The sequence below is a fragment of the Acetobacter farinalis genome (genome assembly GCF_011516935.1).
Lineage (GTDB): Bacteria > Pseudomonadota > Alphaproteobacteria > Acetobacterales > Acetobacteraceae > Acetobacter > Acetobacter farinalis.
The window spans coordinates 1-57671 of the sequence record NZ_WOTF01000007.1; the positions used below are offsets into that span (position 1 = coordinate 1).

A 57671-nucleotide genomic window follows, 5' to 3' on the forward strand; every position below is an offset into this window, starting at 1 on the left:
TCTTCAACATCAAAGAAACCAGTCTGCTTCATGATCCATGCCCCCAATCAACTCAAGGGAAATGGAATCACAGAGCAGCTCTCAAAACCAGGGGGTTTTTCGAACCCTCCAGATGATGTAATCAGGAAAATTCAGGATTACAGGGAAAAAATAACCTCTTCGAACAGAAGCGAAGAAGAAATACAACGCCTGACAGATGAGGCGGATCAGTCCATCAAGGAGATGGATAAGACGCTGTGACTTGGCCGATAGTTGTGGAGAGAGGGTAAGGAAGCCTTGTCTCACTGTTGGGGGAATCGGAGACCGCATTCTTTAACGGGATTAACACGGTGGGTAACGCCTGCTTGTTCCGATTAAAAGGAATCCAGAGTTACAGATTTTGATTTTATGCCTGAGTCTGGATAGTGGTTGCAAAATATATAATAAAATAAATTAAATATTATCATAATAAATAAATGATCAAGTGGAATAGTAATGAAAAAAATTGCATGGTTTTTATTTTATAACGGATAAGAGTAATGGAAATATTCAAAAATGAAATATTTTAAGGTTATAAATTATATTTATCCCGTTAAGGGCATAGGAAGCAAAATCAAAAAACGAATTATGAAAAAATAACTCTATTTATTAAATAAATAATGAAATCTTTTTAAAATCAAAATGAATCAAAAACACGTATTTATTTTATTTGTTGTTAATTATCCATCAATTCATCCAGATTTTTATTGTTGCATTCAATAATATGTGTGGGGTTACGGTTGAGTTTTTCTTGATCCGTGTATTTTTTTAGAATAATAAAAAAAATGTAATGTTTAGATGTTGGATCAGAGATGGGCTTCACAGAAATTCTTTATAACGGGAATGACACTGTCGTTCATTTTCATGCTGGCGCTGAAGATTTTGTAATAATAACGTTTATGGGGCTGTATCATGAAGAAGATGCAGAGGACACCTATTTTCTTAAACCTATTGCTGAAAAATTGAATTATACATGTATTGGAATAACAACTAAGAAGCAAAATTGGTATGTTTCTTCGGAGATGGAAGAAGTTATTTCTATATGTAGAAGTATGACAGAAGGAAAGAAAGTAATAACTTTTGGTCCGTCTATGGGGGGGTATGCCGCCATTAAATATTCAAATAGACTCAACGCTGATTATGTCTTGGCTTTGGCACCGAAGTTTAGTATTTATCATGAAGACTGTAGTCTTCCAGAGCATTATACGCAATATATAAAAGAATATATGAAAGATATGGCCATAAAGCCAGAAGACACAAAAGGTGAAATTTATATTTGTTATGATCCTAGCGAGGAGGTGGATAATTTTCAGGCCTACGAAACGTCTCGGCGCTGCAAGTCATCCGTTCTTATCCCTGTTTTTTACGCAGGGCATATCGTGATTGATAGCTTGATTGGCGTACAGTCAATTAAGACTATAATGGAGTGTTTTGATTTCCAAGATAATAAAAAAACAACAGAAAAACTAACAAGAAGAATAAATAATATAAGGAGAAAAAATAACAATAATATCATTAATAAAATTTACAGAGAAGGAAGGAGTAAGCCTAGTTTAATTTATAATATTCTGATGTCTGATAAATTTTCAAATAAAAAAAGAAGTTCCGATGTGTATAATGATTTAGGACTTATGGGGGGAGTGTGTTTCGAATTGGCAAATAGAAATGAAATTATCAAAGCTCAGATATTAATTAATTCTATGAATTCATTCTTAATAAGAAATATTTTTTCATGTTCGGATTTTTTGTGGTGGAGTCATTTAGATAAAGGGGTTTTGATTACCACGCACGGATCTCAGATTTATTATGATCCCAAGACGCGTAGTCTTTGTGCAGCTTCTCTTTTAAGGACCCCTGAGGGAATGATGCCTGTAGGTATTGATTATGATGATGGAATGCCATGCCTTTGTGCGCAAAGTAATGGACGGATTTTTAGTCTCTATAAAGAGCCTGAATCTGCATTAATACATCTTTCGGTTGGTGAAAAAAAAGGTAATATATTTTTCTCGCCAGATAGAAATCCAAGCTTTTGTTTCTTGGAGGAGGGAGGGTATTTAAGGTGCTGGCCGGAAAATATAATAGATTTTGAAGCCCAAGAAGTTAATGACTGGGAAAAGATAGCATTTATTCCACCTTTACGTGACAATAGAATTCGTGGAAGTTAAAGTTGTAGAAGTTATGAGTGATTTTTGGTGCAGTGATGGATGTTTTACGTCCTTTTGTGTGCCAGCGTTGTGAAAAATACGCAGGGTCGTTTTATTACAAGACTCACCGATAGGGCTTTCTGCATTTTTGATCATTGTATTGAAAAATTTAAGAAAATTTCTTTAAAAAGTATAATATTTTTAAATCCATACAGGAAAGGCCTCGTGTTGGAGTTGGGTGTTGGTGCCTCATGGGGAGTGCAGATTTCTGCTGTTACCGCTTTGATTTAAACGCATCTGTAGAGTTTATTTCAAAGAGGAATGATAATCGCGGAAATTCTGGCAGTTTGCGGAAGTCTATCGATATCAATGAAGGTTTAATGAGGGGAAACCACTCATCCCCCGACTGTGGTGGACCTGTATGGGGCCTTCCACGGATGGGGGTGGTGTCCGCGACGGGATTCGAACCCATGGCCCCAGGATTCATCCCACTTCGGCTTTCACCGCCGCCTGGTTTCGTCCCCCTTCAGGGGCCGGGCGTTCGTGGTCTGGACTGTCCCTTTGCCGTAAGCCTTTTCAGGCTCGTAGGCACCGCCCGTCCAGTCTCTACACCTTCCGGCTCCAGCGTGGCGGAGCGCGGCTTGGCTCGGGATCGGCACGGCCAGAGATGGCCAGAGCGTTCCCCGAATTTGAGCGGATACACCATGGGGTTTCCCGTCATGGCGCCCAATTACCTTAGGAATCCTGTGCTCTATCCTGCTGAGCTACGCGGACACACCCTGTTGTCTATACTGAAAGCATCCCGCCGGAGCAAGGGCGCAGGGTTCAGCGCCGAGCTGCCAGTGCCGCACGGGCGGCCAGCCCCGCCACGTAGCGTTTGCACAGCAGGGTATCCGGCGCGCCGGTCTGTTTGCAGGAGAGTTCCAGCGCCTGTGTTTCCTGCACGGCTTGGGTAAGGGCTGGAAGCGTCCAGAGTTCTGCTGCCCGGTTAAAACCGTTGGCGCGTTTGAAAAAAACAGGAGGCCGCAAGACCTTGATGGCATCGCTCCGGCTGGCGCCATCCGCCATGGCCGCCCGCACCCGCCGCAGGCGGTGCAGGTGGGAGAGGAAGGCCCGGGCAATGGCAATCGGGCTGGTGCCTTCCGCCAGAGCGCGCTCAATGGCCAGATCGGCCTCCGCGCGGCGGCCTTCCATGGCGGCAAAGGCGGCGTCTTCCACAGAGACACTGCCCGCATCGCCAATGCAGGCATACAGATCTTCCAGGGAGAGTGTGCCTTTGTCCCCCGCATACAGGGCCAGCTTTTCCACTTCACTGCGGGCAGCGCCCCGGTCGGCCCCCAGTCGTCCTGTCAGCCAGTGCAGGGCATCCTGATCAATCCGCACGTTCCGGCTGGCCAGCATCTGGGTAATGGTGGCTTCAAGTGTGCGGCCTTCCTCCGGGTAGCACCCTACGCTGGCGCATTCGGGGTGCTTTTCCAGCAGGGCACGCAGTTTGGAGCGGGAGGGAAGGTCCGGGGCTTCCAGCACCACCAGGGTATCCGTGTTCTGCTCCAGAACATGCGTCACAGCTTTCAGCAGGGTATCGCCCACATCCCGCACACGCACCACGCGGCGGCCCCCCATAAGGGAAAAAGCCGTGGCTTCTTCTTCCAGCCTGTCGTGCGTCTCCTTGTCCAGCACGGCCACCCGGAACGGGTCATCCTTGCTGCCGGCAACCATCTGCGTGGCGGAGAGCGCGCGTTCACGGATCAGCCCCGTATCCTCGCCGTGCAGCAGGATGACCCGCCATGAGCCGGGGTCCCGGGTAACGCGCGGCAGGGTGCGGGCATCAATTTTCATGGGGCTGGTCCGTGCCCTCAGCCGTTACAGGCCACCGGTAGAGCTTGGGGCGCCACGGCCGGTTGCCATATCCGGAATGGCATCCGCACCTTCCTGCTCCATCGGGGTATCTTTTTCAGAATTCGGAATGGCGTTGGGAATGGGGTAGAACGCCTTGGGGCCCTGATCACGGCGCTCGGCCGGAGTGGCCTGCGTGCGGAGCCATGTTGAAACCTGCTGTGTCACCTGGTCGGCCAGTGCCTTGGCAATGCGGCCATTTGCGGTTTCTGTATTCAGGGTCTGGGCGAAATACTGTTCGTAGGTGGCTGTGTAGCCATCCAGCGCGGAGGCATCCCCCTGTGCGAGCAGTTTGGGAGACTGCTCCACGGTATAGAGCATCCAGTGGGCATGGCCGTTCATGCGGACACGGCCCGAGGTGTTATCCGCATGGATATCAATGGCTTCAGACCCGATGGAGGGCTGCACGACCAGCCGGTATCCTTGCGGGTCTTCCGGGCCATCACCCGCCATATCCTGCTGCAGGGCAAGGCGCACCTGCTGCCCCACACGCTCGGGGATATTGGCAACGTAGATGCGCTTGAGTTCCGCCTGAATCTGCGGGTCATGCGCGCGTTCGCCATAGAGTGGCTGAAAACCGCACCCGCTCAGCGCAAGAGGAGCCCCCAGCAGCAGGACTGCCAGAGAGCCGTTCAGGAAAATCTGCGGGGTGCGGGGTTTGAACATCAGCCTGCCGTTACAAAGTTGACGATACGGTTGGGCACATGAATGCGTTTGACAATTCTTTTGCCCTCCAGAAGCCGCGCCACGTTAGGCTCGGCTTCCGCGCGGGCAATCACGGTCGCGCTGTCTTCATCCGGTGCGGCGTCAATCTTGCCGCGCAGCTTGCCCATGATCTGCACGGCAAGTGTGACCTGCGTGGCGGCCAGCAGGCTCGGGTCCGCATCAGGCCAGGGCAGTTGTACCACCATAGGGCCTGCCGGTTCCATCTGGGCGAACATTTCCTCCGCCAGATGCGGCATCATCGGGGCGCACAACTGGCAGAGTGTGCGGGCGGCCTCGCGTCGGGCGAACGCCATGCCTGCGGCATCGGGTGTTTTTTCGGCGTCTGCCAGAGCGGAGGTCAGCTCATGGATACGGGCCACGGCCACGTTGATGGTGAAGGTTTCCAGCGCTTCCGTTACGGCGGCAACGGTGCGGTGGGTGGCGCGGCGCAGGGCATCTGCTTCCGGTGCGATCTCTGCCGGGCAGGTATCCTGCGCGGGCACATCCTGCGCCACGCTGCGCACAAGGCGGAACAGGCGCTGGGCAAAGCGGGCCGCGCCGGACACCCCGGCTTCCGTCCACTCCATGTCGCGCTCCGGCGGGCTGTCGGAGAGTACGAACCAGCGGGCGGTATCCGCGCCAAAGCGTTCGATAATGGCCACAGGGGCCACCGTGTTCCGCTTGGATTTGGACATTTTTTCCACACGGCCAACCGTCACGGCTTCTCCCGTGGCGCGCGCCACGACACCCTCCGGGCGGCTCTCCACTTCTTCGGGATACAGCCAGTTTCCGGCAGAGTCCTTGTAGCTTTCGTGGCTGACCATGCCCTGTGTGAACAGGCCGGCAAACGGCTCGCTCAGGTCCAGATGCCCGGTCTTGCGCATGGCGCGGGTAAAGAAGCGCGCATAGAGCAGATGCAGGATGGCGTGTTCAATCCCGCCAATATACTGGTCTACCGCCAGCCAGCCATCCGCGGCGCTGCGCACTGTCGGGGTGTCCGCATGCGGCGCGGTGAAGCGGGCAAAATACCATGAGCTGTCAACAAACGTATCGAACGTGTCCGTCTCACGCACAGCCGGTTTGCCGCAGCAGGGGCAGTCCACATGTTTCCATGTGGGGTGATGATCCAGCGGGTTTCCGGGTTTGTCGAACGTGACATCTTCCGGCAGCTTGACCGGAAGCTGGGCGTCCGGCACCGGAACGGCCCCGCAGCTTTCGCAATGGATGACCGGAATGGGGCAACCCCAGTAGCGCTGGCGGGACACACCCCAGTCCCGCAGGCGCCAGTTGACCACACCTTTGCCAACCCCCAGTTCTTCCAGCCGGGTGATAGCCTCCCTGCGGGCGTCTTCCGTGGAAAGACCATCCAGAAAGCCCGAGTTGATCAGGGTGCCATCGCCGGTGAAGGCGTTTTTGGTAATGACGAATTCGGCCTCGGTCTTGCCATGCGGCAGGACAACCGGCGTGACGGGCAGAGTGTATTTGTGCGCGAAGTCCAGATCGCGCTGGTCTCCGGAAGGGCAGCCAAACAGCGCACCCGTTCCGTAATCCATCAGCACGAAATTGGCGATCCAGATTGGAAAGCTCTTGTCCATGAAGGGATGATTGACGCGCAGACCTGTATCGAAGCCGCGCTTTTCAGCCGTTTCCACTGCTTCCACCGAGGTGCCGAGGCGGCGGCATTCCGCAATGAACTCAGCCGCTTCCGGATTGCTCTGTGCAACCCACGCTGCCAGCGGATGGTCAGGCGCAATGGCCAGAAAGGACATGCCGAAGAGCGTATCCGGGCGGGTGGTGAAAACTTCCACCGCGTTCAGGTTGCTCTCCAGCCCCTGCGGCGGCTGATGCAGGGAGAAGGTGATATGCGCCCCTTCTGAACGGCCAATCCAGCGTTCCTGCATGGTGCGCACGCGGTCCGGCCAGCGGTCCAGCGTTTTCAGGCCTTCCAGAAGATCCTCAGCGAAATCGGTGATCTTGAGGAACCACTGGGAGAGCTTCTTTTTTTCGATCAGCGCGCCGGAGCGCCAGCCGCGCCCGTCCACCACCTGTTCGTTCGCCAGCACGGTCTGGTCTACCGGGTCCCAGTTCACCCAGCTTTCCCGGCGCTCGACAAGGCCTGCCTGAAGGAAGTCCAGAAACAGTTTTTGCTGCTTGCCATAATATTCAGGCAGGCAGGTGGCGATTTCGCGGTCCCAGTTCAGGGAGAAGCCAAGGCGCTGGAGGGTGGCGCGCATGGCGGCAATGTTTTTGAGTGTCCAGTCCTGCGGGTGGACGCCGCGTTCACGCGCCGCGTTTTCCGCCGGCAGGCCAAACGCATCCCACCCCATGGGGTGCAGCACGGCATAGCCACGGGCGCGCTTGTACCGCGCCACCACGTCACCCAGCGCATAGTTCCGGACATGGCCCATATGGAGCTGGCCGGAGGGGTAGGGAAACATTTCCAGCACATAGTATTTGGGCTGATCGGCCGGGGGGACATCCGGCACGGTGAAGACACCGGCATCATCCCACGCTTTCTGCCACCGGGGCTCAACGGTCTGAAAATCGAAGGCAACCCCTGTGGAGGAGGGCGCCGAGGTGCTGGGCGTGCTGGCAGGCTGTGTCATGGAACTCGCGCGGGTGATTTTGAAGGCGGGGAAAACCGGCCCTCAGCGGGCCGGAACGGCGGGGTAGCCGGGAGATCAGTCGTCCCGGTTGCCGTTATCTGCGCGCAGCTTGCGTGCGCGGGAGAGAATGCGGGCCGCAATGTCAGAGGCCGTGTTGGCGGCGGGCGGTGTATCCACCCATTCGCCGCCCTGCTGGACCTGCCGGAAAACCGTCAGCCTCAGGGCATCGGAGCGCATGCGGCGGTCAAGAATGAACGCCGTTATCTTGAAGCGCTCCCCATGGGCCGCGGGCGGGGTGTACCAGTCTGTCAGGATAATGCCACCCTCCGCATCCGCCGAGGAAACCGGCATGAAGGAGAGCGTATCCAGCGTTGCGCGCCACAGATAGGCGTTTACGCCGCCTTTCAGCACGTCCTCCCCACCCGATGCGCCACGGTCTTCATGCAGAAGGTGGTTGCGCGGGGAGGTCAGGCCATTGCTGGTGCGGTGGCCGCCGCCGAAGCAGGCGGTGAGCAGCAGCAGGCTGGAAAGGGCGGCACCAGACAGCCAGAAAGAAGACCGGGAGCCGCGGGAGGCAGAACCGGAAGCGGGCGGGCAGGGCATGAGACGACGTGGCATAATGTCGATACGGCTCCTTCGGCGGCGGGGCGCCGATGTTCCCCGGCCTGCCGCTGCGCAGGATCAGGTCCGGTTCATGGTCGAATGGGTCTTGGTTCTCTTCATATCCTGTCGGGGCAATCCCGCCAAGCGTCTGCTTGCGCTCTCGGCGGGCCGGGGGCGCAGGGGGGCGTGGTCCTGAAGCAGGAAGCCGCCTTTTTTCAGGGCTTCCAGAACGAGTTTTACCATATGCGGTGGCAGATACGCGTAATGGGCTTCAATCCGTGCGGCGGTCAGGTCCGGTTGCAGCAGGCAGAGGCGCTCGGCATATTCCTCAGCCAGATCATGCTGGTCGAGAGCAGAGGCCGCAGCCAGGGCCGGCAGCAGGATGGCGGTGCGATTCGGGTTGGTAATCAGAATGTTCCGGGCTTTTTCCAGTGCCAGCGTGTGCTGTCCGGCCAGAAAACAGGACAGGACCAGATTGGGGTCCGCGGCTGTCGTCATGGGCATGAACGGCAGCATGTTGAAAAAGTCCGTGTAGATGCGCGCGGCTGTTGTGGCATCGCCACCGGTCAGGGCGTGCAGCCCTTCCAGCAGAATAAACTGGCTGTCCCGCGGGTCCGGGGTTTCGGCTTCCATCTGCTGGAGCAGGGCAAGGGCTTCCTCCCGCCGCTGCATGTACAGCAGGCTGACGGCCAGAAGGAAGCGTGCGCTCATGCTGGTGGGGACGAGCGCGAGGTTCCGGCGCATCAGGTCAACAATAGGGACCATCAGGCTCGCCAGCGGGGTATCCCACTGCTCAAAGGCCTGAAGCAGCAGGTACTGGCCATGCACAAACAGGATGAACGCTTCCTCCGGGGCGCGTTTTTCCGCCTGATGCAGGAGTTCATCAATGGAATGCGCGATGGCCGGGTCATTCCGCAGGCTGAGGTTGAAGGCCCGCAGTGCCATGCCGATAGGAGCCAGTTCGGCCAGCGGCTTGCTGCCGAGCCTGCGGGATTCCGTCATCAGCAGGGTCCAGACCAGCACGGAAGAAATGCGGTTGGACAGGCGGATCAGCATATCCTGCGTGAAGGCCAGCCTGTAGCCCCAGACAATGGCCCCGTTCAGGCGGGTGTCAAAGGCTTGCAGGGTCAGGTGCGGTTTGCCGTCCTGCTGGGATGTCAGCGTGACGCTGAGGATAAAATCCGTATCCTTCTGCCGGAAAATTTCCAGATCTTCCGGTGTGGCGGACGGGAAGCGCTGCGGCAGCATGATGACATCAAGAATCTCGTGCCGCGCCATGGACAGGCACAGTTCATCCCGAAATTCTTCCGCAAGGCTGATCACGGCCTGATCTGTCACGTTGTCCGGGCAGGAGAGGAACACCAGGGTGCTGATATGTTTGCTGCCGTGCAGCGCCGCGCGCGCCGGGGGGGCGTGCTCGGGTTCCGCCGGGCTGGTGGTCTCTGCCCAACGGGGCAGCGCGCGGTCTTCCTGCCGGGAGACGAGGCGTGTGCCCTTGTAATGTGTGCTGCGGATTTCAGAAATCAGCCGCATGGTCTCTTCCCCCGGAGGGGCGCCAACGGTTTCCTGAAAGGCGCGGATGCAGGTTTCAGCGCTCAGCAGCGCCGCACCCTGCTCACCACACAGCGTTTCGGAGAAAATGCGTGCACGCCATGCGCCTTCATGCAGCGGCTCCATGCGCAGCAGGCGGCGGGCGGCTTCTCGTGCTGTCGTTGGTTCCGGCGTTGTGGCCAGCAGGGCCTCAAGCTGGTGCAGGATATGCTGGCGCAGGCGGGTGCGCTGCTCGGCCAGCCATACGCTGAAGGCCGGGTCCACGGCTGTCAGGTTTTCCAGCAGGGCCGCCGGGGCTTCGGGCAGATTCAGCACATTGCCGGGGGTGCTTGTCATGAAGCGTTCGGCATCCACACTGGTCAGCCCCGGCAGCAGCGCCAGAGACTGGCGCTGCACGTCCAGCACAGGCACGCCCAGCGGGCTGAGTGTTTCCTGCAGGCGGTGGATTTCCTGCCGGAGGGAGGCGCGGGCCTGCTCGGAAGATCTCTGGCTCCACAGCAGTTCCGCAAGCCGTGTCCGGGCGACGGGCCTCCGGTCAGACAGCGCGAGAATAGCCAGCAGTCCTTTGGTTTTCGTGCCGTTTGGGAGCAGCGAATCATCAGCAAGAGAGGTTACATCCATGTGGCCCAGAAGGCGCACGCGCAGGATGGCAGTTTCAGTCTTGTGAAACCCAGGTCTGTTTACAGTGGGCATGAGTCACGGTGTCCGTTATTTATAAACGCGTTATGCAAGAGTTATCCGTGGTAATGTCGGCCGATTGTGGCCGCGTTAAGGTATGCTTTACAGGAAATATAGTCCTATAAGAAAAACCTTAACAAGGAATAGAAAAAAATTACTGATCAACAACCAGTATACAGGCCAGGCCTTGCTGGCGGAGCTGTGAGCAGATTGGCCCTGTCTGCGTGACGGAAAGGCCAGCCAGCCGTGTGCGCCAGACCTGGCGGCCATCGGCGGCGGAGATCAGTTCAATGCGGTTGACGGCACTGGCCAGACTGTCGGAGGACTGTCTGGCAAGGGCTGCGGCCTGCATGGCGCGTTCCTGTGTGGAGAATGCGCCAATCTGGATCATGGCGTTCCCGCCTGTGTCCTGCTGCCAGAGTGTGGCGGCGGCAGGCGCCTGATAAGGTGTCTGCTCAGCGGCGGTTGCCACGGCTGGCGCTGTCAGGTCCGGGTCTGTCCCGGCTGCGGAGGAAACGGCGATGCCTTCTTCATCCACCCCGGAAGGGGCGGGCAGGGCAGGAGAGTCGGGCGCGCTCCCTGATACATTTTCAGGCACCTGCGGGGCGGCAGGAAGGGCGGGGGCCGGGCTGTACGCCATTTCGGTGGTGCGCAGGGTGGCCGGAACAGGGTCATTCAGATGCGGGCGGACAGACGCCAGATAGGTCCGCGCATAGGAAGGCAGGGAGGCCTTCCCTCTGCGGTGGTTTTCCGCGCATTGTGGCCCGCAGCTATAGGCCACCAGAAAATTGGGGGAGCCGAAGCGCTCATACAGTTCCCGGATATAGGCGCTGCCCGCCATGATGTTGTCATGCGGGTTATAGGGGTTTGAGCCCAGATGGTAGCGCCTTGCCAGTTCCCGGTAGGTATCAGGTTTAATCTGCATCAGCCCCACCGCCCCATGAATGGAGCGGGTCAGCCGGCCATGCATATATTGGTGCCCGCCCGATTCCTGCTGCATCACCGCCCGTATCCATGCCTGAGGGATGGCAAAGCGTGTCGAGGCTTCCTGAATATAGGGGCTCCATTGGTTGACGGCGGCACCGGGTGGCGCGGAGGGCTGGCGGGCTGGCCCCGCGCAGGCGGCAAGCGTTGCCAGACCGCCCAGACACAGCGCGGGAAGCGCTCGCTTTTTCTGCCGGGAGGACCTGCGGTGCTGAGAAATCGGAACCATGGCGGCATGGTGCCCCTGCTGAAAGCCGGATGCAATCATAACATGAGCAGATCGGGGCATTGTGACCTGAAAACAGGGCGGCCGGCAGCAGTAATCAGCGTGACCTGTGGCCGTTTTTTCTCTCGCTGTTCTGGTGGATATTGTGGGCAATCTCACGCATCAGGTCCGGGTTGGTGCGCCTGATCTGCCCCGCCCGCAAAATGCTGGCAGCGGTATTGCTGGGCGTGGTTTCCCATTTTTCCAGAAATTTCAGATCGGAAAGGCTCTCCCGCCCATGGCGGCGCAGGGCACGGCGGGCGGCGGTGGTGCGTATTGTCAGAGCAAGTTCCGTCTTCATGAGCATAGTCTGGGTCCTGTGAGCTGTCTTGTCGTGCTGCAGGCTGCGTCTGGCAACCGCTTCCCCGGGCGTTCGGGCACGGCCTCCTTACAAAAGGATGGTGCGCCGAAGAGGTCCTGATGGACCGGTGTGCGGAGGCACGAGAGGACGTATAATGTCCGTAAGACATGGAAGATTAGGGGTCTTGGTTGTCACTTTACTGTTATTGCGAGGGCTTTAACGCCCAACAATGTGTCATTTTAAAGAAAGCACTTAAAAAAATGATGAAGATTGAAGAGGAGTGTGAAGCCTTTTCCTGCTCTTCTTCGCGCGAGACTTAAGCTCCCGTCTTTTTCTGCTCGATATGTGCCCCGAGAGATTCGAGAGCAGCCCGCAGGGGGCCATCTTCCATGTCCGGCAGATGGCACGGGCGCGTGGTGGGTTTCGGGGTGCGGCGTGCCGCCATGCGTTGCCCGGCGGCGGGGTCCTGCACAAACCGCAGGCGCGCGACCAGAGCCTGCCCGCACCATGTATTGATGCGGGAAATCAGGGCCTCTGAGAGATGTTGCAGCTCCATGGCCACAGGCCCCGCACAGGCAATGGTCAGGGTGCCGGTGGAGAGCTTGCGCGGAGTGGTGACAGCCGCATGGGCCGGCCCGACGATATCCGCCCAGTCCGTAAAAAGCTGCACACCGGCCGGAGAGCGTTTCTTGAAAGCGGGGGCTGTCACATTCGGCAGCAGGGCGGCCAGACTGCGGGCTGTCATGGCGCGGCGGGGTGGAGCCGGTGGCGCTTCAGCCTTGCGCCCGGTTGTCTTGCCGGAGGGACTCTCCTTCGTCATAACACTCTCCGTGAAAAAACCATCCGCCCGCCTCCTGCTTGACTGGTATGACAGACATCGCCGCTCCCTGCCATGGCGGGCCGAGGCGGAGGGGTGTGCTGAGCCATACCCTGTCTGGCTGAGTGAAATCATGCTTCAGCAGACAACGGTGAAGGCGGTTGGCCCCTATTACCACCGTTTTCTGGAAAAGTTTCCTACCGTGCAGGCGCTGGCGGCGGCGGAGCGGGATGATGTGCTCTCCGCATGGGCCGGGCTGGGCTATTATTCCCGGGCGCGTAACCTGCATGCCTGCGCGCAGCAGGTGGTGGCGCTGGGGGGCTTCCCGCAGGATGTTGCGGGCCTGCGCGCCCTGCCGGGCGTGGGCGCCTATACGGCGGCGGCCATTGCGGCCATTGCGTTTGGCGTGCCCGTTGTGCCGGTGGATGGCAATGTGGAGCGTATTACCGCCCGCCTCTTTGCGGTGGAAGAGCCTCTGCCCGCCTCCCGCAAGACACTGGCCAGACTGGCCGAAGGGTTGAATGACAGCCCGGAAGCGCAGGCGCGCCCGTCTGACTTTGCGCAGGCACTGTTTGATCTGGGGGCTTCCCTGTGTTCCCCGCGTGCCCCGGCCTGCGGCCTGTGCCCGTGGCGGGAGAGCTGTGCGGCACACAAGGCCGGTATTGCGGCCACTCTTCCGCGCAAGGCCCCTAAAGTGGCGCGGCCTGTGCGATACGGCGCGCATTTTCTGGCGCTGGATGCGGCCGAGCAGATACTGCTGCGCAAGCGGCCCGAAACCGGCCTGCTGGCCGCCATGACGGAACTGCCCGGCACGGACTGGCGTGCGGACCCGTGGCCGGAAGCCGAGGCTTTGTCACAGGCCCCGCTCACAGCGGACTGGCAGGCCTGCGGTGTGGTCCGGCATGTCTTTACGCATTTTACACTTGAGGTGACGGTGTATGCCGCACGGGTGCGGCACTTTTCCAATCAGGCTGCGCAGGCGGGGTTTCTGGCCCCGGCCAGCGGGGTTGGGGGGCTTGCGTTGCCCTCTGTCATGCTCAAGTGCATAAGGCTTGGACTCAAGGCGCTGTAAGAGGTCTCATGGTCTTCCACCACATTCCCCCCCGCAAGCATCCGACTGGTAAAGCGCGGTATGAAGGCCGCCCCGGGATCCTGCTGCTTAATCTGGGCACGCCGGAGGATACCGGGTATCGGGCCGTGCGCCGCTATCTTTCCGAATTCCTGTCCGACCGGAGGGTGATTGAAGGCTCTCCGCTGCTCTGGCAGCCCATCCTTCAGGGGGTGGTGCTGACAGTCCGCCCCGGCAAGAGTGGCAAGGCGTACGCGCGCATCTGGGACAAGTCGAACAATGAAAGCCCCTTGCGCGGCTATACGCGCCGGCAGGCCGACGGGCTGAGGGCACGGTTTGAAGCGGATGATGTCCCGGTTGTCTGGGGCATGCGCTACGGGACGCCCTCTGTGGCATCAGGCGTGCGGGAACTGCTGGAGCTGGGGTGTGACCGTATTCTGGCCATGCCGCTTTACCCGCAATACAGCGCCACCACCACGGCTACGGCCAATGACCAGCTTTTCCGTGCGCTGATGAAACTGCGCAACCAGCCCGCCGTCCGCACGCTTCCGCCTTTCCCGGACAATGCCAGCTATATCGCGGCGCTGGCCGGTTCCGTGCGCAAGGCTCTGGCCACTTTGGACACACCGCCACAGATGCTGGTGGCCTCGTTCCACGGGCTGCCGAAAGACTATGTGGACAAAGGCGATTCCTACCTCGCGGAGTGCCAGCGGACCGTCAAGGCCCTGCGCGAGGCACTGGGGATGGATGAGCAGACCCTGCCGCTCACGTTCCAATCGCGCTTTGGCCCAACCAAATGGCTGGAACCGTATACGGCTCCGTTTATTGCTGCCCTGCCAGCGCGGGGCGTGAAGCGCATTGCTGTCATCACGCCGGGCTTCATCACGGACTGCATTGAAACGCTGGATGAAATTGGCAACGAAGTCTGTGAAGATTTCATCAAGGCGGGAGGGGAGGAATTTACCCTCATCCCCTGCCTGAATGACAGTGCGGAAGCCGTGACGGTGCTGGAGCAACTCGCCCGGAATGAACTGGCGGGCTGGCTGTAAGCGGCGGCGTCACGCCGTCCGGCGTGGCGGCTTGAGGGTGGGGCGGTCTGTCTTCGCCGGGTAGAGGCACGGCTCGCTGGCGGCACAGCGCCAGCATTCCGGCTTGCGCGCCTTGCACACGTAGCGGCCCTGCAGGATCAGCCAGTGGTGGGAGTCGCGGATCATGTCTGCGGGAATGCGCCGCTCCAGAGCGGCTTCCACCGCTTCCACCGTTTTGCCGCGCCCAAGGCCCGTGCGGTTGGCCAGCCGGAACACATGCGTATCCACCGGCACGGTCGGCTGGTGAAACGCCACATTCAGCACCACATTGGCCGTCTTGCGGCCCACACCGGCCAGAGCTTCCAGCGCCTCGCGCGTGCCGGGCACCTCGCCGTTATGGTGCTCCAGCATCTGGCGGGAGAGTTCCACCACGTTTTTCGCCTTGTTGCGCCACAGGCCGATGGTGCGGATCAACGCCGCCACGCCCTCTTCCCCCAGCGCCACCATGGCCGCGGGGGTGGGGGCGGCGGCAAACAGGGCGGGGGTGACACGGTTGACGGAGGCGTCCGTCGCCTGCGCGGAGAGCACCACGGCAATCAGCAGAGTGAAGGGCGAGCTGTAGTGCAGCTCGGTTTCCGCATCCGGCCAGGCCCGCGCTAAGTCGCTCAGAAACTGGAGAATTTCGGGCGGTGTCATGTCCCGCGGGGCGATGGCCTTGCTGTCTGCTGTGGTGGCAGCCTCGGTGGGTGCCTTGCGAGGGGCCTTGCGGGGGGGCTCAGGGGGCGCTTCCGGGTGCACCGGTTTTGCGGTGCGGCGTTTGGGGGCGGGGGGTTTTGCGGGTTTTGCCGCTGCTCTGGCAGGGGCGCGAGTCTGTCTGGCCATAGGAAATTTCTACCGTGCGGGGCGTGCCTGCGTCTATCTCCGGGCGGCAGGAAAGGAGGCGGGTTATTTGCCAAATACCGGGGTGCGCGATACAGATGGACGAGTAGCCCTCAGCCGGGGCTGGCCAAATCCCTTCCTTATTTTCGGATTTTTCTGATGCCGTCCTCCTCTTCCGACGCGGGTCGTGCCGCGCGGGGGCCAAACCTGTTTGTTGATGTCCTGAAGTTTGTCATGCGCCGCTGGCTGGAATTTCCCCGCCCGCTGGCGGTGACTCTTGCCGGGGTGATGCTCGCGACCGTGCTGGATGTGCTGATGCCCGTTCTGGCCGGGCGTCTGGTGTCCGATGTGGCGCAACCTGCGGCGGATTCCGGCCTGAGTCGTGATGCGCTGTGGATGCTGGCCGGCATGGCGGCCTGCGGTATCGGGAACGTGCTGGGCAAGCGTGCGGCCTATCTGGGCATTACGCATCTGAGCACGCGGGTCATGCAGAAAATTGCCGTTCAGGCGTTTGCCCATGTCCAGCGGCTTTCAACGGACTGGCATGCCAACACCTTCGCAGGCTCCACCGTGCGGCGGCTGACGCGCGGCATGTGGGCGGTGGACATGCTGGATGACACACTCCTGCTGATGCTCATTCCCGAAGTCTGCCTGCTGCTGCTCACCACGGTGGTTCTGGCATGGCACTGGCTGTTTATGGGGCTGCTGCTGGGCGTGCTTTCCGTGGTGTTTATCACCTGTTCCAGCCTGCTCACGCTGCGCTACGTGGCCCCCTCCGCCCGGGAGGCCAACCAGTGGGACAGCAAGATGGGGGCTGCTCTTGCGGATTCCATCACCTGCAATGCCGTGGTGAAGGCTTTTGGTGCGGAAGAGCGGGAAGAAGCGCGGCTGATGCAGGTTGTGTCCGAATGGAAGAAGCAGACCTGCCACACATGGACACGCGGCACCAACAGCGCGACCATTCAGAACCTGATGGTTACAGCCCTGCGGCTTGTGCTGGCCGGAGCCGCTGTCTGGCTGTGGCTGGGCGGCAAGGCCGGGCCGGGGGATCTGGCTTATGTTCTGACCATGACCTTTCTGGTGCAGGGCTACCTGCGCGATATTGGCCAGCAGGTGTCCGTTGTGCAGCGCTCCGTGAATGAGATGGAAGAGCTGATAGCCCTGTGGCGCACGGAACCGGGCGTGAAAGACCTGCCCGTTGTGCAGCCGTTTGCTATCCGCGAAGGCGAGATCCGGTTCGAGCATGTGTCCTTCCAGTATCCCGGACAGGCGCGGCCCATTTTTTCCGATCTCACCCTGAGCATTGCACCGGGCAGCCGTGTGGGCTTGGTCGGGCCGTCCGGCTCGGGAAAATCCACCTTCACAAAGCTGCTTCAGCGGCTTTATCCGCTGAATGGCGGGCGGATCCTGATTGATGGGGTGGATATCGCCACGGTCAGCCAGTCCCGCCTGCGGTCGGAAATTGCCATCGTGCAGCAGGAGCCCACGCTGTTTCATCGCAGTCTGGCGGAAAATATTGCCTATGGCCGCCCGGATGCCACGCAGGCGGAAATAGAAGAAGCCGCCCGGCTGGCGAATGCCTCGGACTTTATCAGCCGCCTGCCGGAAGGCTACAACACGCTGGTGGGGGAACGCGGCGTGAAGCTTTCCGGGGGGGAACGCCAGCGTGTGGCCATTGCCCGTGCCTTTCTGGCGGATAACCCCATTCTGGTGCTGGATGAGGCAACGGCCAGCCTTGATTCGGAATCCGAATCTCTGGTGCAGGACGCCATGCAGAGGTTGATGGAAGGCCGCACGGTAATTGTTATTGCGCACCGTCTGGCCACCGTGGTGGATCTGGACCGGATTCTGGTGTTCGAGCGCGGGCAGGTGGTGGAAGATGCCTCGCATGCCGAACTCGTGCAGAAGCCGGACGGGCTGTACCGCAGGCTGTATGATCTTCAGGCCCTGTAAAGGCTGAAGGGCCACCCCTGAAAATTCTTTTCCGCGGGAGGGAGCTTTTCACGGGGTGTCGGCGTTTCAGGGGTGTGCCAGCGCTCGGCTGGCGGTCCTGCTGTGTTTTTCGCGGCAGGCTCCTGTTGCAGGATCATCACACAGCAGGGGTAATACGAATAACTTCGTAATTGCTGGTATTACACTCAATCAAAAGTGGCATAAATAAACACGCAACATGTGTGTTTATTAAGTGTGTGGTTGAGGAGCGTTCTGCTGTGCGCAAAGGTTTTTCGTCAGAAACAGTTATCCGGGTTCGTTCAGCACGGCGAACAATGCCAGAATGCAGGCGGGGGTTTGCATCCGCCCTGCTGGCCGCCACACTTCTGTCCGGCTTTGCCGGAAGCGAGGCCCTTGCGGCGGGAGCAACGCAGGCAGGCAAGGCTGCCAGACATGCTACCACACGCGCGGCACAGCATAAGGCCACGCATGGGGGTGCCCGGACCTATGCTGCGCCGCAGGCGCGCAGTGTGCGCGCCACGGCCTCTCCCGCGGCCTCTTCCAGCCTTACCCCGCAGCAGGTTCAGTCTTTCCGCAGGGATGCGGCCCCCGCCGCTGTTGCGGCGGAAGGTGAGGAATCCGTGATTGTCACCGGCACGCGTGAAACAGGCCGGAAAGCGCGGGAAAGCCTTTCCCCCATTGATGTCGTGTCTGCCAAGCAGCTCAGCCAGACCGGCCAGCCCAACCTGCGGGAAGCCCTGGCCCAGCTTCTGCCCTCCCTCACCATGCCAACCGGCGGGTTTGACAGTGGCGCGCTGACAGACTCCATCAGCCTGCGTGGCCTGAACCCGAATGAAACACTGGTGCTGGTGGACGGAAAGCGCCGCCATACCACAGCCAATATCTATGCCGACCCCGGCCCGCAGCAGGGCTCCACGGCGGTTGATATTGACATGATCCCCATGGCCGCCATTGACCATGTGGAAGTGCTGCGTGATGGCGCGTCCGCCCAGTACGGGTCAGACGCCGTGGCCGGGGTGGTGAATATCATCCTCAAAAAGCAGGACCACGGATTTCATGCGGAATCCATTTCCGGCATTACCGCCGCCAAGGATGGCTTCCAGCAGGGCGTGTATCTGGATGGCGGGGCAAGGCTCGGCGAACGCGGCTTTGTGCATGTGAGCGGGGATTTCTATCATACCGATCACACCTACCGCAGCGCCCCGGATGCCCGGACCGGCCAGAAGGACAATAACGTGCTGGGCCAGCCCGAGCAGACGCGTGAAAGCGTTGCCATCAAGGCCGGGTATGACCTGACAGACAGCATTCAGCTTTACGGCACGGGTACCTATGCGCACCGGCATGCGGAGTCCTATCAGAACTATCGTCTGGCCAGCTCTCTGGCGAAATATCCCGGTTATGCCGCCATTTATCCGTGGGGCTATTCCCCGCTGGAAACCAATGAAGAAAATGATTTCGAGCTGACAGCAGGGGTCAAGGGAAAACTGGCTGGCTGGAACTGGGATCTTTCTTCAGTCTATGGCCGGGATTTTGATGATATCGGTCTGATTAATTCCGCCAATCTGGCGCTGGAGAAAAACACCGGTCGTACGCGTACACATTTTGATGTGCAGGGCTTTAACAATTCGCAGTGGAGCAACAGTCTCGATCTTTCGCGCAAGTTCCACTTCTCCGGCTGGCCGCATGACATCAACGTGGCCGGAGGAACCTCCTACCGGTATGAAAGCTATTCCATCGGCACCGGAGATGCCGCGTCTCTGTATGGCAGCGGGTCTGACGCCATGGCAGGCACCAACCCCGGCAATGCGGGCAATTTCAGCCGGGATGTCGTGTCTGGCTATGTCGATGTTGCAACCTCTCTGACACGCCACTGGCAGGTCGATCTTGCAGGCCGGTACGAGCACTATACAGATGTGGGTGATACCGAAACCGGCAAGATCGCCACACGCTATGAGGTTTCTCCGCGTCTTGCGTTCCGCGCAACGATCTCGACCGGTTTCCATGCTCCCACGCTGGCGCAGGAGCATTACAGCGCACTGGCTATCTCCCCCACGGCCGCGCGTGGCCTGATTGCCGTGAACTCTCCGGGCGCGCTGGCCAATGGTTCCTCTCCGCTCAAGCCGGAGCGTTCCACCAATGCCAGCGGCGGAATTGTCATGGAGCCGTTCCGCAAATTGCATGTGACAGTCGATGTTTATCAGATCAACCTGCGTGATCAGATCATGCCGGGCGGGCAGGTTTATGGTGCGCAGGCGGCGTCAGCCCTCACCATGAACGGCTTTGCCCTGCCGAGTGATGTGAATACATGGAGCCCGGCTTCTCTCTCCACCCACTGGTTTGCCAATGTGGCCAGCACTCGCACGCAGGGGCTGGACCTGACAGCAACCTACCCCACACAACTGGGCACTATCGGGCGGATCGACTGGGATGTCGCCATCAACCTCAACCGCACGCGCCTGACCCATCAGGGGACAGATGCGCAGGGAAATCCGCTGATGAATGCGCAGAGTATTGCGTATCTCACCACGGCTTATCCGCGCAGCAAGATGATTTTTGGCGGGCGTTTCACAAGCGGGAAATGGACAGTCGGGGTGCATGAAATCCGGTATGGCCAGACAACCTCCCAGCTCACTTATTACGGGGGTGCGGGCAACACCAGCTCCCTGTCCAGCACGGTGTTCAGAGAGTTCCATAACACACCGAAATTTATCACGAATCTGGAAGTGACATACCGCGTGCACCCCAGACTGGCGCTGACACTGGGTGGCAACAACATGTTTGATGCCCGCCCCAGCCGCGTGCCGGACAACAACCGCTATCTTGGCGCACCGCAATACTACATGAGCACATCCCAGCTTGGCATGAATGGCGGGTTCTATTACCTGCGGGGTGATCTCAGCTTCTAAGAAAGCGTAGCGCGACTTTTTAGAATGATCTGCTTTTGGTTGTGATATTTGGCCATGGTCCATGCGTTTTTCGTTTCTGGAGAACGCATGGATAAAGGCCCGGAACGGGTGTCTGGTCTATCTGACGGTTTTGGAAATCAGGCTGGGTCAGTCAGCATGTTTTCCTTTTTCTTGGTTTAAGAAAAAACGCCTGTGCGCACTGGATTTTCCAGTCTGCACAGGCGTTTTTTTGTTCTGGCAAGGGAGGCCCTTCCTTGCAGCAGGCAGGGTCAGATTTTGCGGGCGAGGGCCTCGAACACGCAGGCAACGGCTTCCGCGCCGGGGTCCGGCACGTTGGCCAGTTTGGCTTCCGGCACGTAGGAGGCGCGGCCCGCGTTTGCGCGGGTCATGTGTTTTGTGGCGTCTGCGCCAGCACGGGCGGCCTGTGCGGCGTCCGCCAGAGAGCCTCCGTCCGCCAGAACCGTCAAGGCCGGTTGCAGGGCATCAATCATGGTGCGGTCACCCGGTTTGGCTCCGCCATGCTGCTGCACGGCGTTCAGCCCTTCCAGCAGAGCCTTCTGCCATGGGCCTGTGCTGCGCCCTGCGGCAGAGAACAGGATGGAGAGCAGAACACCGCTGGACCCCCCGGCATGGCGCGCCAGAACTGCCCCGATCGTGGAGAGCAGCGGCAGAGGCTCGGCCAGAGGCAAGCGGTCTATCGTTTTCAGAATTTCCTGAGCGCCCTCTGCAAAGGTAGACCCGGCATCACCATCGCCAATCTGGGCATCCAGCGCATTCAGCGCGTCCTTGTTCTTGATCAGGGTTTCTGCGGCCAGCCGGATGGCAGCTTCGACCTTGGGGGAAGAGGAGGGCGGGAAGCGGAAAGTTTTCGGCAGTTCCGGCAGGGGGCGCACGGCGGGCGCTCCGAACGGGGCGGAACCCGGCCACGCCCAGGCTTCCACCGGTGCGTTCAGGGCTGTGCGGATGTCCTCATTCAGCGGGATGGCTGTCAGGGAAAAGCCATTCATATCCAGCGCTGTCATCATGGGGGCCGGGCCGATAATCAGATCAACCTGTTTGGCCAGATCGGTTTTGGCAAAGGATGTGAGCAGCAGTGTCATTTCAATGGGCGGTACGGCGCCCAGCATGTTCAGCAGCAGGCCGTAGCGCTCATGCTGGCCCGGTGGGTTTTTGGCCGGCAGGGCTTTGGAGAGGGTGTCAGCGGCCAGCGCCATCAGCGTATCAGCGTCAGCCAGTGCAATCTGCTGTGCGCCGGGCTCACCATGGATGCCCAGCCCGAGTTCCGCCTGGTCAGCCGCCAGACGGCTGGTGTGGGCGGGGTCATAAGCGTTGCAGTCGCTCAGGGAAAGGCCAAGGGAGGAAATGCGCGCGGCGGCAGCGCGGGCGCGTTCTGCCACACGGGCCAGAGGCTCGCCTTGCCGGGCCGCATGGCCGGCAATTTTATGCACCAGAAGAGTGCCCGCCAGACCACGGGCAAAGTGATTATCAGGCAGGGCAATATCATCCCCCACCACCACGGTTTCCACCTGATACCCCATACCCCGCGCCTGCTCGGCCGCCAGAGCGAAGTTCAGCCGGTCTCCCGTATAGCTTTTGATCACCAGCAGGCAGCCTGCCTTGCCGGTAACAGCCAGAATCCCTGCCAGAACAGCATCCACACTGGGAGAGGCGAAAACAGACCCGCAGATGGCGGCATCCAGCATCCCCGCCCCCACAAACCCCGCATGGGTGGGTTCATGCCCGGCCCCGCCGCCGGAAATAATCGCCACATGCTCCGGATTCCGCTCTTTTCGTATCACAACGCGGATGTCCGGATAGCCATCCAGTCGGCAGAGATGCTGGCCCATGGAGGAGCGGAGCAGACCATCCAGAGAGTCGCCTACAAGTGTTTCGCGAGTGTTGAAAAAGCGCTTCATGGATAATCTGCTCCCTCGTTGTGCTGAGTACAAGAGAGTTCAGACTAGTCCGGTTCCCCACGCATGTGGAATGGGGGGGACAGGCCGTGGCTATCAAATCAGGCCATCCGGCCCCGTGCGTCGGGGGTAAAACCCTGTGCCCGGGCAAGCCAAAACTGCGGGCTTTATGCGTTTTATGGCAGGATTATCCGGAAAGGCAGGGAGGCAGGGGTGTCCCGGTTTGTCCCGCTGCCATGAGAGGCCATCAAATGTTTGTTATTTCCAGACTCACCGTGCCGCATCGCCAGTTGATGCCCGTGTTGAGGTCTGTGTGCCGTGGTCCCTGTGCCGGGTGTGTCAGGCCCCCTGATGTCAGCCGCTCTCGCTGCGGTGCGGTGTCGGAAGCCTGAAGAGGCGAGAATGGGTCTAAGAGCGCCCGTTTCCGACTGTAATGAGAGGGGTTGGTGTAAACGGATAAAGAACTAAAAATAATCGGTGTTTTTTAGAAAATATGGTCTGCGGAGTTACTGAAGTCCGCGGTCTCTCCCCTCTGCATCTGGTGCAGAGGGGATAGGAGGGGCTTATTCAGCAGGAACGTAGACAGTGCCGCCAGCTTTGCGGAACTCTTCGTTCTTCTGCTCAATGCCCGCCATACGCACGGCATCTTCCTTCAGATCCTGACTGATCCGCATGGAGCAGAACTTCGGGCCGCACATGGAGCAGAAGTGAGCGGATTTGTGCGCTTCCTTCGGCATGGTTTCATCGTGATACGCACAGGCTGTATCCGGATCGAGCGAAAGATTGAACTGGTCCTGCCAGCGGAAGGAGAAACGTGCCCGGCTCAGGGCATCATCCCGCAGTTTTGCCGCCGGGTGGCCTTTGGCGAGGTCGGCGGCGTGGGCTGCAATCCGGTAGGTAATCACACCGGTTTTCACATCGTTGCGGTCCGGCAGGCCCAGATGTTCCTTGGGAGTCACGTAGCAGAGCATGGCAGTACCAAACCAGCCGATCATGGCCGCGCCAATGGCAGAGGTGATGTGGTCATACCCCGGAGCGATATCGGTGGTCAGTGGCCCGAGCGTGTAGAACGGGGCTTCACCACAGTCACGCAGCTGCTTGTCCATGTTTTCCTTGATCTTGTGCATGGGCACATGCCCCGGCCCTTCGATCATGACCTGGCAGCCCTTGGCCCAGGCAATCTGGGTCAGTTCGCCCAGAGTTTCCAGCTCGGCAAACTGGGCGGCATCATTCGCGTCCGCAATGCTGCCGGGGCGCAGGCCATCCCCCAGAGAGAAGGACACATCATAGGCGCGCATGATGTCACAAATCTCTTCAAAATGCTCATACAGGAAGCTTTCCCGATGCCCGTTCAGGCACCAGCTTGCCATGATGGAGCCGCCGCGGGAGACAATGCCCGTCACGCGGTTGGCTGTCAGCGGAACATGCTGGAGGCGAACGCCTGCGTGGATGGTGAAGTAATCCACACCCTGTTCCGCCTGCTCGATCAGGGTATCCCGGAACACTTCCCAGTTCAGTTTGCTGACATCCCCGCCCACTTTTTCAAGAGCCTGATACAGCGGCACGGTGCCAATGGGGGTGGGAGAGTTACGCAGGATCCAGTCACGAATGTTATGGATGTTGCGGCCGGTGGAAAGGTCCATCACGGTATCCGCACCCCAGCGGATGGACCAGACCAGCTTTTCCACTTCTTCAGCGGCGGAAGAGGTGACGGCAGAATTGCCGATATTGGCGTTCACTTTCACAAGGAAGTTACGGCCAATAATCACCGGCTCCAGTTCCGGGTGATTGATGTTTGCCGGAATAATGGCGCGGCCACGGGCAATTTCTTCCCGCACGAATTCCGGTGTCACGAAAGACGGAATGGCCGCGCCGAATGAGTCACCATCCGCAAGGCGGGCCGCGGCCTCATCCGCTGCTTTCAGGCGGCCGAGATTTTCGCGGTGCGCGACATAGATCATCTCTTCCGTGATCACACCGGCTTTTGCGAATTCATACTGCGTGACAGGCTGGCCGGCCTGCCCCTTCAGAACCGTGTGCGGGGCAGGGCAGGGGGCAACAAGCTGTTCGCCCTGTGCGTTGCCATTATCTTCCGGCTTTACCGCGCGGGGCGTGGCCTGAACCAGATTGCGCTTTGCCAGCCAGGGGGCGCGGGGCTTGGGCAGGCCGGCGCGCACGTCAATCTGTTCTGCCTCGTCCGTGTAGGGGCCGGACGTATCATACACGCGCAAAGGCGGTTCGTTGGCAGAGGGGTCCAGCAGGATTTCACGGAACGGAACACGGATGTCCGGCCGGTCTGCCGGGCTCGAATAGACTTTTCTGGAACCACGAATGGGGCCGGTTGTCACCTGGCCGGGGGCCGGGGCCGCTGTGTTGGCAGGTTTCGGGTTGCCGGTTACCGCCTGCGTGGCGGGTGTGTCAGTTCGGGTCATTAACGCTCTCCTCTGCCCAGAGGAGGACAGAAGCCGGAAGTGGCTCCGCTGCATGGGGGGACACGTATACAGCCCTGCAACGGCGAACGTCTTCTGGCACCAGTCCCTCCGCCGGTATGATCCGGATCAGGTTCCCCACCAGGTGCGGTATGCCTCTGGTGGCAGGGTCACCACGCGTTGCCCTTGCGGGACAGAGTGGCCTCTCAGTTCCTTGCCGGAACACCCCTTGGTCTCTTTGTGGCCCCGAGCAGATAGCGTTCCGGAGTGGTCTGTCAAGAAAAATCCGGATGAGGTGAGGAGATGTCCCGGGAACCCCCATCACATTGTGGTGTTACGAAGGGGTCTGTTCAGCAGGCGGAACGACACGAAAACAGGCGCATTGGAAATGTCTGGTCCGCCGGGAGTAAGAAAGGGGTTCATTCACCGTGCACTTGTTGCAAGGGGGTGGTATTAAAAAATCATGAAGTTAGATAACAGGAAGACTAAAAGTATAATATATCGTGTCAAAATATCTCAAAATGCGCATCTTGTCTTATGGTTGGCATCTCTTGTTTCGGCAATATGTGGCGGACTTTACGGGTATGACACGGGTATTATTTCTGGAACTCTCCTTCTTATTACTAAAGATTTGCACCTGACATCAGGGCAGGAAGAGCTTGTGACGTCTGCCATCCTTGTTGGGGCGGTTGTGGGGGCTTTGTGTATCTCCTGGCTTTCTGAACGCTTCGGGCGGCGGATGTCGGTTATGGTTGTCACGGCGGTGTTTGTGGTGGGCGCGGTGGCCTGTTCCCGCGCGCCAGATGTGACATCTCTGGTTATTGCCCGTGTTTTTCTGGGTCTTGCCGTTGGGGGTGCCACGCAGGTGGTGCCAACTTATATTTCCGAACTTGCGCCAGCCAGCAAGCGCGGCAATCTGGTGACCATGTTTAACGTTGCGATTGGTGTGGGGATTTTTCTGGCCAATCTTGTTGGCTTTGTGATGCGGGATGCCTGGGGTTGGCGTCCGATGATTTCTGTTGCGGCAATTCCGGCGGCATTTGTTTTTGTCTGCATGTTCTTCCTGCCGAAAAGCCCGCGCTGGACGGCAGACAATGAAGGATTGACCTCTGCGGTGGAGCAGCTTGGTCGTGTTCGGAGTTCTCACAAGACCATTCACCGGGAAATTCGGGAAATTCAAAAAAACGCGTCCGACATGGATGAAACTGAACGCGGCTGGAAAGGTCTGATGCTGCCGTGGGCTCGTCCGGCGGTTGTCGCGGCGTTGGGGATTGCCTTTTTCACGCAGGCGGGTGGCCTGGAGATGATGATCTATTATGCCCCCACCTTCCTGTCAGACGCAGGGTTTGGCAATTCCTCCGCCTTGCTGGCCAGTCTGGGGATTGCCATCGTCTATCTCATCATGACGTTGCTGGGCTGCATTTTTGTAGACCGGATCGGCCGCCGCCGCCTGATTCTCATCATGGGGCCGGGGTCTGTCATCAGCCTGCTCGGGCTGGGGGTCATGTTCGCGCTTCATCCCGACAAGGGCAGTGTGGGGAGCTGGGCAATTATCGCGTTCATGCTTCTGTTCATGATGTTCAACGCGGGCGGTATTCAGGTTGTGGGCTGGCTGCTGGGGGCTGAACTGTTCCCGCTGCCCATGCGGGCCGCTGCAACCAGCCTGCATGCTGCCGTGCTGTGGGGGGCCGATCTTCTTGTCACCTCTACGGCACTGACACTGGTGCAGCTTGTCACACTGGGCGGCACCATGTGGATTTATGCAGGGGTTAATCTGGCTTCCGTGATTTTTGTCTACTTCCTTGTGCCGGAAACAGCCGGGGCCTCACTGGAAGATATCGAAGCCGCTCTGCGGCGGGGCGAGTTCCGGCCGCGCCGGGGGGAGGATCCGCGCATCCGCTCCTCGCACTAAAGAGGAAAGCAGGGGGATGTTCCCTCTGCCTGATCCCGGTTTTGCGGTGAAAAGTGAAAAGAAAGGCTCCTGCGGGAGCCTTTCCTGTTGTGGTTTCAGCGGAAAACCAGCCCGCCATCAATCATGACGGATTGGCCTGTCATGTAATCAGCATCCGCGCTGGCCAGATAGGAGACAAAGCCTGCCACATCGTCCGGTGTTTCAACCCGGCCAAGAGCAATGCCATCGACATACTTCTTGTAGGTCTCACCAATGGCGGCCCCGGTTTCTTCCGCCATGCGGCGGTCAATATCTGTCCACATCGCGGTGCCCACCACGCCGGGGCAATAGGCGTTGACGGTAATGCCGGAGGAGGCAAGCTCCTTGGCGGCGGCCTGTGTCAGGGCGCGGACAGCGAATTTTGTGGCGGAATAAATGCCCAGAAGCGGGTAGCTCTCATGCCCCGCAATGGAGCAGGCATTGATGATTTTGCCCCGACTCTTCTGTGCCTGAAAGGTTTTGGCAGCGGCCTGAATGCCCCAGAGGGTGCCCTGCACATTGATACGGAAAATGGTCTCCACATCCGCCGGGGTGGCCTCCAGAATGGAGCCGACCTGTGCGATGCCGGCATTATTGACCATAATATCAACCGCCCCGAGAGCCGCTCCGGCCTCCTTCAGGACGGAAAAGACCTGTTCCCGGTTACTGACATCCGCAGTGAGGGGAAGTGCGACGCCCCCCAGCGCGCCAATTTCGGCGGCCACAGCGGCCAGCTTGTCCTTGTTGAGGTCTGTCAGCACGACAGCCGCGCCATCGCGTGCCAGACGCAGGGCAATTCCGCGCCCGATCCCTTGGGCGGCCCCGGTGACAATGGCGGTTTTTCCCGCCAGTTTTCCTGAAAGAGACATCAGCGTGATCTTTTTCTGAAGGCGCGTTTCGCACAGTGCCTCGCGCCGGAAATATCAACGCGGCTGCCACGGGGCAGACTTCAGTCATCACGGAGTTATGACCCCGGCCCACCCCTGTTTAGACAGGGCAGGCCGGGGGCTGCGCGCCCAATCAGTGCGGGCGTGCGGTAAACTGTTCCAGCCAGTGGATGGTGTAATCCCCTTTCTGGAACTCAGGGTCAGCCAGAATACGGCGGTGCAGCGGAATCACGGTCTTGATGCCTTCCACCACAAATTCGTCCAGCGCGCGGTGCATCCGGGCAATGGCCTCGGCCCGTGTGGGGGCGTGGACAATGACCTTGGCAATCATGCTGTCGTAAAAGGGAGGAACGCGGTAGCCGGTATAAAGCGCACTGTCGATCCGCACACCCAGACCACCCGGCGCGTGATACACGGCCACGGTGCCGGGGCAGGGGGCGAAGGTGTCCGGGTCTTCCGCATTGATGCGGCATTCAATGGCATGGCCGGAGAAGGTCACGTCAGACTGCGTGTAACCCAGCTTTTCACCGGCGGCGATACGGATCTGCTCACGCACCAGATCCACATCGCACACCATTTCCGTCACCGGATGTTCCACCTGAAGGCGGGTGTTCATCTCGATGAAGCAGAACTGCCCGTCCTGATACAGGAATTCCAGCGTTCCGGCGTTCCGGTAGCCCATTCTGGAGAGGGCTTCGGTCACCGTCTTGCCAATGGTGTCACGCTGCTCTGGCGTGATGACGGGAGACCCGGCTTCTTCCAGCAGCTTCTGGTGGCGGCGCTGCAGGGAGCAGTCACGTTCCCCGAAATGCACGACATTGCCGTAGTTATCGCCCAGAATCTGGAGTTCGATATGCCGGGGCTTATCGAGGTATTTTTCCAGATAGACGGCATCATTGCCAAAAGCCGTGCGTGCTTCCGTGCGGGCAACACTCCAGGCTTCTTCAATCTCGCTGGCGTCACGCGCCACTTTCATGCCGCGCCCGCCACCGCCTGCGGTGGCCTTGATCAGCACCGGATACCCAACCTTTTCCGCCACAGCGCGGGCTTCTTCCAGGTTGGTCAGCTCACCATCAGAGCCGGGCACCAGCGGCACGCCCAGCGCTTCCATGGTGGTCTTGGCGGTAATCTTGTCACCCATCATGCGGATATGCTCCGCCGTAGGGCCGATAAAGACCAGACCGTGGGCTTCCACCGTTTCCGCAAAGTCCGCGTTTTCAGACAGGAACCCGTAGCCGGGGTGAATGGCTTCCGCCCCGGTGATGGTTGCTGCGGAAAGAATAGCCGCGACGTTCAGATACGAATCGCGCGCGGCGGGCGGGCCAATGCACACGGCTTCATCCGCCAGACGCACATGCATGGCGTCTTCATCCGCAGTGGAATGGACCGCAACGGTCTTGATGCCAAGTTCCCGGCAGGCGCGCAGGACACGAAGGGCGATCTCGCCGCGATTGGCGATGAGGATTTTTGAAAACATCACTCGATAATGGCAAGCGGCTGGCCAAATTCCACCGGGTCTCCGGAGGCAACGAGCAGGGTTTTCACCGTGCCGGCTTTGGGGGCCTTGATCTGGTTGAAGGTTTTCATCGCCTCGATCAGCAGCAGGGTCTGACCCGCGCTGACAACCTGCCCTTCGCTCACAAACGGAGGGGAGGACGGGTCGGGCGTGAGATAGGCCACACCCACCATCGGGCTGTTCACAGCGCCGGGGTGGCGGGAGAGGTCAGCCGGAGCAGCGGCCGCGGGGGCGGCGGCCACTACAGGGGCCGGAGCAGCCATAACCGGAGCCGGAGCCACGGCCTGCACCGTTGCGGGGGCGCGGGCCACCCGGATGCGGCTGTCCTTTTCCGAAACCTCGATCTCGGTCAGTCCTGTGTCGGTCAGAATTTCGGCCAATGCCCGAATGGCATCTGCGTCCACGAGCAATCCGCTCATTGGTCATCCTCATCTAGAATAAGATCTGTCATTGCCTGCAATGCCAGAGAATACCCCGCCACGCCTAGCCCGCAGATCACGCCGGTAGCGGCGCGCGAGACGTAGGACATATGGCGGAACGGCTCACGACGGTGAATGTTGGAGATGTGCACTTCTATCACGGGCAGGTCCGTGGCCAGAAGAGCATCCAGCAACGCCACGGAAGTGTGGCTGTATCCCGCCGGGTTGATGACGATGCCGCGCGCACGCTTGCGGCATTCCTGTACCCAGGAAATCAGCTCCCCTTCAATGTTCGTCTGACGGAAGTCGATAGCCAGATTAAGCTTGTCGGCTGTCTGAATGCAGATCTGCTCCACATCGTCCAGCGTGGCGCGACCATAGATTTCAGGCTGGCGCTGGCCAAGCATGTTCAGGTTCGGGCCGTTAAACACAGCGATGAGGGGTCTTTCCATAGTGCTCCGGGCCGTAGCACGATGCCGGACAGCATCCAAGAGAAGAGATGCCTGATAAACCTGAATCCGGCGTAAAAACGTGCCGGGACTGGTGTTCCGGCAAGGCGGACAGGGGCGTGAATGCCTCTTTTTTGCCATTTGGGTGAGGCATGCAGACACAGGGCCAGATGGCCTGGAAGGCAGAAAGCAGTTGCTTTTTACGGTATGCACCGGCTTAACTCAGTCTGGTGATACGGAAAACGGAGTGAACAAGCGGATGTCAGCCCTGCGCCGGGCACTTCTGGGAAGTGTATTTGTTATGGCCTCTCTGGCCTCTGCCCCGGCTGCAAAAGCCGCAGGGGAAGGACAGCAGGGGAAAACGTCATGGGCCGACTCCGTTCAGCGCGCGCTTGCCGCGCGGGATGAGCAGGATTCCGCGCCAACCCTTCCGGAAGGCGGACACTCCGCTCACGCAGGCCGATTCCAGAAAGGTCTGGCCAGTTGGTATGGCGGGCGCTTTCATAATCGCCGCACCTCCTCAGGCTCCCGGTTTGACAAGGCCAGCCTGACCGCCGCACACCCCACCGCACCCCTTGGCAGCAAACTGCTGGTCACGTCTGAAGAGACGGGGCGCTCCGTTGTGGTGACGGTGAATGACCGTGGGCCTTATGGCCACAACCGTATTATCGATCTTTCACAGGCCGCCGCCGCCCGCATCGGAATGCTGGGCGCAGGCGTGGCGCATGTGGAGGTTGAACCCGCTCCTGTTGAAGTGGCTTCGGCACCGCAGGACGATGCGGATTCTCTGGATTCCGGCGCCCTTCAGATGGAGGCTGCAACCCCGAAGCATGCACTGCGCGCGATGCGTGTGCTGCACCGGGCGCGCCCCAAAAGAGCGCATCACTGAGAGATGATCTGAGCTGAGAACGCCTCAGGAAAAAGGCCGGTCAGGATACCCTGACCGGCCTTTTTTATGGTCAGCGCGAACGCTGCGGGAGTGAGGTCAGAATGTCAGTGGCTTGCGGCGATCACCACGGGCATAGATTTCCATCTCGGCGTTGAATTCAGCGCCCATCAGCACAACCCATGCGCTGACAAAAAACCACATCATGATGGCAATCACCGCGCCAAGAGGCCCGTATGTGGCGTTGTAACTGGCAATGTGGGCGACGTAATAGGAGAAGCCAAAAGCCACGATAACCCACGTGATGGTGGCAAACAGTGCCCCCGGCATCACCCAGCGCCACAGGCCGGGAAATTTGCGGTCCGGCCCGAACCGGTAGAGCGCGGAGATGGCCAGAATCTGGAATGTGAACATGATGACCGGCCCGCTCCACTGCGCCAGAAATTCAATGGAGCCCGGCGGGGTGGGGATGTCCAGCCAGGTCGGCAGACGCAGCAGCAGGGGCAGGGCCACCATCAGCGCCAGAGTCAGCGCGGCTCCCAGCACAGCAAAAAGCGTCATGGCCAGAGCCGTCAGGTGGAAGATCAGAAAACTCCGGTCTTCCTTGGTGTTGTAGGCGATATTCAGGGCGGCAAGGATGGATTTTGTGGCGGCGGAGGCCGACCAGAGCGCCACGCTCAGTGAGATGACCAGGTTGAGGGTCAGGGAGCTGTGTGGTTCTGCCACCAGTGTCTGGATGCGGTCATGAATCAGCGCGTAAGCCCCCGGCGGAAGCAGGTTGCGCAGAACTTCCATCTGCGGGGCGACTGTCTGAACATCAAACACAAGCCCATAGATGGAAATCAGGGAACTGATGGCCGGGAACAGCGCCAGCGTGGTATAAAACGCGCACCCCGCCGCGACCAGCGTGGTGGGGCCGAAAAGCAGGCTTTTGAACGTCCGGGTGAAAATCGTTTTCCAGTCCTGCCACCTCAGGGCGGAAGGGCGGGAGAACACTGGGCCACGTTTCTGGAACGCCGTATTGGGGGACTCGGAGTTCAGGGGGTCGGGCTTGCGTGGGGCCGCGGGGTCACAGAGAACCTGCATCGTGTGTAAAGCATCCTTATCTGACGTGTGGTGTCGCCCTGAGAGGCCGAACCGTGTGGATGCCAGGCCGCAGTGGCCGGGCTGTATAACGGACGGTTCCCATCACGAGAGAAAAGAGCGTTCCACAAGGCCAAAAGTGCCGTGCAGATGTGAAGAAACCGATGGTGAGGCAGGTTTTACAGGCCGTGCAGCGGGCTTTCCATATTTTTTTAAAATCCCCTGATTTTTTGACTTGCGCTTGTGACGCTTTGGCCTCATATGCACGCCCCTACGCAGCAACGCACGTGCCACTGGCCCTCTGAGGTTACGCAACGACGTCAAGCGTTCTGGCAATCTGGGTTTCCGTTGTTCAGGAAACCCGTCTTTGGTCGCTGGTCCGTTAGACCGTTTCGCAACTCTTCCTCGCGTCTTTAAACAGCGATGGAACATTATTTGGGGGAATGGGTGGGATGAATCCCAAAATCGCCCGTTTTTTCGCTGAGCAGAAGCCAGCGACGCCTTGCCTGGTCGTCGATGTCGATCAGGTTGAAGCTCGTTATCACGCCCTGACGGCTGCCCTGCCGCATGCGCGTGTTTATTATGCCGTCAAGGCTAATCCGGCCATGCCGATTCTGAACCGGCTGGTGGGGCTTGGCGCCTGCTTTGATGCCGCTTCCTGGGAGGAAGTGTCTCTCTGCCTGGATGCCGGCGCCACACCGGATGCCATCTCCTTTGGCAATACGGTCAAGAAAGTCTCCGCTATTCGGGCCGCCTATGAGGCTGGCGTGCGGATGTTCGTGTTTGACTGCCGGGAAGAGCTGGAAAAGCTGGCGGCGCATGCCCCCGGCTCCCGCGTCTACTGCCGCCTTCTGGTGGACAATGATGGCGCGGAATGGCCGCTTTCCCGCAAGTTCGGCACGACGCTGGACTCCGCACGGGAGCTGATGCTTCAGGCGCGTGAGCTGGGGCTGGACCCGTATGGCCTGTCTTTCCATGTTGGCAGCCAGCAGCTCTCTGCCGATGCGTATGAGGTGGCGATTGCCCGTGTGGCCGCGCTGTTTACAGACCTTAGCGCAGCAGGGCTTGACCTGCGGATGGTCAATCTGGGTGGGGGCTTCCCGGTTCGTTACCGGGCGGATGTGCCGGAAATTGATCATTTCGCGCAGGCTATCAGCCACGCCATGACCACCCACTTCGGGAACGCCCTGCCGGAAATGCTGGTGGAGCCGGGCCGCTATATTGTGGGTGAAGCCGGGGTTGTGCGCTCGGAAGTGGTGCTGGTCAGCCGCCGCGGGCGGGAAGACGGGCCGCGCTGGGTGTATCTTGATATCGGCCGCTTTGGCGGGCTGGCGGAAACGGAAGGCGAAGCCATCCGCTACGCGATCCGCACCGCGCGGGATGGGTCTCCCACCGGTCCGGTCGCTATTGCCGGTCCGACCTGTGATGGCGCGGATATCATGTATGAAAAGACAGCCTATGAGCTGCCTTTGGGTCTGGAAGCGGGAGAGCAGGTGGATCTGGAAGCCACCGGTGCTTACGTTTCCACATATTGCTCAACCCGGTTCAACGGGTTCCGCCCGCTGGCCGAGCATTATATCTGATCTGTTTTCACACTCAGGTCCTCTTTCAAAAACGGTGGCAGGCACGAATGTGCCGGGCCGCCGTTTTTTTTGTCTCTATCTTCCTGCAGGTTTTTCTGTGCAGGCCATACACAAAGGCAGTCCTGCCCTGTGTGCGCGCGCCTTTGCAGGGGCGCTGATCGGGCTCATTTTTCTCCTCTGTCCGATAAGACTGTGAGGAGAGATGTCATGAAACGAACAGGACTGATGCTGGCGGCCCTTCTGGTGCCTGCCATCCATGCCGTTCCGGCGCTGGCCCAGAGTGCCAGCACGGCCGGGTCAGCGGCAGGCGCTTCCGGGGCTGCCCTGGCCACAGCGGCGGATACCGCCGCACAGGATTTCGGGCGTCTTTCAGTGGATGGCGGCGTGGCGGCTGAAGATGTCAGCCTGGCACGACAGGCCATTTTTGATGGAGATCTGGACACAGCCCGTAACCTGATTGCTGATGCCGCCATGGCTCTGGAACGCGCGAAGGTGGACAACACGGCTTTCCAGAAAGCGGAAGCAGACCTCCAGCCGACCAAAACGCATCGTCCCATCACATCGCATGCGCCGTCTTCCAATGCGGCACCTGTGGCGTGGCTACCGGTTGATGGCGAACTGGTGCTGGATGAAGCCATTGACCCCACACCGGAAAAAACGGCGGCTGTTGCCGCGGCCAACCGCCACCTGCGGGCAGGGAACACGGCGCGTGCCTCTGATGTGCTGAAGATTTCCGGGGTTGATGCGGACTATATTATTGCCGCCGTGCCGCTTGAGCAGACGCGCGCGGATGTGGCGCGTGCCGCAAAATTCATCAAACGCAATCCCTACAAGGCCGGTGAAGCCCTGCGTGATGCGGAAAACGCCGTGCGCTATGCCACTGTTGCCATGCGGGGTGGCACACCGCAGCCTTCCGCGCAGGGGCAGGCTTCCGGGGGGCAGTAAGGCGGCCGCGCCGGGAGCGGCGCGGACACCCACAGAAAAGGTTGGCGCGTGGTGTGGGGTGGCCAAACCCGATCTGCTGCCCGCCCCCGGAAGTGACGGCTCCCGGAAGGTGTGTTTGTATGGCGGCTGTTTAGAGAGCCTTCGGGCTTTTTGTTACCCGTAAGCAGCCGAAGGGGTTTACCATGCAGTACCGTGAACTTGGCCGTACGGGCATTCTTGTCAGTGAACTGTGCCTGGGCACCATGACGTTTGGCCAGCAGAACACAGAGGCGGAAGGCCACGCGCAGCTTGATCTGGCTCTGGAGCATGGTGTCAATTTTATTGATACGGCCGAGCTGTATTCCATCCCGCCCCGTGCCGAAACATACGGCGCGACGGAAACTATTATCGGAAGCTGGCTGAAAGCCCGTGGCGGGCGCAGCAAACTTGTGCTGGCCAGCAAGGTTGTGGGGCGCAGCAGCTCTCCGTGGTACCGGCCCGGCGGGGAGGAAGCCCGGCTGACGCCGCGCCAGATCCGCTATGCGCTGGAAGGCTCTCTGCGGCGTCTGGGCACGGAGTATCTGGATGTGTACCAGCTTCACTGGCCGGACCGGAAAATCGGCCTGTTTGGAGAAGGTGGCACAACCTTCACCACGCTTCCCGATACGGATGAAGTGCCGCTGGAGGAAACGCTCGGGGTGCTGGGAGATCTGGTGGCGGAAGGGAAAATCCGCCATGTCGGGCTCTCGAATGAAACGGCATGGGGTGTGGCCAAGTCTCTGGCCTGCGCACAGAACGGCGCGCCGCGCGTGGCTTCTATCCAGAATGCCTATAATCTGATCAACCGGACATTTGAAATTGGTCTGGCGGAAATGGCCCTGCGGGAACGGGTGAGCCTGCTGGCCTATTCCCCGCTGGGGCAGGGATATCTGACAGGCAAATATCTGAACGGCGCTCGCCCGGCCGGTGCTCGCACCACCCTGTTCAACCGGGGGCAGCGGTATGAAAAGCCGGGTGTGGACGTGGCGGTGGAGGCCTATCTGAACCTTGCCCGTGCGGAAGGGATTGACCCGGTGCAGTTCGCGCTGGCCTTTGTCACGTCCCGCCCGTTCGTGACATCCAACATTATTGGTGCAACCAGTCTGGAACAACTGACCACAGCCCTGACATCCGTCACGGTGCGGATCACACCGGAGCTGGAAAGCAAAATCAACGCCATTCATCAGGTGCATTCCAACCCGGCTCCCTGAAGCATCTCCACCCTGAAAGGTGGGGCATTCTTTGGGGCCTGTGCCCTGAGGGTGCAGTGCGGGGCAGTGCGCCTTCAGGGGGTGCCGCTACGGCGGAGGTTACTCCACCGCAGCGCGCAGGCCTGCTCCGGCGGCCAGCGGGCAGAGCGGAATGGCGGCGGCCAGAAAGGCTCCCAGCAATTCCAGATCCGGTGCCCACGGCAGCCCGGTGCGGGCGGCATCAATGGCGGCAGCCCCGAAAATCAGCGCCGGGGTGATGAGCGGGAGCACCAGCAGGGGCAAAAGCACCCCCCCGCGTCTGGCCCCCAGCACGATGGACGCTCCCATCCCACCCACCAGAGACAGCACCATGGAGCCCAGCAGCAGGCCAGCCAGCAGAACAGGCAGGGTGGAGGGCGGCAGGCCCAGCATGATGGCCAGCGGCACGGCGGCCAGAAGCAGGGGGAGGCCGGTTGTCAGCCAGTGCGCCGTGATTTTGGCCAGAGCCACCAGCGAAGGCGGCAGGCCCAACAGCAGAAGCTGATCAAGCGAGCCATCTTCCAGCTCCGCGCTAAACAGGCGGTCCAGCGGAAGCAGGGCGGCCAGCAGGGCGCAGACCCAGATGATGCCCGGGGCCATATGGCGCAGCAGGTCAGGCGAGGGGCCAAGTGCCAGCGGGAAAAGCGTGCCGGTCAGAATGAAGAAGAGAACAGCGCCCAGCGTGTCCGCCCCGTGCCGCAGGGCCAGCCGCAGGTCTCGGGCCACAACGGCGCAGAACAGGGCCATCATGCCGCATCTCCTCTCAGGTCGGTCTCGCCCGTGCCCCACCAGCCCCGAGTCTGGTCCGGCATGCCGGGCAGGGCGAGGTGGCTGACATGCTCCAGAGGCAGCGGGACATGCGTTGTGGCAATCACAAGGCCGCCATGCGCGCGGTGGGTGGCAATAGCCTGCCCCAGCAGGTCAACGGAGGCCGCATCAAGCCCAAGGCTCGGTTCATCCAGCAGCCATAGCGGTGCCCGGGCCAGCAGCACGCGGGCCAGGGCGGTCCGGCGTTTCTGCCCGGCGGAAAGCAGGCGGGCGGGCAGGCTGGACAGATGCAGGAGGTCTACCGCGTTCAGGGCGTCTTCCATCTCTCCGCCTCCGGCGCGGGCCGAGATGGCCAGGTTTTCCCGCACGGTCAGGCTTGGTTTCAGCGCGTCCTGATGCCCCAGATACGCCACGCGTGCCGTGTGGGCGGTCCAGTCCTGCGCGATGGGCGTGCCCTCCCACAGGAGTGTGCCGCCATCCGGCCTGCGCAGCCCGGCCAGAACCCGCAGCAGGGTGGATTTTCCCGCGCCATTGGGGCCGGTCAGCAGCAGGGCGTCCCCACTGTTCAGGGTCAGGCTGACGTCATCCAGCACCAGCCGGTCTCCCCGGAAAACCGAAAGAGATTCTGCCACCAGCCGGGGGCTGGCCGGGCCGGAGCGCTGCGAAGGCTGTTCCGCATCGGGCGAAAAAAGCTCGGAGATGGGACTTCTCCTTAATGTTACCGGTTAAAGACCGCCAAAGCTGGCGTGCTCGCGTTCTCGTGGTTACGCACCCGCTTGTGTCGCGCCAGACTGCCGGTATGTTCTACCGTCATCGGGATATCAAGCCGGCCGCCCGGAAGACCGGGTGAGCGCAAAACGCCGCACTTGGCGGCGTGCCGGTTCCGGAACGGATCACCAGCCATCGGCTGTGATCGGGGAGAAGGGTTTACTATGAAGACGGTTGGGCACGATTCACTCAAAACAGGTCGCACGCTCTCGGTTGATGGCAAGACCTATCATTATTTTTCCATTCCCGAAGCGGCAAAGACCATTGGCGATATCAGCCGTCTGCCCGTTTCGCTGAAAGTGCTGCTGGAAAACGTACTGCGCTTTGAAGACAGCCATTCCTACACCGTGGATGATGCGAAGGCGATTGCTGGCTGGCTGCCGGAAGGGCGCAGCAGCAAGGAAGTGCCGTTCAAGCCTTCCCGCATTCTCATGCAGGATTTTACCGGCGTGCCTGCGGTGGTTGATCTTGCCGCCATGCGTGACGGCATTGTGAAGCTGAACGGCAACCCCCAGAAGGTGAACCCTCTGGTGCCGGTCGATCTGGTGATTGACCACTCCGTGATGGTGGATGTCTACGGCTCCCAGGACGCACTTCAGAAAAACATCACGCTGGAATTCGAGCGGAATGGCGAGCGGTATGCCTTCCTGCGCTGGGGCCAGGAAGCGTTTGAAAACTTCTCGGTTGTGCCGCCGGATACGGGCATCTGCCATCAGGTCAACCTTGAATATATCGCGCAGGTTGCCTGGACTGCCAACGTGGGCGGAAAAGACTATGTCTACCCGGATTCGCTGTACGGCACGGACAGCCACACCACCATGATCAACGGTCTGGGCGTGCTGGGCTGGGGTGTTGGCGGGATCGAGGCGGAAGCCGCGATGCTCGGCCAGCCCATTGCCATGCTCGTGCCGGATGTGATCGGCTTCCGTCTGACGGGCAAGCTGCCTGAAGGCGCAACCGCGACCGATCTGGTGCTGACAGTCACCCAGATGCTCCGTAAAAAGGGCGTGGTTGGCAAGTTTGTTGAGTTCTTTGGCCCCGCTCTGGACCACCTGCCGGTGGCAGACCGCGCGACCATTGCCAACATGGCCCCGGAATACGGTGCAACCTGCGGCTTCTTCCCGGTTGATACGCTCACGCTCGACTTCCTGCGTGAAACCGGCCGTGACGAACACCGCATCAAGCTGACGGAAGAGTATCTGCGTGCGCAGGACATGTTCCGTACGTCAGAAACGCCGGAGCCGGTCTTTACCGATATTCTGGAACTCGACCTCTCCACGGTTGTGCCCTCCATCTCCGGCCCGAAACGCCCGCAGGACCGCGTGGTGCTGAAGGAAGCCAAGACGGCGTTTGAAAAGGAACTGACCTCCTCTCTGGGTGTTCCCGCCAACGATGCCGATAAAAAGGTTCCCGTGGCTGGCACCAATTATGAGATCGGTCAGGGTGATATCGTGATTGCCGCCATCACCTCCTGCACCAACACGTCCAACCCGGCCGTGCTGATTGCCGCAGGGCTGGTGGCGCGCAAGGCTCGCGCACTCGGGCTCAAGCCGAAACCGTGGGTGAAAACCTCCCTCGCTCCCGGCTCTCAGGTGGTGACGGATTATCTGGATCGCTCCAAACTCTCTGAAGATCTGGATGCCCTGGGCTTCAACACCGTGGGCTATGGCTGCACCACCTGTATCGGTAACTCCGGTCCGCTGCCGTCCCACATTGTAGACGCCATTGAGAACAACGACCTTGTCGCGGTGTCTGTCCTGTCTGGTAACCGTAACTTTGAGGGCCGTATTTCCCCCAACGTGCGCGCCAACTATCTGGCCAGCCCGCCGCTGGTGGTGGCCTATTCCCTGCTGGGCACCATGCGCAAGGATATCACGACAGAACCGCTGGGCGTCTCCAAGGATGGCAAGCCCGTCTATCTGAAGGATATCTGGCCCTCCAACAAGGAAATCGCGGATCTGATCGGCTCTTCCATCAACCGTGAAGAGTTTATCAACCGCTACAAGAACGTCTCCAAAGGCACCAAGGAGTGGCAGGATCTCAAGGTGGCCACAGGGTCTGAAACCTATAAGTGGGACCCGAATTCCACCTATGTGCAGGACCCCCCGTACTTCAAGGACATCACCCCCGAGCCTGTGGCGCGTGGCGGTATTGAAGGCGCACGTATTCTGGCCGTTCTGGGTGACAACATCACCACCGACCATATCTCTCCCGCCGGGGCCATCAAGAAGGACTCCCCTGCCGGGCGTTATCTGATCGAACACGGTGTGGAACCGCGTGATTTCAACTCCTACGGCTCACGCCGCGGGAATGACCGCGTGATGGTGCGTGGCACCTTTGCCAACATCCGTATCAAGAACGAGATGCTTCCGGGCACGGAAGGGGGGCTGTCCAAGCACTTCCCTGATGGCAAGGAAGGCGCGATCTACGATGTCGCCATGGAATACAAGAAAGAGGGTATTCCTCTGGTTGTGTTCGGCGGCAAGGAATACGGCATGGGCTCCTCGCGTGACTGGGCGGCCAAAGGCACCCTGCTGCTGGGCATCAAGGCAGTGATTGCGGAAAGCTTCGAGCGTATCCACCGTTCCAACCTTGTGGGCATGGGCGTTCTGCCGCTGCTGTTCAAGGAAGGCACAACACGCAAGACGCTGAACCTGAAGGGTGATGAAACCATCACCATCAAGGGTCTGGAAAAAATCACCCCGCGGATGGACGTGACCATGACCATCACACGGGCGGATGGCTCCACGCAGGATGTGCCGCTTCTCTGCCGTGTCGATACACTGGACGAAGTTGAGTATTACCGGCATGGTGGCATCCTCCAGTATGTGTTGCGCGGGATGACCAAAGCTGCCTGACGACTTTCTTGTTCCATCGGAACATCAGAACGCCGGCCCGGATCATTCCGGGCCGGCTTTTTGCCTTGAAAACGAACCTGTCGTGCTGGATGCGCAGGGAATACACAAAAGCTTTGGTGACGGTGATATTCTGGGGGGTGTCTCCCTTCAGGTCCGCAAGGGGGAGCTGGTCTCCATCATCGGTCCGTCCGGCTGCGGGAAATCAACGTTTCTGCGCTGCCTGAATTTTCTCGAAATTCCTGACCGTGGCACCATAAACGCCATGGGTGTAACCATCGCGCGGAACGGCGGCCCATGGCGGCGTGCGGATGAGCAGATGGCGCACAGGCTCCGCACCCATGTGGGCATGGTTTTTCAGAATTTTAATCTTTTTCCGCATCTGAGTGTTCTGGATAATGTCCTGCTCGCCCCGCGTGTCGTGAAGGGGGACGCTGGTCCTGACGAGCGTGATGAAGCCATGAGCCTGCTGGAAAAGGTCGGGCTGGGGCGTGTGGCGCAGCGTTATCCGGTCTCGCTCTCCGGAGGGCAGCAGCAGCGGGCCGCCATTGCGCGTGCGCTGGCCATGCGCCCCGAAATCATGCTGTATGACGAACCGACATCCGCACTGGACCCCATTGTGGCGGAGGAAGTGCTGGGTGTGATGCGCACGCTGGATGATGAAGGCATGACGCAGATTATTGTCACGCACGACATGCGTTTTGCCCAGGTGGCGTCTGATACAATCGTCTATATGGACGGGGGGCACATTATCGAATCCGGTCCGCCGGAAACCCTGTGTGTGGACCCGGTGGATGACCGGACACGGCGCTTTTTGAGGACTGTCTTGTGAAATACGGCGTGCGGTGCCCTCTGGCCCGGGTTTTAGCCTTTCCGCACCGGATTGTGTGCGCGCTGGTTCTGATCCTGCTGGCCGGTCTATGCGGGGCCGCGCCGCAGCCCGCCCACGCCCAGCAGCCCCTGCGCTGGGGGGCTGATGCCTCGGCGGATGTGCCCTATACATTTCATGACCCGAATGACCAGTCCCGGCTGACCGGCTTTGAGTTTGACCTGATGCAGTCTCTGGGGGAGCATCTGCGCACCCCTCTGCACTTTGTGCAGAATGACTGGGATGGCCTGATCCCCGGTTTGCAGCGGGGCCTGTACGAGATGGTGATCTGCGGGATTGAAATCACCCCCGAGCATGCGGAAGGGATTGATTTCAGCACACCGTACTATGTGACATCCGAACGAATTGTGGTCCGGCGGCACGGGCCTGCCCTGACAAGTCTTGATGCGCTGAACAGCCATGTTGTCGGCACCATGAAGGCCACGCAGGCGGAACGGATTCTGGCCAATCATCCTCAGGTGCAGGTTCGTACCTATGAGGAAGAAACCAATGTCTTCATGGATCTGGTCAACGGGCGCACGGATGCTGTGCTGATTGATGGACCAATTGCCCAGTACTACGGCGCGACCAACCCGGATCTTCAGGTGGTGGGGGAGCCGATAGGCACGGTCTCCTACGGGATTGCCTTTGCCAAGGGGCAGAACGCGGCCCTGCGCGAGCAGGTCAACACCGCGCTGGATGCCATGAAGCAGGATGGCAGCCTGCACCGTATTCTGGCCCGGTGGAACTTGTGGACGCCACAGGTCGCACGCTGGTCTGAAGATTTCTCAACTCCCACCCTCGAACCGACAAGCTGGAATGACTATGTCGCGGCTCTGCACGGTGCCTCGGGCTGGCATGCGCGGCTTGTGCGCTATGCCGGCTTCCTGCCGCTGCTGGCCAAAGGGGCTGTTCTCACGCTGCTCGTGTCGCTCTGCGCCATGGTGCTGGCGGTGGGGCTGGGGCTTACTCTGGCGCTGCTCAGGCTTTATGGCCCGGCTCCGCTGGCCACACTTTCTTCCTTCTACGTGGAAATTGTGCGCGGCACGCCGTTGCTGATCCAGATTCTGCTGATTTTCTATGGTCTGCCGCAATGCGGCCTGAACCTGACACCCTTTGTGGCCGGGGTGCTCGCTCTTGGGCTGAATTATGCGGCATATGAGGCGGAGAATTATCGGGCCGGGTTGCAGTCCGTGGCCCGAGGGCAGATGGAAGCCGCGCTGGCGCTGAACATGACGCATGTGCAGGCCCTGCGCTATGTGGTGGTGCCGCAGGCGTTCCGGCTGGTCATGCCGGTCATGACGAATGATTTCATTTCCCTGCTGAAAGATTCTTCTCTGGTCAGCGTGATTACCCTGACAGAACTGACACAGACCTATATCCGCCTCTCCTCCACCTATTTTGATTATTTCGGTACGGGGCTGATGGTGGGCGGGGCATATCTGCTGCTGGGGCTGCCTTTTGTCCGTCTGGCCCGCATGGCGGAGAAAAAACTCTCACAGCCGCATATCCGGCGTCGTTAAAGCCGCCTGAAAGGTCCGGTAAAGGCCTGAATAAGGATCCGGATGAAGGGTGGGGAAAATGGTCCGGGTGTCAGCATGGGCCAATGCGCGTACAACATGGCGGAACAGAGAAGAGGAGCCCTTGTCTGAACATGGAGGATGCTTCACAAATAAGATGAATAGCCTGATAATCTCGGATTATCATCTGTTTCTGCCTGATGGCGTTTGGTAACGGCGCGGTACCCCGCACGGCCAGTGTCTGAAGCGTTGTGCAGGCAGGATGCAGAAAGACGGCGGAATATCTGCTAAAAAGCCCGGAATTTAATGGATCTTCTTTCTGCCCTTCACAGCTTTGTCCGCGTGGCGGCCACAGGCTCTTTTTCCGCTGTCTCGCGTGAGACAGGGGTCAGTCAACCCACCATCTCGCGCCATATCGCCCTGCTGGAAGCGCATTATGGCACCACGCTGTTTGCGCGCACCACCCGCAGCCTGATGATGACGGAAGACGGGCGCAGCCTCCTGCCCCACGCCTATGAAGTGCTGGAAATTCTGGAAACGGCGGAAACTGTTCTGGGCCGCAGGCGTGCGTCCGTGTCCGGTCTGGTCCGGCTGGGGATGACAACCGCATTCGGCTTGTATTTTACCCGCAGGCTGGGCGACCTGCTGGAACGCCATCCTGATCTGTCCGTGGAAGCCGTGATCCGTGACGGGTTTGGTGATCTGGTGGAAGAGGGGCTCGATCTGGCCGTGCGGGTGGGGGATATTGCCGAAGGCTCCCTGATTGCCCGCAAGCTGGGCGTGGTGCGTAAATGGCTGGTGGTCTCTCCGGCGTGTCTGGCCCGGTGCGGCACGCCGCAACACCCCAGAGAACTCCCGGAATATCCGGCCATTGTTTATAATTATGGCGGAGGCCGCCATGACTGGCATTTCTTCCGGGATGACGAAGAAAGTGTGATTGCCCCTTCCACCGTCTTCCGGGCAAACAGCAGTGAGGCCGTACTGTGTGCGGTATCGGCCGATGTCGGGATTGGTCTGCTGCCGGAGTTTCAGGTGCGTGATGCCGTGCGGGAAGGCAGGCTGGTCAGACTGTTTGCAGACTGGCGTATTCCCGATCTGCCTTTTTATGCCGTGCATACCGGCCCGCGCACGCTGCCGCTGCGCACCCGGACGGTGCTTGATTTCCTGGTTGAGGTCTCGTCAGAAGTTCTGCGGGACGACAGGGAGCCTTAAAAGGGCCGCTCTGCGGGGGGCTTTCCAGAGAGCGCCCCGAAGGGCGTTTGGCAGCCCCGGCCTTAACCGTGGAAGCCGGGGTCCGTTGTGGCGGCAGCAGGCAGGCGGCTGCCGGAGTCCAGCGTGCCATTATAGCCTTTACGCAGGTAAGGCAGCCAGCCTTGCAGCCAATGGTCCGTGCGGCCAACAAAATCCGCAACAACGGGGGAGCTGGCCATTCCGGCGTGAGACCAGTCTTCCGGTGCGCCGGGCACAGCTTTCTGGCCAGCCAGAGCCGGGCTGAGCAGGGTGTGAATGGTTGCGAAATCCACTCCCGTGCCGGATTTGCTTTTTTCAATATGCGTCCATGCGGCATCCACCAGCACGGGGGGCAGATCAAAGCCCATCATGCCCAGCCGTTGCAGCGCGGGTGGAATGAAGAGCGGGCTGCTCAGCAGGCCCTGAAGCGCCTGATTGGATGTGAGGAACAGATTGTTCACCACCCGGATGGGGGAGGTCATCCAGCATTCTGTCTGCTTGCCGTCCTGCGGCAGGTCATTCACGGTAAAATTGAAGGTGCTGTGGCACTGGTCCTGAAGCATCTGGGTGTCAGAGGCGGGCAGAGATTGCGTGGTGGCCTGCGCAATCATGAAACCGGTGACGACACCCTGCTCGGAACGCACGAAAATGGAGGTCAGAATTTCCCCGTGTGAAATATCATCCTGATAATTCAGCACCGGGTGCCACTTGCCCGCAGGGAGCGGGAGCTGACGTCCGGCAAACGGAATCACGCCTTCAAACTGCGCATCCATCGGGGGTTGTGAGACCATGCGGCGGCCTTCATCCGCGCTTGCGTCTGCTGCCGGAGCGGCGGAAGAGCGGCCCAGCATCTGGCCGACTTTCGCGGTCATGGTCCCGTAATACGGTAGCTGGCGTGTAAGCCAGGGAGCCGGGAACAGCACGGAAAACAGGCCGCATACACCGGTGGTGATCAGGGCGGTGCGCCACAGGGGCGCGCGGTGCCAGAGGCGGGTAAAAGCGGACATGCCGGGGCTCAGTTCACACAGGTCAGGGGCGGACGGGGCCAGCCAGGGGGTGAACCGTGGGCTGGCCTTGCGGAGGAGGTCTTTACGGGGTCAGGCGGGCGTGAATGGCATCGCCGTTATCAGGCGTGCCATCGGCGATTTTGGCGCTGATTGTTCCATCCTCATCCCGCACGATCCGCACCATCTCAGCGCCCTGCTGGCGCGCCACAATCAGCGATTCGCTGATCATGTCTTCAATGGAGCGCACCAGATCACGCGCTGAAGCGGCATCCCCCATCCGGCTCTGGCGGCGCATGACGTCCACCAGAAGCCCCGCATCAATCCCGCCGGTTTCAACCTTCAGGCCGTAGCTTTCAATCATGCCTTCAATTTCCAGCGCGGAAACACGGGCGATATCCAGCCCCTTCAGGGTGCGGAACACAAAAATGCGGTCCAGACGGTTCAGCACTTCCGGCGCGAACCCGGCCTGACGCAGCGCCTCGACCGATTCGGCGCGCATGCGGTCTGGGTCATTGTGCAGGCGGTCGGCAATTTCCGTCAGCGCTTCCGTGGCGATGTTGGATGTCAGCACAAAAATGCAGCGGACTGTGGAAATCTGCTGCCCGGTGGAGGCTTCCGTCACGTGCCCGTCGTTCCAGGCCGTCAGGAATTTCTTGAACACATCCGGATGGGCTTTTTCAATTTCATCCAGCAGCACAACGGCATCGGGCTTTTCTTTCAGGCCGCCGGTCAGCTTGCCGTAGGTATCCGAGCCCACATAGCCCTTTGGGGAGCCAAAAAGCTGGGTGGCGGCGTGCGGGCTGCTCATCTGCGTCATGTCAAAATGCAGCAGGGGGCGCCCAAGCTGGCGGGCCAGTTGTTTGGCCAGATAGGTTTTTCCGGTGCCGGGCGGGCCTGCCAGCAGGAAAATTCCCACCGGCTTGCCGCGTACCTGCAAGGCGAGGCGGCGGCGCAACTGTGTGGCGATATCCTCACACACCTGATCCTGCCCGATCACACGGGCGCGCAGGTTCGCGGCCAGTTCCTCGGCATCAATCGTTGTTTCCCGCTGTTCCCGCGCCAGCATTTCTTCCAGCGCGTTGCGGTTGGTCAGTCTGGCAAGAACATCCATCATCCACCCCCGTCGGCGTAACAGGCCCTTGCGTGCGAGCCGTTCTGCGCGTGTTTCAAATAACAGCCCCCCCAGTGTCAGTATGCCGCCAACAGCAGCCAGTACGGGCCACGCCGGTGCGCACCACTCCATGAAATGGGTGAAGGACGCCAGCGAGAGGTGCAGGCTGATTGCCATCTGGACACTGGCAAGCACCAGAAAGATGACCATCATCAGCGGCATCAACCGGTTCAGGGCCGGAAGCAGGTCTTTCATTGCGCAATCACCGTCAGGCCAAGAGTATCACCCTGATGCATGATGGGCAGGGCCTGCGGACCAAACATGGTTATCACGCCACTGCCCGTTCCAGCCGGACCGGGGTCGGACACGGGCACGATATCCACATTACCACTTACTGTAATGGGAAGCACGAGAACTGTGGGTTTGGGCTGAAGCAGCACGGTCCGCTGTGTTGTTCCGCAGATCACACTCACTGTCCCTCCCGCACCTGTCGCATCAAAAATCGGCATGGCCACCAGCCGCAGCTCCCGCCGTTTCACGCCGGCCAGAATATCAGCCTGCTCTTTTTCAGAGTAGCCCGAGTCCGCAAGGGCCTGCGCGGCTTTTTCCGGCGCAATCAGCGAAAACTGCACCCCAAGGCGGGCCTGTGTGGTTCCGCCGTTCTGGCTGCCCCCCGCGTCTGCCGCGGGGAGGGCTGATGTGCTGCCGCTGTTTGAGCCAGCGTAATGAACCCCGGCCCCGGCCAGCAGGGCACATGTGGCCAAGGCTACCATAAGAAGGCGGAAGTGTGAGGGTTTTTCCTCTTTTTCCGCCTGTGCCCTGTATGCGGGGTCCGGCAAATTCTTCATGAGACAATCAGACATGGGCGGGCGCGAAAGTGCAAGTTCTGAAACGGGGGGAAAGTCTGGAAAACCCCCTGTGTTGATTAATTTCTTTTTCACGAAACGGTATGGCCGGATTGCCCGACTCTGTTTCCGCCCTTGCAGCATGACGGTGTATCCCCTACATGAAGGGCATCCTTTCATTGAATCAGAATTTTGGGGGGTGGCCTTGACGGGCCGCCTTTTTTGCATTGGACGCTGATCTGCCTGCCCACTCCGGCCTTGAAGCCCGGCTTGTCGCTCTTGTAGCGCCAACGCTGGAGGATCTTGGCTATGAAATCGTCCGCATCGCGGTGCTCGGGCGTGAAAGCCCGACCGTGCAGATTATGGCGGATCGGGCGGATGGTTCGCTCATCAGTGTGGATGATTGTGAACGCATCAGCCATGCCGTGGGCGCCGTGCTGGATGTGGAAGACCCCATTCCGGGGGCGTGGACTCTGGAAGTCTCGTCCGCGGGAATCGACAGGCCACTGACACGCGCCAAGGACTGGAACCGGTTTGCCGGGCATCAGGCCAAGGCGGAAGTGCTGGTGCCGGTGGATGGCCGACGCCGGTTTTCCGGTATCGTGCTGGGAGCGGATGATGGTGTTGCCAGGCTGCGGCTGGATGATGGCACCGAGGTTGCCTTGCCGCTGGAGGAAATCCGGCGGGCAAGGCTGGTTCTGACAGATGCCCTGATTGAGGCAAGCGCGCAGATGGCGCGCCCTGCCGAGACGGGTGAAGAAGAGAAGAGCGAGGCCGGGGAAGAAAATCCGGCCGGGCGCAAGTTACACTGATCAAGCCGCCTGCTTTGGAGAGCTGAGAGTATGGATACCTCTGTTTCCCGTCCTGAACTGCTGCTGGTTGCAGATGCTGTCTCGCGCGAGAAAGGAATCGAGCGCGAGGAAGTTCTGGAGGCCATGGAGCAGGCCATCCAGAAGGCCGGTCGTGCCAAATACGGGCACGAAAAAGATATTCGCGCCACAATTGACCGCCGGACCGGGGATGTACGCCTCTCTCGCTGGACTGAAGTTGTCGAGACGGTAGAGAACGAAGAAACCCAGATTCCGCTGGCTATTGCGAGCAAGTTCCGGCCGGAAATCAAGGCGGGTGAATATCTGGTTGATCCGCTGCCGCCGATTGATTTTGGCCGCATTGCCGCCCAGACCGCCAAGCAGGTCATTGTCCAGCGCGTGCGGGAATATGAGCGCAAGCGCCAGTACAACGAATTCAAGGACCGCGTGGGCGAAATCGTCAACGGCACCATCAAGCGGACCGAGTACGGCAACCTCATGGTTGAAATCGGCTCTGCGGAGGCGCTGCTGCGCCGTGATGAGCTGATTCCGCGTGAAACGTTCCGTAACTCGGACCGCGTGCGCGCCTACATCTATGATGTGCGTGATGAACCGCGCGGCCCGCAGATTTTCCTCTCCCGCACGCATCCGGCCTTCCTGGCCAAACTGTTTGCGCAGGAAGTGCCGGAAATCTATGACGGCATCATCGAAATCAAGGCTGTGGCGCGTGACCCCGGCTCCCGTGCCAAAATGGCCGTGATCTCCCGTGATGCGTCCATTGACCCGGTCGGTGCCTGCGTTGGTATGCGTGGCTCCCGCGTGCAGGCCGTTGTGGCTGAACTGCAGGGCGAGAAAATCGACATCATTCCCTGGAGCCCGCAGGCCGCGACCTTCGTGGTGAACGCCCTTGCTCCTGCTGAAGTCAGCAAGGTGGTGATGGATGAAGAAGCCGGGCGTGTGGAAGTTGTGGTGCCGGATGAGCAACTCTCGCTGGCCATTGGCCGCCGCGGGCAGAACGTGCGTCTGGCCAGCCAGCTCACGCGCTGGGATATTGATATCCTGACCGAGGCCGAAGAATCCGAACGCCGTCAGGAAGAGTTCCGCCGCCGCACGAACCTGTTCGTGGAAGCGCTGGATGTGGATGACGTGATTGCAGGTCTGCTGGTCACAGAAGGGTTCCACACGGTTGAAGAACTGGCGTATGCTGACCCGGACGAGCTGATTGGCATTGAAGGTTTTGACGAGTCGGTGGTAAGTGAGCTGGTACAGCGCGCTGAAGCCTACCTGGTTCGTCAGGAAGAAAACCTTGATGCGAAGCGCCGTGATCTTGGCGTGGTGGACGATATTGCCAATCTCGGGGTCTTTACAAACCAGATGCTTGTGACGCTGGGCGAAAAAGGTGTAAAAACCCTTGACGACCTCGCTGACCTTGCGGGTGACGAGCTTGTCGAGATTCTCGGTCCTGACGCCCTTGAGGAAGATGCTGCCAATGAGATTATCATGGCCGCACGTGCTCACTGGTTCGAGGGAGAAGGCAAGTCCTCCGGTCAGGCTGAGGGCTGAGCAGGCACTTCGGGCCTGACAAGAAATGAGTGGTGATTTGCCCGAAGCGTATGATGATGAGAAAGGCCCCCTGCGCCGCTGCGCGGTAACGCGTGAGCAGGGGCAACCTGCTCTGATGATACGGTTTGTGGTTTCACCCTCACTGGTTGTCGTGCCGGATCTGGACGCGCGGCTCCCCGGTCGGGGAATATGGTTGAGCCCCAGCCGGGATGTGATAGAACAGGCCCGCAAACGCGGGGTGTTCGCACGGGCTGCACGCTGCCAGGTGGTTGTGCCGGAAGATCTCTCTGCTCAGGTGGAGGCAGGTCTGCGCCGGCGGATGATGGAACTTCTGGGGCTGGCACGGCGTGCCGGGCAGTCCACAAGCGGTTTTATGAAGGTGCGGGAGTGGGTCACACAGCGTCGTGCTGCGGTGATTGTTCACGCATCGGATGGAAGCGGAGAGGAACTTGGTCGGCTCGTATCGGGTGCCAGGGACCTCCCCGTGGTTGAGGCGCTTTCGGGTGAAGACCTTGCAAAGGTTTTTGGTCGGGAGCGAGTTGTGAATGCGGCGCTGGCGGCCGGGGTTCTGGCCTCGCGTCTGTGTTGTGAGAATAAGCGTTTTTCGGGGGTTGCCGATGGTGGCTCCCGGGTTCGTCGGACCTTTCCGGCGGATGGGTGTGAACAGGCGGGTCAATGAGCGAAGGCAAGGATCAGGATCAGGGTAAGGGGCGTCTGTCCCTTCGGCCGGCGGGACGTTCGGAAGTCGGACGGACGGTTGATGCCGGGTCCGTGCGGCAGAGTTTCAGTCACGGGCGCTCGAAGGTTGTACAGGTTGAGGTGCGCAAGAAGCGTGGCCCCGGTACTCCTGGTAGCCCTGGTGGTCGAGGTGCCGGCGGACGGGCAGGGGGTGGCCGTACCCTGACGGCTGCTGAACTGGCCATGCGCCAGCGTGTGCTGGCGGAACAGACACAGGCAGCCGCAGAGGCTGAACGGCGTGAAGCCGAGCGGCGCGAGCAGGAAAAGATTCAGATCCTTTCCGCGGCTGAAGAAGCACGCCGCCGTGAGGAAGACGAAAAACGGACAGCGGAAGCCGAAGCTCAGGCGAAAGCCGCGGCTGAGGAAGCTGAACGTCGGGCCCGGATCGACTCCATCAAGCAGATCGAGCCGAAAGGCCCCGTTGTTTCGGCTGTGCCGATTCCGGGTGAAGTCACGCTTGCCCCGCCGGTTGACCGCCTGAAGCCTCTGGCTGAACGCGCCATCATGCCGGCGCGCCCGCTCAAGCCGGCAGCTCCGCGCCCGCAGCCTGCGGCCGATGCCGCCGAGCCTCCTGCCGCCCAGACCCTGCGTCTGCGTGGCCGTGGTGCGGATGGTGAGGAAGAAACTCGCCGTGCTCCCTCCCGTCGTCCGGGTGGCGGCGGTGGTGGTGCGGGCAATGTGCCTGCAAACCGCAAGAGCGCCAGCCCCCGTAAGGGTGATGCCGGGCGTCGTGCAGGCCGTATTGACGTGCAGGCCGCCATTGAAGGGGATGATGACAAGACGCGTTCACTCGCCTCTGTCCGTCGCCAGCGTGAGCGTGAGCGCCGTCAGGCCGAACTCGAACGCCTGCGTGCTGATCAGGTCCGCGTGGTGCGTGATGTCATCCTGCCCGAAACCATTACGGTGCAGGAGCTTGCCAACCGTATGGCGGCCCGTCAGGGAGAAGTCATCAAGGCGCTGATGAAAAACGGCGTGATGGCAACTGTCACGCAGAGCATTGATGCCGATACGGCTGAACTGATTGTTGAAGAATTCGGCCACCGCGTGCGCCGTGTTTCTGAAAGCGACGTTGAGCTGGGCATTGAAGGCGTTGAGGATCAGCCCGAAGAACTCATGCCCCGTCCGCCGGTTGTGACCGTGATGGGCCATGTTGACCACGGCAAGACCTCGCTGCTGGATGCCCTGCGCACAACCGACGTTGCGGCAGGGGAAGCCGGTGGCATTACCCAGCATATCGGGGCCTATCAGGTTACTCTGAAGTCCGGCGCGAAAATCACGTTCCTGGATACACCGGGCCACGAGGCGTTTACCGCCATGCGTGCCCGCGGTGCCTCCATTACGGACGTGGTGGTGCTGGTGGTTGCAGCGGATGACGGCGTGATGCCGCAGACGATTGAGGCCATCAAACACGCCAAGGCTGCGAATGCGCCGATTATCGTGGCCATCAACAAGATCGACAAGCCGGGTGCCAACCCGGACCGTGTGCGCCAGGAACTGCTGCACCACGAGATTGTTGTGGAATCCATGAGCGGTGACGTGCAGGACATTGAAGTGTCTGCCACCAAGCGTCTGGGTCTTGAGCAGCTGGAAGAAGCCATTCTTCTGCAGGCCGAAATTCTGGACCTGAAGGCAAACCCGGATCGTTCTGCGGAAGGTGCGGTGATTGAAAGCCGTCTGGACCGTGGCCGTGGTTCCGTGGCGTCTGTGCTGGTGCAGAAAGGCACCCTGCATAAGGGCGACATCGTGGTGGCCGGGTCCGAATGGGGCCGTGTGCGTGCGCTGATTGATGATCGTGGCCGTCAGGTTGCGGATGCAACACCGTCCATGCCGGTTGAAATTCTGGGGCTGACAGGGGTGCCGTCCGCCGGTGCGCCGTTCGTGGTCGTGGAAAATGAAACCCGCGCCCGTGAAATCTGTGAATTCCGCCAGCGGAAGCTGAAGGAACATCAGGTTGCCGGTCAGGTTGCGGCCCGTGGCACGCTGGATCAGATGCTGGCGCGTATCCAGGCTGGCCAGCAGAAGGAAGTCGCGGTTCTTATCAAGGCTGACGTGCAGGGCTCTGCTGAAGCAATTCAGTCAACCGTGCTCAAGCTGGCGCATGAAGAAGTGGCTGTGCGGGTGCTCAACGCAACGGTGGGGCAGATCACGGAAAGTGATGTGCAGTTCGCCAAGGCGTCTGATGCCCTGATCATTGCCTTCAACGTGCGTGCCACGGCGCAGGCCCGCATACTCGCCCAGCGCGAGGGTGTGGAAATCCGCTACTACTCCATCATCTATCAGGTGGCGGATGACGTGGAACAGCTGGTGCGTGGCAAGATTGCGCCCAAGCATCGTGAGAAGTTCCTGGGCTATGCCGAAATCCGTCAGGTTTTCGACATTACCAAGGTGGGCAAGGTGGCCGGGTGCTACATTACAGAAGGCGTGGTCAAGCGCGGCTGTGGTGTGCGTCTGCTGCGTGATGGCGTGGTGATCCATGAAGGGGATCTGAGCCAGCTCAAGCGCTTCAAGGACGATGTGAAGGAAGTGGCCAAAGGCTACGAATGTGGTCTGTCCTTCGCTGGCTATAACGACCTGCGTGAAGGCGACGTGGTCGAGTGCTTTGAAAGCGAGCTGGTGCCTGCATGAGCCGTCGGAACGGATCAGGTAAGGCAGGAGCAGGGGAGCCGGCGGGGTATCTCGCCGGCCTTTCTCCTTTAGGGCCATCCCAGCGCCAGTTGCGCGTGGGGGAAGAAGTGCGGCGCGTGCTGGCGGAACTGTTCGCCCGCACCACGTTTCGTGACCCGGATCTGGCAGATGCCACGGTAACGGTGACGGAAGTCCGGCTTTCTCCGGATTTCAAACACGCCACGGTTTTTGTGGCGCGTCTGGGCCGCAGTGATGTGGATGCGTTATTGCCCGCCCTCAAGCGGGTTGGGCCGTGGCTGCGCACGCAGATGTCGCACAAGCTGCGTTTGCGGGCGGCTCCGGAATTGCATTTCCAGCCGGATACCACGCTGGATGTTGCCATGCACATGAACTCGCTGCTGAGGTCTCCGGACGTTCAGCGCGACCTTGCTTCAAAAGACGACGAGGAAGAGCCGGAGGCCTGAGCTTCCCGTTCTTCCGCTCCGGCCCGCGCCGGGTGTGTCAGCACGCATTTCAAACAGAATTCTAGCTTTTCCACGGCTGCACAACGGGGCGGATGGCAAAGTTGCTTTGAATGCGGACAACACCCGGCATGCGGGAGAGTTCTTCCTTATGAATGCGTTCATAGTCTGACATATCCCGCGCTTCCACGCGGAGCAGATAGTCGGCATCCCCCGTCATCAGATAACATTCCTTTACATCCGGGCATTCCCGCACGCGAGTTTCAAACCGGCGCAGGCCGTCTTCCGTCTGGCGCTCAAGGGTGATCTGCACAATGACGGTGGCCATGCTGTGCACCGCGTTCTTATCGATAATGGCGCGGTAGCCCTGAATAACGCCCTCCTGTTCCAGAATTTTGACCCGCCGCAGGCAGGCAGAGGGAGAAAGCCCAACCTTTTCAGCAAGTTCGGCGTTGCTCATGCGGCCATCATGCTGGAGGTGACGCAAGATTGCGTCAGTCAGGCGGTCGAAGATCATAAGGCGATATCCTGTTTTTATTCGAAGAATATACGAATTTTAGCCACTTCTGTCACATTTTATGCGGCCAATCGACAGGATATTCCGAAAGATTTCTGTTAAAAGTTTGGAATCGAAATGTTTTAGGGGGCTGGTGTGGCATCTTCCAGTGTTTCTGCCCGACCGAACTGGCCCGCGTCCCGCGCCGGGGCGGTCCTGACAATTGATCTTGCAGCGATTGCGGCCAATTATCGTGCGCTGGATGCCAGAACGCCGGGGGCCATCTGCGCGGCTGTGGTGAAGGCCGATGCCTATGGGCTGGGTGCGGCCCATGTTGCTCCGGTTCTTGAAAAAGCCGGGGCGCGCCAGTTTTTTGTTGCCCATGTGGATGAAGGCCTCGCCTTGCGGGAAAGCCTTTCTCCCGCCGCCCGGATTACGGTGCTGCACGGTGCGCGGCCGGATGCTCTGGAAGACTGCGTGCGCTCCGGCCTGCGTCCGGTTCTGAATTCTCTGGAGCAGATCAGCCAGTTACGGGCACTTGCCCGCCGCCTTGGCCACACGCTGGATGCTGTTCTGCAACTGGATACCGGCATGTCCCGCTTCGGGCTTTCCAGAGCCGATGTGCAGTGTCTGGTACAGGAGCCGGACCGGCTGGAGGGGATTTCTCTCAGCCTGATCATGAGCCATCTGGCCTGCGCGGATACCCCCGAAAACCCGGCGAACAGGGAGCAGTTAGAGGCCTTTCTGGCTGCTGCGGCCATCTTGCCAGCCGCGCCCCTCAGTCTGGCAGCGTCTTCCGGAATTTTTCTGGAACCTGCCTTCCACCAGTCTCTCGTGCGGCCGGGGGCGGCTCTTTATGGCGTGGCCCCCAATGCCGCGGGGCCGAACCCGCTGGCTCCCGTCGTGACGCTTGCGGCGCATATCCTGCAAATCCGCACCCTCTCCAAAGGGGACCGCGTTGGATATGGGCTGACATGGCGGGCTGATGGCCCCCGGCGTGTGGCAACATTGGCCACGGGCTATGCGGACGGGTTTGCCCGGCAGGGGGCGGAGAAAGGGTGCGCGTGGTTCAAGGGCCAGCGTTTGCCCGTTCTGGGCCGGATTTCCATGGATTCCATGACCGTGGATATTTCCGATATTCCGGAAGGCCAGATTGCGCCGGATGATACGGTCGAACTGCTCAACGCCTCCCATGGTGTGGATGCCGTGGCGCAGGCCGAGGGCACGATAGGGTACGAAGTCCTGACCTCGCTTGGGCGCCGGTATCATCGTGTTTATGAAAACCAGCCACAGAATACGTAAAATTTAAAAAATAAGAAGGTGCTTCCAATGAAAGTTATCGTTCTTGGTGGGGGTGTGGTGGGTGTGACCTCTGCCTGGTATCTGGCGCAGGCCGGGCATGAGGTCACGGTGGTGGAACGCCAGCCGGAAGCCGGGATGGAAACCAGCTTTGCCAATGCAGGGCAGGTTTCCCCAGGCTATTCCGCTCCCTGGGCTGGCCCCGGCGTGCCGCTGAAATCCATCCGCTGGCTGATGATGGCGTATCGCCCCTTTGTGTTCTGGCCGATGCCGGATCCGCATTTGTGGACATGGCTGATGCAGATGCTGGAAAACTGCACCTCCGCCGCCTATGACCGGAACAAGGGCCGTATGGTGCGTCTGGCGGAATACAGCCGGGATGTGATGAAGGATCTGCGGACTGAAACGGGCATCACGTATGATGACCGCCAGCAGGGCACCCTTCAGGTGTTCCGGACCCAGAAGCAGCTTGATAACGCCGCACAGGATATTGCTGTTCTCAAACAGTATCAGGTGTCCTACGAAGTTCTGGATCGGGCGGCCTGTGTGCGGGCGGAGCCGGGCCTTGCGGATGCGGCGGACAAGATTGTCGGCGGCCTGCGTCTGCCAGGTGATGAAACGGGGGATGCCTTCAAGTTCACGCAGACTCTGGCGGGCATGGCGGAAAAGGCGGGGGTGAAGTTTCTGTATAACACCCGTATCAAGCAGCTTTTGTCCGAAGGTGGCCGCATTACGGGTGTGGAGACCAGTGCAGGTGTTCTGACGGCGGATTCTTATGTGCTGTCACTGGGGAGCTTCTCTCCCGCACTGGTGCGCGGGCTGGGGATGAAGCTGCCGATTTATCCGGTAAAAGGCTACTCTCTGACAGCTAATATCACAAATGCGGATCGTGCTCCCGTTTCAACGATTATGGATGAAACCTTCAAGATCGGGATTACCCGCCTTGGAGACCGTGTGCGTGTGGGTGGCACGGCGGAGCTGGCCGGGTTCAGCCGCCGCCTGCGTGCGCCGCGCCGGGCAACGCTGGAACATTCGGTGACAGACCTGTTCTCTGACTGCTGTGATGTGCCGGGTGCCTCCTTCTGGACAGGCCTGCGCCCCATGACACCGGATGGCACGCCCATTATTGGCCGGACAGGGCTGGAAAATCTGTTCCTCAATACCGGGCACGGCACGCTGGGCTGGACCATGGCCTGTGGCTCCGGCCGTGTTCTGGCGGATATCATGTCTGGTAAGACACCAGACATTGCCTATGAAGATCTGAATATCTTCCGCTACGGACTTTCCTGAGCCCTGCGGTATACCTGCTCCCGCCCAGAACCGGGCCGGGAGCAGGATGGGGCGGAAGGACGTGCGGCCCCGGGAGGCTCCTGCTGGCACCTCCTTTCTTCTGGTAACTGCGTGCGCGGAATATGCGGCATGCGGAAAGCCTATGGTCCACGGAATTTCAAGAAACTGTAAAACTGTTCACGAAGAAAAAATGTTTTCACTCGGAAACATATTTTTTTCTGGCGATGACATGAATATGCTCGGTTTTTCTGGTGCAACAGTGCCGTGGCGGGATGTCATGTTGTTCCTGACGTTTTTATAGGATGGACCTTGCTTGTTATGATGCCGGACTGGTTTTTCTTGTCTTTTCGCTTTTCTCGCGGGCATGATGCCGCCTGCCAACAGGTCCCTTCCCGTACCCGGCGGGTTTCTCCCCGTGTGGGTTTTCTGGCGTTTGTAGCCCTTTCGGCTTTCGGGCCAGCGGCTGCGCAGGCAGCGGAGGCCTCTGCACCGGCCACTTCTGCCACACAGGCCGCGCCTATAGTCGCGCCGTCCATCCCTTCGGTCCGTCAGCAGCGGGAGGCCGCGCGCCTGTCCACCAGTGTGGTGTTCAAACCCAGCCGGGCAGATATGGCGTTGATTGAAGATCTGGAACACCGCACCTTTCTGTGGTTCTGGGAAGCAGGCGATGCACAGACCGGCCTGGTGCCCGACCGGTATCCATCAGACCAGACACAGGCGAGTGTGGCCTCAATCGGGTTTGCGCTGACAGCCTATGGTATCGGAGCGGAGCGCGGGTATATCACCCGCCAGCAGGCTGCTGAACGGACTCTGGCCACCCTGCGGTATCTCTCCGGGCTTCCGCAGAATGACAGTCCGGAAAACTCTTCCGGGTATCATGGATTTTTCTATCATTTTCTGAACAACAAGACCGGATTGCGGCTCAACAAGGACATTGAACTGTCCAGCATTGATACAGCCCTGCTGATGCAGGGCGTTCTGTTCTCGGAAAGCTATTATACGAAAGATACGGAGCAGGAGCGGGAAATCCGCTCTCTGGCAAACGGACTTTACCAGAATGTTGACTGGGTCTGGATGCGCAGGCCTGACCTGCGGCTGAGCATGGGGTGGTCTCCCGAGCGCCAGTTCCTCCCCAATTACTGGGAAGGCTACAGTGAGGGGATGATGGCCTATATTCTGGCGCTTGGTTCTCAGGGCCATCCGCTGGAACCGGCGTCATGGCAGGCGTGGCTGACCACAAATGACCGGCGCTGGGGGGAATATTACGGCCAGACCCTGCTGAATTTTGCCCCCATGTTCGGGCATGAATACACCCATTCATGGATCGATTTCCGCGGGATTCAGGATGACTGGAACCGTGAGAAGGGCATTGATTATTTTGAAAACAGCCGCCGTGCGACCTATGCGCAGCGGACCTATGCCATGACCAACCCTGGCAAATGGCAGGATTACGGGCAGGATGTATGGGGGCTGACCGCCAGTGATGGCCCCGGCGAACTGACGCAGACAGTAGGTGGCACCCCCCGCCACTTCCTGTCTTACGCCGCGCGCGGAGCCGGGCGCGACTATACGCAGGATGATGGCACCATTGCGCCCACCGCCGCTGGCGGTGCGGTGGCCTTCGCCCCGGAAATTGCCATTCCCGCCCTGCGGGAAATGAAGCACCGCTACGGCCGCCATATCTACAGCCGGTATGGGTTTGTGGATGCGTTCAACCCCAGCTTCCAT

The 57671-nt window shown here is 59.8% G+C and carries 45 protein-coding genes (1 of these 45 running past the window's edge); 23 read left to right on the forward strand and 22 right to left on the reverse strand.

The features are described from left to right. Both GOB82_RS08025 and GOB82_RS08030 read left to right on the forward strand, forming a co-directional pair. Positions 1-240 (forward strand): hypothetical protein (locus GOB82_RS08025; RefSeq protein ID WP_206752399.1); only part of this gene is annotated, 240 nt, incomplete at its 5' end. A 590-nt stretch (positions 241-830) separates the two neighbouring features. After that, positions 831-2183, forward strand: coding sequence for a hypothetical protein (locus GOB82_RS08030; protein ID WP_166121927.1), 1353 nt, complete (start codon positions 831-833; stop codon positions 2181-2183). Positions 2184-2987: 804 nt separating this feature from the next. Here GOB82_RS08030 and holA read toward each other — a convergent pair. The 8 genes from holA to GOB82_RS08070 all read right to left on the reverse strand — a co-directional run bounded on the left by holA (position 2988) and on the right by GOB82_RS08070 (position 12571). Beyond that, entirely contained in the window at positions 2988-4001 is a 1014-nt protein-coding gene (gene holA / locus GOB82_RS08035; protein WP_166121929.1) for a DNA polymerase III subunit delta, read from the reverse strand. A 24-nt stretch (positions 4002-4025) separates the two neighbouring features. Continuing rightward, complete coding sequence (locus GOB82_RS08040) at positions 4026-4724, reverse strand: hypothetical protein (RefSeq protein WP_166121931.1); 699 nt, start codon at positions 4722-4724, stop codon at positions 4026-4028. Beyond that, positions 4724-7369, reverse strand: coding sequence for a leucine--tRNA ligase (gene leuS / locus GOB82_RS08045; RefSeq protein ID WP_166121933.1), 2646 nt, complete (start codon positions 7367-7369; stop codon positions 4724-4726). Before leuS ends, GOB82_RS08040 begins: the two co-directional genes overlap by 1 nt. A gap of 75 nt (positions 7370-7444) precedes the next feature. After that, positions 7445-7987, reverse strand: coding sequence for a DUF3576 domain-containing protein (locus GOB82_RS08050; protein ID WP_166121935.1), 543 nt, complete (start codon positions 7985-7987; stop codon positions 7445-7447). Positions 7988-8050: 63 nt separating this feature from the next. Further along, positions 8051-10216, reverse strand: a complete 2166-nt coding sequence (locus GOB82_RS08055) for a BTAD domain-containing putative transcriptional regulator (RefSeq protein ID WP_166121937.1) — start codon at positions 10214-10216, stop codon at positions 8051-8053. Between the two features lie 139 nt (positions 10217-10355). Then, positions 10356-11414: a transglycosylase SLT domain-containing protein gene (locus GOB82_RS08060; RefSeq protein ID WP_166121939.1), complete on the reverse strand. Its 1059-nt coding sequence runs from the start codon at positions 11412-11414 to the stop codon at positions 10356-10358. 94 nt (positions 11415-11508) lie between these two features. Then, positions 11509-11751 carry a hypothetical protein gene (locus GOB82_RS08065; RefSeq protein WP_166121941.1) on the reverse strand — a complete coding sequence of 81 codons (243 nt, stop codon included), beginning with the start codon at positions 11749-11751 and terminating at the stop codon, positions 11509-11511. A 316-nt stretch (positions 11752-12067) separates the two neighbouring features. Further along, positions 12068-12571 (reverse strand): DUF721 domain-containing protein, encoded by a 504-nt coding sequence (locus GOB82_RS08070; RefSeq protein ID WP_242007276.1) that lies wholly within the window; start codon positions 12569-12571, stop codon positions 12068-12070. Between the two features lie 10 nt (positions 12572-12581). Between GOB82_RS08070 and mutY the strand changes: the two genes are divergently transcribed. Both mutY and hemH read left to right on the forward strand, forming a co-directional pair. After that, positions 12582-13640, forward strand: a complete 1059-nt coding sequence (mutY, locus tag GOB82_RS08075; protein ID WP_265794492.1) for an A/G-specific adenine glycosylase — start codon at positions 12582-12584, stop codon at positions 13638-13640. An 8-nt stretch (positions 13641-13648) separates the two neighbouring features. Next, complete coding sequence (hemH, locus tag GOB82_RS08080; protein ID WP_166121945.1) at positions 13649-14686, forward strand: ferrochelatase; 1038 nt, start codon at positions 13649-13651, stop codon at positions 14684-14686. Positions 14687-14695: 9 nt separating this feature from the next. On the opposite strand, the gene nth is transcribed toward hemH, so the two are convergent. Beyond that, positions 14696-15361, reverse strand: a complete 666-nt coding sequence (nth, locus tag GOB82_RS08085; RefSeq protein WP_242007280.1) for an endonuclease III — start codon at positions 15359-15361, stop codon at positions 14696-14698. Between the two features lie 342 nt (positions 15362-15703). Between nth and GOB82_RS08090 the strand changes: the two genes are divergently transcribed. After that, positions 15704-17497 carry an ABC transporter ATP-binding protein gene (locus GOB82_RS08090; protein WP_166121949.1) on the forward strand — a complete coding sequence of 598 codons (1794 nt, stop codon included), beginning with the start codon at positions 15704-15706 and terminating at the stop codon, positions 17495-17497. Positions 17498-17811: 314 nt separating this feature from the next. After that, positions 17812-20403 carry a TonB-dependent receptor plug domain-containing protein gene (locus GOB82_RS08095; RefSeq protein WP_194300417.1) on the forward strand — a complete coding sequence of 864 codons (2592 nt, stop codon included), beginning with the start codon at positions 17812-17814 and terminating at the stop codon, positions 20401-20403. 269 nt (positions 20404-20672) lie between these two features. Here GOB82_RS08095 and GOB82_RS08100 read toward each other — a convergent pair whose 3' ends face one another. Both GOB82_RS08100 and thiC read right to left on the reverse strand, forming a co-directional pair. Beyond that, a complete protein-coding gene (locus GOB82_RS08100; RefSeq protein ID WP_166121951.1) occupies positions 20673-22319 on the reverse strand; it encodes a dihydroxyacetone kinase subunit DhaK in 1647 nt (548 codons plus the stop codon). Positions 22320-22879: 560 nt separating this feature from the next. Then, positions 22880-24748, reverse strand: coding sequence for a phosphomethylpyrimidine synthase ThiC (thiC, locus tag GOB82_RS08105; protein WP_194300418.1), 1869 nt, complete (start codon positions 24746-24748; stop codon positions 22880-22882). A 460-nt stretch (positions 24749-25208) separates the two neighbouring features. Between thiC and GOB82_RS08110 the strand changes: the two genes are divergently transcribed. Next, positions 25209-26657 (forward strand): sugar porter family MFS transporter, encoded by a 1449-nt coding sequence (locus GOB82_RS08110; protein WP_166121953.1) that lies wholly within the window; start codon positions 25209-25211, stop codon positions 26655-26657. A 95-nt stretch (positions 26658-26752) separates the two neighbouring features. On the opposite strand, the gene GOB82_RS08115 is transcribed toward GOB82_RS08110, so the two are convergent. The 4 genes from GOB82_RS08115 to aroQ form a co-directional block, all read right to left on the reverse strand. Then, positions 26753-27544 (reverse strand): acetoin reductase, encoded by a 792-nt coding sequence (locus tag GOB82_RS08115; protein ID WP_166121955.1) that lies wholly within the window; start codon positions 27542-27544, stop codon positions 26753-26755. A gap of 151 nt (positions 27545-27695) precedes the next feature. Beyond that, positions 27696-29039 carry an acetyl-CoA carboxylase biotin carboxylase subunit gene (gene accC, locus GOB82_RS08120; protein ID WP_166122046.1) on the reverse strand — a complete coding sequence of 448 codons (1344 nt, stop codon included), beginning with the start codon at positions 29037-29039 and terminating at the stop codon, positions 27696-27698. Beyond that, a complete protein-coding gene (locus GOB82_RS08125) occupies positions 29039-29497 on the reverse strand; it encodes an acetyl-CoA carboxylase biotin carboxyl carrier protein (RefSeq protein WP_166121957.1) in 459 nt (152 codons plus the stop codon). Before GOB82_RS08125 ends, accC begins: the two co-directional genes overlap by 1 nt. Next, positions 29494-29949: a type II 3-dehydroquinate dehydratase gene (gene aroQ, locus GOB82_RS08130; protein WP_166121959.1), complete on the reverse strand. Its 456-nt coding sequence runs from the start codon at positions 29947-29949 to the stop codon at positions 29494-29496. The genes GOB82_RS08125 and aroQ overlap by 4 nt, the downstream gene beginning before the upstream one ends. Before the next feature lie 256 nt (positions 29950-30205). Between aroQ and GOB82_RS08135 the strand changes: the two genes are divergently transcribed. Then, positions 30206-30835, forward strand: a complete 630-nt coding sequence (locus tag GOB82_RS08135) for a septal ring lytic transglycosylase RlpA family protein (RefSeq protein WP_166121961.1) — start codon at positions 30206-30208, stop codon at positions 30833-30835. A 96-nt stretch (positions 30836-30931) separates the two neighbouring features. Here GOB82_RS08135 and GOB82_RS08140 read toward each other — a convergent pair whose 3' ends face one another. Beyond that, positions 30932-31918 carry a YihY/virulence factor BrkB family protein gene (locus GOB82_RS08140; RefSeq protein ID WP_166121963.1) on the reverse strand — a complete coding sequence of 329 codons (987 nt, stop codon included), beginning with the start codon at positions 31916-31918 and terminating at the stop codon, positions 30932-30934. Between the two features lie 449 nt (positions 31919-32367). Here GOB82_RS08140 and GOB82_RS08145 point away from each other — a divergent pair, with 449 nt between their 5' ends. From GOB82_RS08145 to GOB82_RS08155, 3 genes are all read left to right on the forward strand, one after another. Further along, on the forward strand, positions 32368-33498 hold the full coding sequence (locus GOB82_RS08145) for a type III PLP-dependent enzyme (RefSeq protein WP_166121965.1): 1131 nt from the start codon (positions 32368-32370) through the stop codon (positions 33496-33498). Between the two features lie 207 nt (positions 33499-33705). Beyond that, complete coding sequence (locus GOB82_RS08150; protein ID WP_242007277.1) at positions 33706-34443, forward strand: YfdX family protein; 738 nt, start codon at positions 33706-33708, stop codon at positions 34441-34443. A 182-nt stretch (positions 34444-34625) separates the two neighbouring features. Then, complete coding sequence (locus GOB82_RS08155; RefSeq protein ID WP_166121967.1) at positions 34626-35672, forward strand: aldo/keto reductase; 1047 nt, start codon at positions 34626-34628, stop codon at positions 35670-35672. Positions 35673-35771: 99 nt separating this feature from the next. On the opposite strand, the gene ccmB is transcribed toward GOB82_RS08155, so the two are convergent. After that, positions 35772-36440 (reverse strand): heme exporter protein CcmB, encoded by a 669-nt coding sequence (ccmB, locus tag GOB82_RS08160; protein ID WP_166121969.1) that lies wholly within the window; start codon positions 36438-36440, stop codon positions 35772-35774. Then, positions 36437-37093, reverse strand: coding sequence for a heme ABC exporter ATP-binding protein CcmA (gene ccmA / locus GOB82_RS08165; protein ID WP_166122050.1), 657 nt, complete (start codon positions 37091-37093; stop codon positions 36437-36439). Before ccmA ends, ccmB begins: the two co-directional genes overlap by 4 nt. Positions 37094-37390: 297 nt before the next feature. Between ccmA and acnA the strand changes: the two genes are divergently transcribed. From acnA to GOB82_RS08185, 4 genes are all read left to right on the forward strand, one after another. Then, positions 37391-40084 carry an aconitate hydratase AcnA gene (acnA, locus tag GOB82_RS08170; RefSeq protein WP_166121971.1) on the forward strand — a complete coding sequence of 898 codons (2694 nt, stop codon included), beginning with the start codon at positions 37391-37393 and terminating at the stop codon, positions 40082-40084. 82 nt (positions 40085-40166) lie between these two features. Then, on the forward strand, positions 40167-40913 hold the full coding sequence (locus GOB82_RS08175; protein WP_166121973.1) for an ATP-binding cassette domain-containing protein: 747 nt from the start codon (positions 40167-40169) through the stop codon (positions 40911-40913). A gap of 68 nt (positions 40914-40981) precedes the next feature. After that, positions 40982-42472: an ABC transporter substrate-binding protein/permease gene (locus GOB82_RS08180; protein WP_242007281.1), complete on the forward strand. Its 1491-nt coding sequence runs from the start codon at positions 40982-40984 to the stop codon at positions 42470-42472. Positions 42473-42775: 303 nt separating this feature from the next. Beyond that, positions 42776-43681, forward strand: a complete 906-nt coding sequence (locus GOB82_RS08185) for a LysR family transcriptional regulator (RefSeq protein WP_166121977.1) — start codon at positions 42776-42778, stop codon at positions 43679-43681. A gap of 62 nt (positions 43682-43743) precedes the next feature. Here the strand turns inward: GOB82_RS08185 and GOB82_RS08190 are convergent, their stop codons facing one another. The 3 genes from GOB82_RS08190 to GOB82_RS08200 form a co-directional block, all read right to left on the reverse strand. Beyond that, positions 43744-44706 (reverse strand): hypothetical protein, encoded by a 963-nt coding sequence (locus GOB82_RS08190; protein WP_166121979.1) that lies wholly within the window; start codon positions 44704-44706, stop codon positions 43744-43746. 82 nt (positions 44707-44788) lie between these two features. Continuing rightward, entirely contained in the window at positions 44789-46072 is a 1284-nt protein-coding gene (locus GOB82_RS08195; RefSeq protein ID WP_166121981.1) for an AAA family ATPase, read from the reverse strand. Beyond that, complete coding sequence (locus tag GOB82_RS08200) at positions 46069-46665, reverse strand: hypothetical protein (protein ID WP_166121983.1); 597 nt, start codon at positions 46663-46665, stop codon at positions 46069-46071. The genes GOB82_RS08195 and GOB82_RS08200 overlap by 4 nt, the downstream gene beginning before the upstream one ends. 224 nt (positions 46666-46889) lie before the next feature. Here GOB82_RS08200 and rimP point away from each other — a divergent pair, with 224 nt between their 5' ends. From rimP to rbfA, 5 genes are read left to right on the forward strand one after another with little or no spacing between them, the layout of a single operon-like run. Continuing rightward, positions 46890-47474 (forward strand): ribosome maturation factor RimP, encoded by a 585-nt coding sequence (gene rimP / locus GOB82_RS08205; RefSeq protein WP_166121985.1) that lies wholly within the window; start codon positions 46890-46892, stop codon positions 47472-47474. 30 nt (positions 47475-47504) lie between these two features. Next, complete coding sequence (gene nusA / locus GOB82_RS08210; protein ID WP_166121987.1) at positions 47505-49034, forward strand: transcription termination factor NusA; 1530 nt, start codon at positions 47505-47507, stop codon at positions 49032-49034. 25 nt (positions 49035-49059) lie between these two features. Further along, positions 49060-49713, forward strand: a complete 654-nt coding sequence (locus tag GOB82_RS08215) for an RNA-binding protein (protein WP_166121989.1) — start codon at positions 49060-49062, stop codon at positions 49711-49713. After that, positions 49710-52397 (forward strand): translation initiation factor IF-2, encoded by a 2688-nt coding sequence (infB, locus tag GOB82_RS08220; RefSeq protein ID WP_166121991.1) that lies wholly within the window; start codon positions 49710-49712, stop codon positions 52395-52397. The genes GOB82_RS08215 and infB overlap by 4 nt, the downstream gene beginning before the upstream one ends. Next, on the forward strand, positions 52394-52861 hold the full coding sequence (gene rbfA, locus GOB82_RS08225) for a 30S ribosome-binding factor RbfA (protein WP_166121993.1): 468 nt from the start codon (positions 52394-52396) through the stop codon (positions 52859-52861). Before infB ends, rbfA begins: the two co-directional genes overlap by 4 nt. Before the next feature lie 61 nt (positions 52862-52922). Here rbfA and GOB82_RS08230 read toward each other — a convergent pair whose 3' ends face one another. After that, positions 52923-53375 (reverse strand): Lrp/AsnC family transcriptional regulator, encoded by a 453-nt coding sequence (locus GOB82_RS08230; RefSeq protein ID WP_166121995.1) that lies wholly within the window; start codon positions 53373-53375, stop codon positions 52923-52925. Positions 53376-53510: 135 nt separating this feature from the next. Here GOB82_RS08230 and alr point away from each other — a divergent pair, with 135 nt between their 5' ends. From alr to GOB82_RS08245, 3 genes are all read left to right on the forward strand, one after another. Then, entirely contained in the window at positions 53511-54656 is a 1146-nt protein-coding gene (gene alr, locus GOB82_RS08235) for an alanine racemase (RefSeq protein ID WP_166121997.1), read from the forward strand. Between the two features lie 18 nt (positions 54657-54674). Beyond that, positions 54675-55943, forward strand: a complete 1269-nt coding sequence (locus tag GOB82_RS08240) for a D-amino acid dehydrogenase (protein WP_265794494.1) — start codon at positions 54675-54677, stop codon at positions 55941-55943. Between the two features lie 570 nt (positions 55944-56513). After that, on the forward strand, positions 56514-57671 hold the 5' portion of the coding sequence (locus GOB82_RS08245) for a glucoamylase family protein (RefSeq protein WP_242007282.1). Its footprint extends 303 nt past the window's final position; 1158 of the gene's 1461 nt are visible here — the first part of the coding sequence; it begins with the start codon at positions 56514-56516; the stop codon falls past the right edge of the window.

Bases quoted from the DNA above. Each gene is read 5' to 3' on its own strand.
- GOB82_RS08030 (WP_166121927.1), top strand. From the start codon at position 831: ATGGGCTTCACAGAAATTCTTTATAACGGGAATGACACTGTCGTTCAT.
- holA (WP_166121929.1), bottom strand. From the start codon at position 4,001: ATGAAAATTGATGCCCGCACCCTGCCGCGCGTTACCCGGGACCCCGGC.
- GOB82_RS08040 (WP_166121931.1), bottom strand. From the start codon at position 4,724: ATGTTCAAACCCCGCACCCCGCAGATTTTCCTGAACGGCTCTCTGGCA.
- leuS (WP_166121933.1), bottom strand. From the start codon at position 7,369: ATGACACAGCCTGCCAGCACGCCCAGCACCTCGGCGCCCTCCTCCACA.
- GOB82_RS08050 (WP_166121935.1), bottom strand. From the start codon at position 7,987: ATGCCACGTCGTCTCATGCCCTGCCCGCCCGCTTCCGGTTCTGCCTCC.
- GOB82_RS08055 (WP_166121937.1), bottom strand. From the start codon at position 10,216: ATGCCCACTGTAAACAGACCTGGGTTTCACAAGACTGAAACTGCCATC.
- GOB82_RS08060 (WP_166121939.1), bottom strand. From the start codon at position 11,414: ATGGTTCCGATTTCTCAGCACCGCAGGTCCTCCCGGCAGAAAAAGCGA.
- GOB82_RS08065 (WP_166121941.1), bottom strand. From the start codon at position 11,751: ATGAAGACGGAACTTGCTCTGACAATACGCACCACCGCCGCCCGCCGT.
- GOB82_RS08070 (WP_242007276.1), bottom strand. From the start codon at position 12,571: ATGACGAAGGAGAGTCCCTCCGGCAAGACAACCGGGCGCAAGGCTGAA.
- hemH (WP_166121945.1), top strand. From the start codon at position 13,649: ATGGTCTTCCACCACATTCCCCCCCGCAAGCATCCGACTGGTAAAGCG.
- nth (WP_242007280.1), bottom strand. From the start codon at position 15,361: ATGACACCGCCCGAAATTCTCCAGTTTCTGAGCGACTTAGCGCGGGCC.
- GOB82_RS08090 (WP_166121949.1), top strand. From the start codon at position 15,704: ATGCCGTCCTCCTCTTCCGACGCGGGTCGTGCCGCGCGGGGGCCAAAC.
- GOB82_RS08095 (WP_194300417.1), top strand. From the start codon at position 17,812: ATGCCAGAATGCAGGCGGGGGTTTGCATCCGCCCTGCTGGCCGCCACA.
- GOB82_RS08100 (WP_166121951.1), bottom strand. From the start codon at position 22,319: ATGAAGCGCTTTTTCAACACTCGCGAAACACTTGTAGGCGACTCTCTG.
- thiC (WP_194300418.1), bottom strand. From the start codon at position 24,748: ATGACCCGAACTGACACACCCGCCACGCAGGCGGTAACCGGCAACCCG.
- GOB82_RS08110 (WP_166121953.1), top strand. From the start codon at position 25,209: ATGAAGTTAGATAACAGGAAGACTAAAAGTATAATATATCGTGTCAAA.
- GOB82_RS08115 (WP_166121955.1), bottom strand. From the start codon at position 27,544: ATGTCTCTTTCAGGAAAACTGGCGGGAAAAACCGCCATTGTCACCGGG.
- accC (WP_166122046.1), bottom strand. From the start codon at position 29,039: ATGTTTTCAAAAATCCTCATCGCCAATCGCGGCGAGATCGCCCTTCGT.
- GOB82_RS08125 (WP_166121957.1), bottom strand. From the start codon at position 29,497: ATGAGCGGATTGCTCGTGGACGCAGATGCCATTCGGGCATTGGCCGAA.
- aroQ (WP_166121959.1), bottom strand. From the start codon at position 29,949: ATGGAAAGACCCCTCATCGCTGTGTTTAACGGCCCGAACCTGAACATG.
- GOB82_RS08135 (WP_166121961.1), top strand. From the start codon at position 30,206: ATGTCAGCCCTGCGCCGGGCACTTCTGGGAAGTGTATTTGTTATGGCC.
- GOB82_RS08140 (WP_166121963.1), bottom strand. From the start codon at position 31,918: ATGCAGGTTCTCTGTGACCCCGCGGCCCCACGCAAGCCCGACCCCCTG.
- GOB82_RS08145 (WP_166121965.1), top strand. From the start codon at position 32,368: ATGAATCCCAAAATCGCCCGTTTTTTCGCTGAGCAGAAGCCAGCGACG.
- GOB82_RS08150 (WP_242007277.1), top strand. From the start codon at position 33,706: ATGAAACGAACAGGACTGATGCTGGCGGCCCTTCTGGTGCCTGCCATC.
- GOB82_RS08155 (WP_166121967.1), top strand. From the start codon at position 34,626: ATGCAGTACCGTGAACTTGGCCGTACGGGCATTCTTGTCAGTGAACTG.
- ccmB (WP_166121969.1), bottom strand. From the start codon at position 36,440: ATGATGGCCCTGTTCTGCGCCGTTGTGGCCCGAGACCTGCGGCTGGCC.
- acnA (WP_166121971.1), top strand. From the start codon at position 37,391: ATGAAGACGGTTGGGCACGATTCACTCAAAACAGGTCGCACGCTCTCG.
- GOB82_RS08185 (WP_166121977.1), top strand. From the start codon at position 42,776: ATGGATCTTCTTTCTGCCCTTCACAGCTTTGTCCGCGTGGCGGCCACA.
- GOB82_RS08190 (WP_166121979.1), bottom strand. From the start codon at position 44,706: ATGTCCGCTTTTACCCGCCTCTGGCACCGCGCGCCCCTGTGGCGCACC.
- GOB82_RS08195 (WP_166121981.1), bottom strand. From the start codon at position 46,072: ATGAAAGACCTGCTTCCGGCCCTGAACCGGTTGATGCCGCTGATGATG.
- GOB82_RS08200 (WP_166121983.1), bottom strand. From the start codon at position 46,665: ATGAAGAATTTGCCGGACCCCGCATACAGGGCACAGGCGGAAAAAGAG.
- nusA (WP_166121987.1), top strand. From the start codon at position 47,505: ATGGATACCTCTGTTTCCCGTCCTGAACTGCTGCTGGTTGCAGATGCT.
- GOB82_RS08215 (WP_166121989.1), top strand. From the start codon at position 49,060: ATGAGTGGTGATTTGCCCGAAGCGTATGATGATGAGAAAGGCCCCCTG.
- infB (WP_166121991.1), top strand. From the start codon at position 49,710: ATGAGCGAAGGCAAGGATCAGGATCAGGGTAAGGGGCGTCTGTCCCTT.
- rbfA (WP_166121993.1), top strand. From the start codon at position 52,394: ATGAGCCGTCGGAACGGATCAGGTAAGGCAGGAGCAGGGGAGCCGGCG.
- GOB82_RS08230 (WP_166121995.1), bottom strand. From the start codon at position 53,375: ATGATCTTCGACCGCCTGACTGACGCAATCTTGCGTCACCTCCAGCAT.